Source organism: Thiothrix sp. UBA5583 (assembly GCA_002425225.1).
Lineage (GTDB): Bacteria > Pseudomonadota > Gammaproteobacteria > Thiotrichales > Thiotrichaceae > Thiothrix > Thiothrix moscowensis.
This window is the reverse complement of record DILV01000018.1, coordinates 1-41164: the sequence shown is the minus strand read 5'-3', so window position 1 is coordinate 41164 and position 41164 is coordinate 1. Positions and strand designations below refer to the sequence as shown.

Genomic DNA, 41164 nt, shown 5'->3' with positions numbered 1-41164 from the left:
TCTCCCTCAAGGGGCGAGGGGGAATAAGAAAGATGGCCTCTTAGCCCCTCTCCCCTTGAGGGAGAGGGGTTGGGGTGAGGGAGTAAATTAATTAAAAACAATCACCGGGAATGCGTACCCAGCCTTCCATCAACACCCGCGCACTGCGGCTCATAATGGCTTTGGTCACTGCCCATTCGCCATTCACTTGTTTGGCTTCCGCCCCAACGCGCAAGACACCCGAAGGATGCCCAAAGCGCACCGCTTGGCGTTCGCCACCACCAGCAGCAAGATTGACTAATGTCCCCGGTACAGCCGCCGCCGTACCAATCGCAACCGCAGCCGTACCCATCATGGCGTGGTGCAGTTTGCCCATCGACAAGGCGCGTACCAATAAATCCACATCACCTGCTTGCACAGTTTTACCGCTGGATGACGTATAGTCTTGCGGTGCTGCAACAAAGGCAATTTTGGGCGTATGTTGGCGGGTAAGCGCTTCTTCCGGGGTTTTGATCAGCCCCATGCGCAACGCACCTGCCACGCGGATTTTCTCGAAACGCGCCAGTGCTGCCGGGTCGGTATTGATCGCTTCCCGCAATTCCGTACCGGTATAACCAATATCCACCGCATTCACAAACACGGTCGGAATACCGGCGGTGATCATGGTAGCCGGGAAGCTGCCGACACCGGGTACATCCAGTTGGTCAACCAGATTGCCGGTCGGGAACAGACTGCCGCCGTCTTCACTGTCATCGGACGGGTCCAGGAATTCCAGAATGATTTCTGCCGCCGGGAAGGTCACGCCGTCCAGATCGAAATCGCCGGTTTCCTGCACCTGACCATCACGCACCTGTACATGCGCAATAATGGTCTTGCTGATATTGGCCTGCCAGATACGCACGGTGCAGATGCCATCCTGCGCCAGACGTTCGGCATCAATATACCCGGCATGAATGGCGAAAGCCCCGGCAGCCGTGGACAAGTTGCCGCAGTTGCCGCTCCAGTCCACGAAATCCTTGTCGATGGAAATCTGGCCGTAAAGGTAATCCACGTCATGATCCGGGCGTGTGCTTTTCGACAGGATCACGCACTTGGAGGTGGACGACGTGGCTCCGCCCATGCCGTCGATGTGGGCGGCATAGGGGTCAGGGCTACCGATAACGCGCTGAAAGATTTTGTCACGCGCCTTGCCCGGTACTTGCGCCACTTCCGGCAGGTCTTCCAGCCGGAAGAACACACCTTTCGATGTGCCGCCACGGATATACGTGGCGGGGATTTTGATTTGTGGAACCTGGGACATTACGCTGCCGCTCCTTCGAGGAAGTCCTGCGCAAAGCGTTGCAACACACCGCCCGCGTTGTATACGCGCACTTCTGCGGCGGTATCCAGACGGCAAGTGACCGGAATGCGCACCGTTTCGCCGTTACGGCGGTGCATGACCACAGTCAGGTCAGCGCGTGGTGAAATGCTGCCTTCCACATCGTAGCTTTCCGTGCCGTCGATAGCGTAAGTCTTGCGGGTGTCACCCGCCTTGAATTCCAGCGGCAATACGCCCATGCCAACGAGGTTGGTACGGTGGATACGCTCGAAACCTTCCGCGACGATGGCCTCCACACCTGCCAGACGCACGCCTTTGGCAGCCCAGTCACGGCTGGAACCCTGACCGTAGTCAGCACCGGCAATGATGATCAGGTTCTGTTTGCGTTCCATGTAGGTTTCAATGGCTTCCCACATGCGCATGACCTTGCCTTCCGGCTCGACCCGTGCCAGAGAGCCTTTTTTCACCTGACCATCCACGACTGCCATTTCGTTCACCAATTGCGGGTTAGCGAAAGTGGCGCGTTGGGCGGTCAGGTGGTCGCCACGGTGGGTGGCGTAGGAGTTGAAGTCTTCTTCCGGCAGGCCCATTTTGTGCAGGTATTCACCCGCCGCACTGTTCATCATGATCGCGTTGGAAGGCGACAGGTGGTCAGTGGTGATGTTGTCCGGCAATACCGCTAACGGTAGCATCCCTTTCAGGGTGCGCTCACCGGCCAATGCACCTTCCCAGTAAGGCGGGCGGCGGATGTAGGTGGACATCGGTCGCCAGTCGTACAGCGGGCTTTTGGCTTCTTCCACCGTACCCAAATCAAACATCGGGATGTAGATTTGCTGGAACTGCTCTGGCTTGACGGCGGCGGCAACGATAGCGTCGATTTCTTCGTCGGCAGGCCAGATGTCTTTCAGCGTGATCGGGTTGCCGTTTTTGTCCGTACCCAGCGCGTCTTTTTCGATGTCGAAACGCATGGTTCCGGCAATCGCGTAAGCTACCACCAGTGGTGGGGAGGCGAGGAAGGCTTGCTTGGCATACGGGTGGATACGCCCGTCAAAGTTGCGGTTGCCCGACAATACAGCGGTGGCGTACAAGTCGCGGTCGATGATTTCCTGCTGGATTTTCGGGTCAAGTGCGCCCGACATGCCGTTACAGGTGGTGCAGGCGAAAGCGACGATACCGAAACCGAGTTTTTCCAGTTCCGCCAGCAAACCGGCTTCTTTCAGGTACAGTTCGGCAACTTTGGAACCCGGTGCGAATGAGGATTTGACCCACGGTTTGCGTATCAGCCCCAGTTCGTTGGCTTTTTTCGCCAGCAAGCCAGCCGCCACCACGTTGCGTGGGTTGGAGGTGTTGGTGCAAGACGTGATCGCGGCGATGATGACCGCGCCATCCGGCATCAGACCTTGCGCCTCTTCGGCTTGGGCTTTGTCCAGATCCACCGCGATACCGCGTTCTGCCAAGGCAGAGGTTGGTAAGCGGCGGTGCGGGTTGGAAGGCCCCGCCATGTTGCGCACCACGGTCGACAGGTCGAATTCCAGCACACGCGGGTATTGCGCATTGGCTAGTGAATCCGCCCACAAGCCGGTGGTTTTGGCGTAGTTTTCAACCAGTGCCACTTGCTCCGGTTCACGCCCGGTCAGTTTCAGGTAGTCGATGGTTTGGCCGTCGATGTAGAACATCGCCGCCGTTGCGCCGTATTCCGGGCACATATTGGAAATGGTGGCACGGTCGCCGATGGAGAGGCTGTCTGCACCGTCACCGAAGAATTCCACATACGCACCGACCACGCGCTCTTTACGCAGGAATTCGGTCAACGCCAGCACGATGTCGGTGGCGGTGATGCCGGGTTGACGTTTGCCGGTCAGTTTCACCCCAACGATGTCAGGCAGGCGCATCATGGAAGGCAGACCCAGCATCACGGTTTCCGCTTCCAGACCGCCCACACCGATGGCGATAACACCCAGTGCGTCAACGTGTGGGGTGTGCGAATCCGTGCCGACGCAGGTGTCAGGGAACGCCACGCCGTCACGCGCCTGAATCACCGGAGACATTTTCTCCAGATTGATCTGGTGCATGATGCCGTTGCCAGCGGGGATCACATCGACGTTTTTGAACGCGGTTTTCGTCCAGTCGATGAAGTGGAAACGGTCTTCGTTACGGCGGTCTTCGATGGCGCGGTTTTTGGCGAAGGCATCAGGGTCGTAGCCGCCGCATTCGACTGCCAGCGAGTGGTCAACGATCAACTGGGTGGGGACAACCGGGTTGACTTTCGCCGGGTCACCGCCCTGGTCAGCAATCGCGTCACGCAAGCCTGCCAGGTCAACCAGTGCGGTTTGGCCGAGGATGTCGTGGCACACCACACGGGCGGGATACCACGGAAAATCCAGTTCCTGTTTGCGCTCGATGAGCTGCTTCAGGGAATCGGTCAGGGCTTCCGGTTCGCAGCGGCGCACCAGTTGTTCTGCCAATACACGCGAAGTGTACGGCAGGGTGTCGTAGCTACCCGGTTGGATAGCTTCGACAGCGGCACGGGTATCGAAATAATCGAGGTTTGTGCCGGGGAGTTGTTTACGGTATTCGGTATTCATAATATTTCTCTTACCCACGTTCTGCCAATGGCACAAATTGCAGATTTTCCGGCCCTGTGTAATTCGCACTGGGGCGGATGATCTTGCCGTCTTCACGCTGTTCGATAACATGAGCACCCCAGCCAGTCACACGGGAGATGACGAAAATCGGGGTGAACATGTCCGTTGGGATACCCATCTGGTTGTAGGAAACGGCAGAAAACCAGTCCAGGTTCGGGAACATTTTTTTCAGTTCCCACATTACGCTCTCCAGACGGTCAGCCACGTTGTACATGGTCATGTTGCCGTTTTCTTCAGACAGTTGCTTGGCAACACGCTTGATGACCACGTTGCGCGGGTCAGCAATGGTGTAGACCGGATGCCCGAAACCAATCACGATCTCCTTGCGGGCAACCCGCTCACGGATGTCTGCTTCGGCCTGGTCAGCACTGTGGTAGCGGCTCTGGATACGGAAGGCAACCTCATTCGCGCCGCCGTGTTTCGGGCCGCGCAGCGCACCGATTGCCCCGGTAATGCAGGAATGCATGTCGGAATTCGTGCCAGCAATCACGCGTGATGTAAATGTGGAAGCATTGAATTCATGCTCTGCGTACAGGATCAGGGACGTGTGCATGGCACGCACCCATGATTCGCAAGGGGTTTTGCCGTGCAGCAGATGCAGGAAGTGACCACCAACGGTTTCATCGTCAGTTTCCACGTCAATCACCTTGCCGTTGACGGCGTAGTGATACCAGTACAACAGCATGGAACCGAAACTGGCAATCAGACGGTCAATGATGTCACGGGCTTCGGCAACCGGGTGCTCTTCCTTTTCTGGCAAGCAGGCACCGAGTACGGAACAGCCGGTACGCATCACATCCATCGGGTGAGAGGATGGTGGCAGGGCTTCCAGTGCCTGTTTGACCGGCATTGGTAGGCCACGCAAGGATTTCAGCTTGGCTTTGTAGGCTTTCAATTCAGCCGCATTGGGCAATTTGCCGTGCACAATCAGGTGGGCAATTTCTTCAAACTCAGCCTGTTCTGCGAAATCGAGAATGTCGTAACCACGGTAATGCAGGTCGTTACCAGTACGCCCTACCGTACAGATAGCCGTGTTGCCTGCGGCAGTGCCGGACAAGGCGACGGATTTCTTGGGTTTCGGTAATGTCGATTCAGTCATGAATGCTCCTCCTCAAGCCTTACTCTGCGCCTTTTGTGGCAAACAATTGATCCAGTTTCTGCTCGAAAGCGTGATAGCCGATGGTGTCATACAACTCCATACGGGTTTGCATGGTGTCGATCACGTTTTTCTGTGTACCTTCGTTCAGCAGGTGGGTGTAAACGTTTTCTGCGGCTTTGCACATGGCACGGAACGCGCTCAGTGGGTACAGCACCAGCTTGACACCAACCTCTGCCAGTTCGGTGGTGGTGTACAGAGGGGTTGCACCGAATTCGGTGATGTTGGCCAGTACCGGAACATTCACGACCTTGGTGAACTCGGCGTACTGTTCCAGTTTGTTCATGGCTTCGGGGAAGATCATGTCAGCACCGGCTTCCACACACGCCATCGCACGGTCGATGGCGGATTGCATCCCCTCCACTGCCAGTGCGTCGGTACGTGCCATGATGACGAAGCTGTCATCAGTCCGCGCGTCGACGGCGGATTTCACCCGATCCACCATTTCTTGCAAGGACACAATCGCTTTGTTGGGGCGATGACCGCAACGTTTTTGCATTACTTGGTCTTCGATGTGGAAACCGGCAACGCCAGCCTGGATCATTTCACGGGTAGCGCGAGCAATGTTGAAAGTGCCGCCCCAACCCGTGTCGATGTCCACCAGCAGCGGGGAAGAGGTCACCGCAGTGATGCGTTTGGCATCTTCCAGTACATCGTGCAAGGTGGTAATGCCAAGGTCAGGAATGCCCAAGGAAGAAGCGGCAACACCGCCGCCGGAGAGGTACAGGGCTTTATGACCAACCTTTTCGGCAATGATGGCGCTATTGGCGGTTACTGCCCCAACGACTTGCAGGGGATGGTTTTCTTCAACGGCTTGACGCAGTTTTTGACCTGGCGTAAGTGATTGCTTTGCTGTCATGTTCCTCTTCCATCATCATTTCATTGATACTTTTCCATGCGCCGCTGATGTGGCGGCGCATGAGCATTTCGGCCAGTTCGCCGTCGCGATTGGCTATCGCATCGACGATCTGGTGATGTTGTTGCAAGGCAGGGCGGGTACGTTTTGCTAGGCGGCTGGTGCGGTAACGGCACATGCGCAGCAACTGGTACAGTTCCCCTGCCAGCAGGTCGATCAGCATCTGGTTACGGCTGCCCAATGCGATCTGGTAATGAAAGTCGAAATCGCCCTCGTTCTGGAAATAAATCTGCCCTTCGGCGGCCTCGATCTGCTCGCCGTGTTTGGTGAGCAGGTGTTGCAAATGGGCGATTTCGTTGTCAGTCATGCGCTGGGCTGCCATCCGGCAGGCCATGCCTTCCAGTGCTTCGCGCACAGCGTACAAATCTGCCATCATTTCACGGTCAAGGGTGACGACCCGCGCCCCAGCATGTGGAACACGCCGCACCAGTCGCATTCCTTCCAGTTGGCGTAAGGCTTCGCGCAAGGGGCCGCGCCCGATGCCGTAACGTTCCGCCAGATCGGCTTCATTGAGTTTTTGCCCCTGAAGCAGTTCTCCGGTAATAATGGCTTGTGTCAGTCTAGTGGAGGCTACATCGGCCAGTGTGCCTTCCGTTGTGTGTGGTGCTAACATGGTGTGGCTTCCTGTGGATTGTCGACAATCTCTGTCCTTATTATACATATTGAAGGATAAAGATGAAGTGTTTTTGTTTTTTTGTTAACAAAATGATGAATTTTAGGTTGTTTTGGGCATGTTGCATGAAGATGGTTGCGGGCGTATGCTTTTGAAGGGTTTATGCTGCAATGCACACTATGCTAAAACCTTGCATAGACACTCTGTCAGGCAGGGAGTAAAATGCCCGCCTACAAGATTTTAGACGGGATGAGCGTGCCTCATCCCGTTTCGTATGTAGACTTCGGAGGTTCTTTTGAACAAGCAAGCACTGCTGGTGCTGGAAGATGGGAGTGTCTTCCACGGGCGTTCTATCGGCTGCGATGGCCAAACCACGGGTGAAGTGGTATTCAATACAGCGTTGACAGGTTATCAGGAAATCCTGACCGACCCCTCTTATTCCCGCCAAATCGTTACTCTGACTTACCCCCACATTGGTAACGTAGGCGTCAATCAGGAAGATTGTGAATCCACGCAAGTCCATTCGGCTGGGTTGATCGTGCGTGATGTCCCAGCAATTTACAGCAACTGGCGTTCAGAAGAATCCTTGCCGGATTACCTTGTCCGCAACAGGGTAGTGGCGATTGCCGACATTGATACACGCCGTCTGACCCGTATCCTGCGCGAAAAAGGTGCACAGCGTGGCTGTATCATGGCGGGGGACAACCTGAATCAGGCACAAGCCCTTGACGCTGCCTGTTCCTTCCCCGGCTTGAAAGGCATGGATTTGGCGCAAGAAGTCACCGTCAACGAACCCTATGTGTGGACGCAAGGTAGTTGGCAACTCGACCCCAACACCCCGCGCCCATCGACCGCAGACACGGCAGAATTCAACGTCGTGGCGTATGACTATGGTATCAAAACCAATATCCTGCGGATGCTGGTAGACCGTGGCTGCCGCGTTACGGTTGTACCTGCCAAAACCCCGGCAAGCGACGTATTGGCAATGAACCCCGATGGCGTGTTCCTATCCAACGGCCCCGGCGACCCGGAACCGTGCGATTACGCGATTGCTGCTATCCGTGAAGTGCTGGAACAGAAAGTGCCCACTTTTGGTATCTGTCTCGGTCATCAATTGCTCGGCCTAGCAAGTGGTGCAAAAACCGTCAAGATGAAGTTCGGGCATCACGGCGCGAACCATCCGGTGCAGGATCTGGACAGCAAACACGTGATGATAAGCAGCCAGAACCACGGTTTTGCGGTCGATGAAACTACGCTTCCGGCGAATGTCCGTGCTACCCACCGCTCGCTGTTTGATGGCAGTCTGCAAGGCATTGAGCGCACCGACTGCCCCGCGCTCAGTTTCCAGGGACACCCCGAAGCCAGCCCCGGCCCGCACGACGTTGCCCCCGTATTTGACCGTTTCATAGCGATGATGAGAGCTGCACATGCCTAAGCGTACTGACCTTAAAAGTATCCTGATTATTGGTGCAGGCCCGATCATCATCGGTCAGGCTTGTGAATTCGACTATTCCGGGGCGCAAGCGTGCAAGGCGTTGCGTGAGGAAGGCTACCGCGTCATTCTGGTCAACTCCAACCCGGCGACCATCATGACCGACCCCAACATGGCGGACGCGATTTACATTGAGCCGATCCGCTGGCAGACGGTGGCGAAAATCATCGAAAAGGAACGCCCTGACGCGATCCTGCCGACCATGGGCGGGCAAACCGCGCTCAACTGCGCCCTCGACCTCGCCCGCAACGGTGTCCTCGACCAGTTCGGCGTGGAAATGATCGGTGCGAAGGAAGAAGCCATCGAAATGGCGGAAGACCGTCAGAAGTTCCGCATTGCCATGGATGAAATCGGTCTGGAATCCGCCCGTTCCGGTGTGGCACACACCATGGAAGAAGCGCGTGCGGTGCAAGCTGAACTGGGTTTTCCGGTGGTTATCCGCCCCTCCTTCACCATGGGTGGCAGTGGCGGCGGTATTGCCTACAACAGGCAGGAATTTGAAACCATCGTCGCCCGTGGTCTGGATATGTCCCCGACCACCGAAGTGCTGCTGGAAGAATCCCTGCTCGGCTGGAAAGAGTACGAAATGGAAGTCGTGCGTGACCGCAACGACAATTGCATCATTATCTGCTCGATTGAAAACCTTGACCCGATGGGTATCCACACCGGCGACTCGATCACGGTAGCCCCGGCGCAGACCCTGACCGACAAGGAATACCAGTTGCTGCGTAATGCTTCCTTGGCGGTGTTGCGCAAGATCGGTGTCGATACCGGCGGTTCCAATGTGCAGTTTTCGGTCAACCCGAATAACGGGCGCATTATCGTTATCGAAATGAACCCGCGTGTGTCGCGCTCTTCTGCACTGGCTTCCAAAGCTACCGGTTTCCCGATTGCGAAAGTGGCGGCGAAACTGGCAGTCGGCTACACGCTGGACGAGTTGCGCAACGAAATCACCGGCGGGGCAACCCCGGCCTCGTTCGAGCCATCCATCGACTACGTGGTCACCAAGATTCCGCGTTTCACCTTCGAGAAATTCCCCAAGGCTGACCCGCGCCTGACCACACAGATGAAATCGGTCGGTGAAGTGATGGCAATGGGGCGCACTTTCCAGGAATCGTTCCAGAAAGCCCTGCGCGGTCTGGAAACCGGCATCGAAGGTTTGAACGAGCGCATTGACCCGAATGACCCGGATGCAAAGGACACGCTGCGCCGTGAACTGACCGAAGCCAGTGGCGAACGTATCCTGTTCGTTGGTGACGCTTTCCGCATCGGCATGAGCGTGGAAGAAGTGTTTGCCCAAACCAGCATCGACCCGTGGTTCCTGGTGCAGATCAAGGAACTGGTGGACATCGAAGCCAGCCTCGGCGACCGTTTGCTCAACAGCATTACCGCTGACGAAATGCGGATGCTCAAGCGCAAGGGCTTTTCCGACAAGCGTCTGGCCAAGCTGCTGCACGAAAAGCACGAGAAAGCGGTGCGTCAGGCGCGTCACAAGCTGGGGGTACGCCCGGTCTACAAGCGTGTGGACACTTGTGCGGCGGAATTTTCCACCAACACCGCGTACATGTATTCCACTTACGAGGAAGAGTGCGAATCCAACCCGACTGACCGCAAGAAAATCATGGTCTTGGGTGGCGGCCCCAACCGTATCGGGCAAGGGATCGAATTCGACTACTGCTGTGTGCACGCGGCGTTGGCATTGCGCGACGATGGCTTTGAAACCATCATGGTCAACTGCAACCCGGAAACCGTGTCCACCGATTACGACACTTCCGACCGTCTGTATTTCGAGCCACTGACGCTCGAAGACGTGATGGAAATCGTCGATCTGGAAAAACCGCTGGGTGTGATCGTGCAATACGGTGGGCAAACCCCGCTGAAACTGGCGCGTGACCTCGAAGCCCTGGGTGCGCCGATTATCGGCACGTCACCGGATTCCATCGACCTGGCGGAAGACCGCGAACGCTTCCAACAGCTCATCAACAAGCTGGGCTTGAAGCAACCGCCTAACCGTACTGCCCGCAGTCTGGAAGAAGCGGTGCGTCTGGCAGACGAAATCGGTTACCCGCTGGTGGTGCGCCCGTCCTACGTGTTGGGTGGTCGGGCGATGGAAATCGTTTACCACGAAAACGAATTGCGCCGTTACATGAACACCGCCGTGTCGGTGTCCAACGATTCCCCTGTGCTGCTTGACCGTTATCTGGATGACGCGATTGAGGTGGACGTTGACGCGATTTGCGACGGTGAAAGCGTGCTGATTGGCGGCATTATGCAGCACATCGAACAGGCTGGCATCCACTCCGGTGACTCGGCGTGTTCCTTGCCGCCTTACTCGCTGTCGGTTGCGCTGCAAGATGAGTTGCGTGACCAAATGGTGCGCATGGGCAAAGCACTCAACGTGGTCGGTCTGATGAATGCGCAATTCGCCATCAAGGGCGAGGATGTTTACATTCTGGAAGTCAACCCGCGTGCCTCGCGGACTGTGCCGTTTGTGTCCAAAGCCATTGGGCGTCCGCTGGCAAAAGTGGCAGCACGTTGCATGGCAGGACAATCGTTGGCGGCACAAAATGCCCTGAACGAAATCATTCCCTCGTACTATGCTGTGAAGGAAGCGGTGTTCCCGTTCATCAAGTTCCCCGGTGTTGACCCGATCCTCAGCCCTGAGATGAAGTCGACCGGCGAAGTCATGGGCGTGGGCAAAACCTTTGCGGAAGCTTTCGGCAAGGCGCAATACGCAGCGGGTGAGGTTTACCCAACCTCCGGCGTGGCTTTCATCAGTGTGCGTGAAGCCGACCGCAAGCATTTACCGGGTATCGGTGACATGCTGACCAAACAGGGTTTCAAGATCATTGCGACCCGTGGTACGGCGCGTGAATTGCAAAACGCCGGGATTGCCTGCGAAATCGTCAACAAGATGCGTGAAGGTCGCCCCAATATCGTCGACATGATCAAAAACGAGGAAGTCGATTTGATCGTCAACACCACGGAAGGCGAACAGTCTACCAAGGATTCCTTCGAGATTCGCCGCGAAGCCTTGCAGCATAAAATCACCTACACTACCACGATTGCCGGGGCGCAAGCCTTGTGTCAGGCGATGGCACATACCGACGACGAACAGGTGTACTGCTTGCAAGACCTCCACCGCGACATCGCACAATAAGGACAAAGGAAACGGAACATGAGTACCAGACCGCCGCTTACATTACAGGGTTCTGAGCGTTTGAAAACCGAACTGCAACGTCTCAAAACCGAAGAGCGCCCGCGCATTATCCAGGCGATTGCCGAAGCGCGTGAACACGGCGATTTGAAAGAGAATGCGGAATACCACGCTGCCCGCGAGCAGCAGAGTTTCTGTGAAGGGCGTATCAAGGAGCTGGAAGGCATTTTGTCAATGGCACAAGTTATTGATGTAGCTGTGGTGGGTGCGGCTAACCCCGGCAAGGTGGTGTTTGGCGCCACTGTGCAACTGGAAGAAGTGGAGTCCGGTCAAACCATTACCTATCAGATCGTGGGCGACATCGAAGCCGACATCAAGCAAAACCGCGTGGGTGTTTCTACCCCGATTGCCCGCGCCATGATCGGAAAGGAAGAGGGCGACGTGGCAGTGGTGCAAGCCCCCGGCGGTGTGCGCGAATACGAAATTATTGAAGTCAGTTACCAGTAGTGCCGGATAACAGTATTACCCAGATCGGCTTGTTGCAGCACGGAGCCGTGGAAGCTGGGGATGTGTTCTGCGGTAGTCTGGATACGTCTCTCAGCAAAGCTGGCTGGAAACACCTCAAGCATGTGTTTGGGCGCAGCAAACCCCAGTGGGATGCGGTAGTCACTTCACCCAAAACACAGTGTGCAGAGTTTTCCGAATGGTTTGCCCAAAAGTATGACCTGCCGTTGGTGCGGGATGAGCGCCTGCGTGAAATTCATTTGGGTGCATGGGAAGGTTGTACGCCACAGCAGGTCTTGCAGTCTTTTCCCGAACAACTGGCAGCATGGTGGCTGAATCCTGCTCAGGTTATCCCCGCAGGTGGGGAAAGCTTCGGGGATTTCCGCGCCCGTGTACTGGATGCCTGGGCAGATATGCCACGTGCCTGGCGTGGTGAACGAGTTCTGGTGGTGACTCACGCTGGGGTGATCCGTACCATTCTGGCGCATGTCCTGCAAATCCCGGATGAGCGTATGCTTGCGCTTAACATTGAGTACGGTAGCCTGACCCATTTGCGGGTTTTGCGTGATCGTGGCGGGGAGTGGGTCAGCTTGCTGAGTCATGCTTGTTGATACACCTTTCCCTGTTACGTCTGGTTTAAGGGGCTTTTTCCTACCCGCAACTTGCCCGATACCTTGCGCCCCTGTATAAATGCAGCCAATTTTAATAATCGCAGGTATCACTATGTCAGCCACTGCCAGCACTGCTGCCCGTTTTCGCCGTATCCTTCTGAAATTGAGTGGTGAAGCCCTGTTGGGCAGCCAGGATGCAGGTATTGACCCTGAAATCCTCTACCGGGTGGCTGGCGAAGCATTGGAAGTACAGCATTCAGGTGTGCAGGTGGCAGTCGTTATTGGTGGCGGAAACCTATTTCGGGGCGCTGGTCTGGCTGAGAAAGGCATGGATCGGGTGCGGGGCGACCAGATGGGAATGCTGGCAACTGTCATGAATTCTCTGGCAATGCAGGATGCCATCGAGAAGCTGGGTGGTCAGTGCCGCGTCATGACGGCTTTGGGGATCGACCAAATCGGTGAACGCTATTCTGCCCATCAGGCTCGCCGTTATCTGCAAGCAGGCAATATTGTCATCTGTGCGGCGGGTACAGGCAACTCGTTTTTCACCACAGATACGGCTGCCAGTTTGCGGGCGGTTGAATTGCAGTGTGACTTGCTGTTGAAAGCTACCAAGGTTGATGGCATTTATGATGCTGATCCGAAAAAAAATCCTGCGGCCAAACGCTTCGATCGGTTATCCTTCGACGACGCCATCCAACGCCAGTTGGGTGTGATGGATTTGACGGCCATGGTCATGTGCCGTGACAACAAACTTCCGCTCGGTGTATTTGACATGTTTGCACCGGGGGCGCTTGCTGCCATTGTAGGTGGTGAGCCTGTTGGTACTCTGGTTGAGGTTTAAGAGATGATTGCAGACATCAAGAAAGATGCAGAACAACGGATGCACAAAAGCATCGAAGCCCTGAAAAACGACTTGACAAAAATCCGTACCGGGCGGGCGCATCCCAGCCTGCTGGATCAGGTGACGGTGGACTACTACGGTGCCGACGTGCCGTTGAGTCAGGTTGCCAATGTTAGTACCGAAGATGCCCGCACCCTTAAGGTCGTGCCGTGGGAAAAGCCGATGGCAGCCAAGATCGAGAAAGCCATCCTGACATCCAATTTGGGTTTGAATCCTGCCAGTGATGGTAATGTGATTCGTGTACCTCTGCCAGCCCTGACCGAGGAACGCCGTCGTGATCTGGTCAAGGTGGTCAAGAGCGAGGCGGAAGGTGCACGAGTAGCTATCCGCAATATTCGCCGTGATGCCAATTCCGATTTCAAGGCACTGCTGAAGGAAAAGGAAATTTCCGAAGATGAAGAGCGGCGTGCGACCGATGACATCCAGAAAATGACCGACCAGTACATCAAGGAAGTCGAAGTGGTACTGGAGAAAAAAGAAAAAGAACTGATGGAAGTCTGACAGATGTTTGGCTACCTATGTTGTGTGGCCAAAACGGGAATACATGACAAATAACACCGCCAAGCAGATAGTGCCCCGGCATGTTGCCATCGTTATGGATGGCAATGGTCGCTGGGCGAAAGCGCGTTTCCTGCCACGTTTGATGGGACACCACCGAGGCGTGGAAGCTGCCCGCAAGGTTATCAGGAACTGTAGTGAGGCAGGGGTTGAATGCCTGACCCTGTTTGCCTTCAGTAGTGAAAACTGGAGACGCCCGGAGGATGAAGTCAGCGGTCTGATGTCGCTGTTCATGACAGCGTTGGAGCGTGAATCGGCAGGCTTGTTGCGCCATAACGTGCGTTTGCAGTTTATTGGCGACCGTTCCGGTTTTTCCGCAGGTTTGCAGGACAAAATCCTCCAAGTGGAAGGGCTGACTGCAAGTTGTAGCGGGATGCATTTGCTGGTGGCGGCAAATTATGGTGGGCGCTGGGATATTTTGCAGGCTGTACGCAATGCTTGCACTACGGCTGTAGCGGAGGGCAGGGATCTGGCATCACTGGACGAAAGCAGTTTTAGCGCGATGCTATCAACTGGGGGGCTACCTGATCCTGATCTGTTCATCCGTACTGGTGGCGAACGGCGTATCAGTAATTTTCTTATGTGGCAGCTTGCGTATGCCGAGCTGTATTTCACGGATACATTGTGGCCAGAGTTTGATGAAAGCAGCCTTCGGGAGGCTTTCGCGGATTTCGCCAGCCGTCAGCGGCGCTTTGGTATGACCGGTGAACAAATAACGGGAGGCAACCATGCTTAAACAACGGATCATGACGGGAATCGTATTGATTCTCCTGGTGTTTGCAGGTATTCGTTTCTTGCCAACCGAGCTGTTTGCGCTGTTTTCGATGCTGTTCATTATTGGCTTGGGCGCATGGGAATGGGCAGGTTTGACCGGGTGTTACCTGCCGGAAAAGCGCATGATGGGAACCATGATGATCCTGCTGGCATCCGCTCCGCTGGTTTTCCTGTCGCTACCGGCTGAGGTGGTCTTGTGGATCAGCGTACCTATCTGGGCGGCGATTCTGTTTGCCTTGGTGATTTACCCGAAAAATGCCGGTTTTTACAAGAAACATGCCTTGCCCATGCGCATCATGGGTATTTTTGTGCTGTTGCCTGCCTGGTTTGCCCTGTTCAAACTTCATGCGATGGATTACCGCTATGTGATGTATCTGATCGCGCTGGTGGCACTTGCGGACACAGCGGCCTATTTCACTGGGCGCAAGTTCGGCAAACACAAACTGGCACCTGACCTGAGTCCGGGAAAAACCAGGGAAGGGTTGTCGGGTGCAGTACTGGCAACGGCCTTGTGGGCATGGTTGGGTGCTTTCTGGGTGGAATTGCCAGCAGGCAAGGAAGTGGCATTCATGATCCTGTCGATGGGCGTGGTGTTGATGTCTGTGGCTGGTGACTTGTTTGAAAGTTTGCTGAAACGTGAGGCAGGGGTAAAAGACAGTGGGCATATCCTACCGGGGCACGGCGGCATTCTTGACCGGGTGGATAGTATGCTGGCGGCAGCGCCCCTGTTTACTCTCGGCCTGTTGTGGCTGCTCTGAGGCATGGGCATAATGACATCCAAAGCGGTTACGGTTCTCGGCTCCAGCGGCAGCATCGGTGTCAGTACCTTGGATGTACTCTCCCGTCACCTGGAACGTTTCCACATTTTCGCCCTGACCGCCAATAGCAATGTTGAGCGCCTGTTTGAACAATGTATGCAGTTCCGCCCGCGCTATGCGGTGATGGTGGAAGCGGCTGCTGCCGAGGTGCTGGCGCGGCGCCTGCGCACAGCAGGCAGTGAAACGGAAGTATTGGCAGGCAGTGCCGCACTGGAAGCGGTTGCCAGCAGCCCCGAGACAGATTACGTCATGGCAGCTATCGTCGGTGCAGCAGGCTTGTTGCCAACCTTGGCGGCAGCACGTGCAGGCAAGCGGGTCATGCTGGCGAACAAGGAAGCCTTGGTCATGTCCGGGCAATTGTTCATCGACACAGTGCGTGAACATGGTGCAGAGCTGTTACCGATCGACAGTGAACACAATGCCGTTTTCCAGTGTATGCCGTTAGATGGGCGCAATGGGGTGGAAAAAATCCTGTTGACTGCCTCGGGTGGCCCTTTTCGCACTTGGTCTGCGGCAGATTTGCAAACGGTTACTCCAGCGCAGGCTGTTGCCCACCCGAACTGGTCGATGGGGCAGAAGATTTCCGTGGATTCAGCGACCTTGATGAACAAGGGGTTGGAAGTTATCGAAGCCTGCTGGCTATTTAGCTTGCCTGCGGAGCGGGTGGAAGTGGTGGTGCATCCTCAAAGTACCATCCATTCGATGGTGTCCTATAATGATGGTTCGGTATTGGCTCAACTGGGCAACCCGGACATGCGTACACCGATTGCTTATGCCTTGGGTTGGCCTGAACGGCTGGCTTCCGGGGTTGCACCGCTGGATATGTTTGCCACGGCTCGGCTGGACTTTGAACGAGCGGATATTGCACGTTTCCCGTGTTTGTCGCTTGCCTACGAAGCCCACACTTTGGGTGGGTTTGCCACCATAGCCTTGAATGCGGCCAACGAAGAAGCGGTGAAAGCCTTTCTTCAACGGGACATTGCCTTTACGGATATTCCCCGGCTGGTGGCTGATGTCATGTGTCAGGCTGAGCGGGGAACGCCGCTGAATCTGGCGGATATTCTCGTTCAGGATGAGGAAAGCCGCATCCGGTCACTATCCTGGATAAAAAACAAGAAAGCCTATTCATCATGAGCTTGCTGATTATCATCCCTGCATTTCTTGTCACGATTGGTGTGCTGGTAACAGTGCACGAATTCGGGCACTTTTGGGTCGCCCGCAAGTTGGGCGTCAAGGTCTTACGTTTTTCTGTTGGCTTCGGCAAACCGTTGTGGCGCAGGGTTTCACGCGATGCTGATCAGGTGGAATATGTGCTGGCAGCCCTACCGTTTGGTGGTTATGTCAAGATGCTGGATGAACGTGAATGCGAAGAAGGTTGCGCCATTCCAGCGCAGGAGCTTCCCCGTGCTTTCAATCGTCAGCCAGTCTGGAAGCGGGCAGCCATTGTCATCGCTGGGCCGTTGGCCAATTTCCTGTTGGCTATTGCGGTGTATGCAGCCATCGGTTTGCTGGGGCAGGATGTCCGTTATCCTTATGTGGAAGCAGAAGCAGGCAAACCGGCTGAGAAGGCAGGTTTTCAGGCGGGTGATCTGGTGTTGTCTATCAATGGCAAATCCATCGCCAGCATGAATGAGATGCCGATGCGCCTGATTGACGGCTATTTCGCCGCACCAGAACACCGGGTGGTGGTTGGGGTTAAAACCCAGGATGGGGTGAATGCCGAGCGGGTGCTGGAACTGAAGGATGCTGCTTTGCTGGAAGAAGATAGCGATGTCATGGATAAGCTGGGTTTCAATGCCTGGGCGCCGCCGTTTGATGCGGTGTTGGAAAAGGTATTGCCGGATTCTGTGGCTGAAAAAGCAGGTTTGTTGGCAGGAGATAAAATCCTGCAAGCCGATGGGCTGGTTATCCGCAATCCGGGGCAACTCAGCCAATACATAGCAGGCCAGGTGGATAAAACCATTACCCTGCGGGTGCGCCGTGCCGATGGTGAGCATGATTTTCAGGTCGTACCGAAGATGGATGCAGAGCACAAGCGGGTGATGGTTGGCATTGCTTTTCAGCCGCCGCCAGATTCCTTGCGCGAAAAACTATTTTTTGAACAGTCATTTGGCTTGGTCGATGCCTTGCTCAGCGGCTTTGAGCGCACAGCAGATACTTCCATCATGACATTAAAACTGATGGGGCGTATGCTGACGGGCGAAGTTGCCTTGAAGAATATCAGTGGGCCGGTGACGATCGCGCAATTTGCAGGTGTATCGGCTTCTTACGGTTTGACCTATTACCTCGGGTTTCTGGCGGTGGTCAGTGTAAGTCTGGGGGTATTGAACCTGTTGCCCATTCCTATGCTGGATGGTGGGCATTTGATGTACTACTTGATTGAACTGGTAAAAGGCAGCCCTGTATCAGAAGACGTGGAGGCTGCTGGATTCCGGCTTGGGATGGCGATCATTGCCTGTTTGATGATGCTTGCTTTGTATAACGATTTCATGCGGTTGATGAACTAATGATGAAGAAACACACGCTGGGTATTTCTATTGCGAGTTGTTTGGTGGTCTTGACACAGACTGCATGGGCGGCTGCATTTGTGGTGCGGGACATTGAAGTCAATGGTTTGGAACGTATCCCCGCCGGAACCGTGCTGAACTACCTGCCTGCACGGGTGGGGCAGCCATTTGATGACAAACAGACGGGTGAAGCCATCCGTACCCTGTTCCAGACCGGGTTGTTTGAAGACGTGAAAGTGGCGCGGCGGGGCGACGTGCTGGTTGTTACGGTTGTGGAACGCCCGGCGATTGGTGAAATCAACATCAAGGGCAACCGCAAGATTCCAACCGAAAAACTGATGGAAGCCCTGAAACTGCGCAATGTTGGCAAGGGCGATACTCTCGACAAGGAAGCCTTACTGGGTATCCAGCGGGAACTGGAAGAGCAGTATCAGGCGATGGGGCACTATGGGGTGGATGTCAACACAACCCTGGAGGCTCTGCCGCGTAACCGGGTAGCGGTCAACATCAACGTCAATGAAGGTAATGTTACCCGCATTCAACAGGTCAAGATTATTGGCAACAAGGCATTCCCTGAGGCTCTGTTGCTGAAGCAACTGGAATCAGGTCCGCGCGGGGCATTTTCCATTCCGTTGCTGAGCAGTAGCGATAAGTATTCCAAGGAAAAGCTGATCGGCGACTTGGATGCCTTGAATGCATTTTACCGTGACCGTGGTTTCCTGAATTTTGAGATTACCTCGACTGAAGTCACCATGACGCCGGACAAAAAGGACATCTACCTGACCATCGGTGTGCATGAAGGTGAGCAATACCGCATCAGTAACGTGAGTGTGGCTGGCAACCCTGGCTTGTCGCAGGAGCAACTGGCACAGGCGGTCAAAATCCAGAAAGGTCAGGTGTTCTCACAAAAGGCATTGGAAGAAACCCGCAAAAACCTGGAAAGTAAGATTGGCTCGCAGGGTTATGCGTTTACCAAGATCAACGCTGTGCCTGAGTTTGACGAAGCCAACAAGCAGGTCGGTATTACTTTGTCGATTGATACTGGCAAGCGTACTTACGTGCGCCGTATCGACATCCGTGGCAACAACCGTACCAAGGATGAAGTTTACCGCCGTGAACTGCGCCAACTGGAAAGTTCCTGGTTCTCCAAGGAGCAGGTGGAGCGCTCCAAAGTCCGTCTGGAGCGTTTGCCTTATGTTGAAGAGGCGAGCATTGAAGCCGAGCCAGTGGCAGGTACAGAAGACCAGATCGACCTGATTGTGACTGTTAAGGAGCGCTCTTCCAACCAGTTCAGGGTTGGGGCAGGCTATTCCCAGTCGCAGGGTGTGCTGTTCAATGTGAACCTGAACCAGGACAACTTCATGGGGACAGGCAAGCAACTGGATGTCAACGTTGATAACAGCAAGGTCAACAAGAATTACAACGTCAACTATACCAACCCTTATTACACGCCCGATGGCATCAGCCGTGGTTTCGGGGTGTATTACAACAAGTACGATGCGGAAGCAGAAGAGATTTCCAGCTATGCATCCAACCGTTACGGCGGTAACGTCAATTACACCATTCCCTTGAGTGAGCATGATTCCGTGCATGTGGGTGCGGGTGTTGAACGGCGGGAGATTGTGCTGGGTAACAATCCGGCGGGCGAGATCACCACTTTTGTTACCAACAATGGCAACAAGTTTAATCAGGTTCCGGTGTCAGTCAGCTATGTACATGATACCCGTAACCGTTCCATCTTCCCGGACAAGGGGCAACGCCATCGCGTTTCCTTGCAGGCTGCTGCACCGGGCAGCGATTTGCAGTACCAGAAGCTGAGCTATGAGGGCGCAACCTATCATGAAGTCACTGACAACGTGACTTTCGTCGCCAAAGGGCGGGTAGGGGTTGCCAATGCTTCCGGCAAGACGACTGAAGTGCCGTTCTTCGATCGTTATTACGCGGGTGGGATCGGTTCTGTGCGTGGTTACGACCAAAGCAGCCTAGCTCCACGCAGTAGCACCCACTCTGACCAGATTTTGGGGGGCGATACGATGGTGTCGGCAACGGCTGAATTGCAGTTCCCAGCACCTTTTGCTGATGATGTAAAAGGTCTGAAAATGAGCACGTTTGTGGATGCAGGTAATGCCTACAACCGTTCGGACAGCACCTCTGGCACGAATGACAAAGCCATCCGCTATTCTGCAGGGGTTGGCGCGGTGTGGCTGTCGCCCATTGGGCCACTGGAAATCAGTGTTGCCAAGCCGTTGAATGCCAAAGACGGTGACGAGGAGCAAAAAGTGCAATTCAGCATTGGGGCGTCGTTCTAACCAGCCATGAACGTGCGTGCAATAGTAAACACAGGTTTGAAAACAGGGGTAAGCATTTTGTTTACCCTGTTGTGTTTTGCCATGTCGCCTGCCAGCTCAGATACGGCTGAGCGTCCGTTCCGTATTGCCATCGTCAATGTCGCCCAGTTGCTGGAAAACTCCCCGCAATCCAAAGCCGCCAACGAAAAACTGAAAACCGATTTCGTGCCACGCGAAGAAGCTCTGGATACAGAACAGAAAGCTATCAAGGAGCTGGAAGACAGCTTGGCTGCGCAGATTGAGTCAGGTTCCCTGTCGGAAGAGAACAAGTTGCAAAAACAGCGCGAACTACGTGACCGGCAGCGTACATATGCTCGTGTCATGGATGATTTCCGCGAAGATGTCCGCAACGCTCGCGAGATTGCGATTGATACCCTCCAGAACCAGATTGTGCAGGCTATCGGTGATGTACGGGAAAGGGAACAGATTGATGTTGTCTTGCGCGAAAGTGATTTCATTGTTGCCAGTGACCGGGTGGATATTACCGGCAAGGTCATGCAGCATCTGCAACAGAAATTTCAGGCTGAACAGGTGACGCCTGACGCCAAACCCAAGGAGTAACACTGGATGTCAGCAGGCGTACCATTGCGTGAACTGGCAGAACATACTGGTTCACAACTGCAAGGGGATGGCAGTTTCTGTATCCTTGCGGTGGCAGCAGTGGAAAAAGCTGGGGCGCAAGACATCAGCTTCATTCGTGATGGCAAACATCGTCGTTATTTGGAAACATCTCAAGCAGGTGCACTGATCTTGCCTGCTGATTTGGCGCTTCAGTATCCAGGCAACTGTCTGGTTAATTCCAACCCCTATCTGGCTTATGCAAAAATCGCAGACTTGTTACACCCAGTTCCCCGACCTGAAGCAGGCATTCATCCCAGTGTTGTGCTTGGTGAAGGAGTGACGCTTGGTGAAGGTGTCAGCATCGGTGCGCATGTCAGTGTTGGGGGAGGTACGGTAATCGGTGCGGGTGTCATCATCGGTGCAGGCTGTGTGCTGGGGGATGGCTGTCACCTAGGGGAGCATACCCGTCTCTACCCCAACGTCACACTGGGTTACAATACTCGACTGGGGGAACGCTGCATTATCCATTCGGGGGCTGTGCTGGGTGCGGACGGTTTTGGTTTTGCGCCGGATCGGGGTGTGTGGTACAAGATTCCGCAAGTTGGTAATGTGGTGGTGGGTGATGATGTGGAAATCGGGGCAAATACCACCATTGACCGGGCTGCGCTGGGTTCCACTGTCATTGGCAATGGGGTAAAGCTGGATAACCTGATCCAGATTGGTCACAACGTCCAGATTGGCGAACATACTGCGATGGCAGCGTGTACTGCCGTGGCAGGCAGCGTGCAAATCGGTAAGCATTGCCAGATTGCTGGCATGTGTGCGATTGCTGGGCATTTGAGCATTGCGGATCATGTGGTTGTGACAGGTACTAGCATGGTATCCCATTCCATTACCCAGCCCGGTGTTTATTCATCAGGTACGGTAGCAATAGAAAATGCCGTATGGCGTAAAAATGTCGCCCGCTTCAACCAACTGGACAAACTGGCTCGTCGCCTTGCCGAGCTGGAAAAGCAACTGGCAGATTTACAAAACAAAGGGAGTAATTGAGCACTATGGGCACAATGAACGTTGAACAAATCAGGAATTACTTGCCACACCGTTATCCGTTTTTGCTGGTAGATCGGGTGGTGGCATACGAGGTCGGTAAATCACTGACGGCGATTAAGAATGTCACGGTCAACGAGCCGTGGGTCAACGGGCATTTTCCACACCTGCCCATCATGCCGGGCGTGCTTATCATTGAGGCTCTGGCGCAGGCAACCGGTTTGCTGGGGTTCCGTACCATGGGTGAAGAGCCGCAAACCGATACCTTGTACATGCTGGTCGCAGTCGACAAGGCGCGTTTCAAGCAAACGGTTGTTCCCGGCGACCAACTGGAATTGCATGTGGAATTGCTCAAGCGCAAGGGCATGATGTGGGTTTTCAATGCTGAGGCGCGTGTAGGCGGCAAGCTGGCTGTTTCGGCTGAGCTGATGTGTGCTGCCAAGAAAGAGACCGCAGCGTGAGCAGCCTGATTCACCCGACTGCTGTGATCCATCCGTCCGCCAGCCTGGCGGCAGATGTTGAAGTGGGGGCGTATACCATCGTTGGCGCAGATGTGAGTATCGGGCGTGGTACACGCATTGCGCCACATGTGGTGATCGACGGTCCGACCCGCATCGGGGAAGATAACCAGATTTTCCAGTTTGCCTCCATCGGTGCTGCCCCGCAGGACAAAAAATTCAGGGGTGAACCTACCGAACTCATCATTGGCGATCGCAATGTCATCCGCGAATGCTGTACTTTCAATCGGGGCACGACACAGGACAAAGGCAAGACGGTAATGGGCGATGACAACTGGATCATGGCCTACGTACATATTGCGCACGATTGCATCATCGGTAACAACACCATTTTTGCCAACAGTGCAACCCTAGCGGGGCATGTGGAAATCCGTGACTGGGTGATCCTGGGTGGTTTTACTTTGGTTCACCAGTTCTGCGTGATCGGCGAACATGCATTTAGCGGCATGGGTTCTGCCATCAGCAAGGATGTACCACCTTATGCGATGGTCGCTGGTGCGCCTGCCGAGCCGCGTAGCGTCAATCTGGAAGGTTTGAAACGGCGTGGTTTCAGTGCTGAAGCTATCCACCGTATCCGCGAAGCCCATCGCATCCTTTACCGTCAAAACCTGAGCACCCAGGATGCCTTGAGCAAGATCGAAGCAGAACTGGGTGGGCATGACGACATGACCTTGTTGCTGGATTTCTGCCGCAATAGCCAGCGGGGGCTGATCCGTTAACGCATGAAGCGTGTTGCCATCATTGCCGGGGAAGTGTCAGGTGATTTGCTGGCAGCACGTCTGATTCTTGCCTTGCGCGAACATTATCCCGACATCTGTTTTGAAGGTATCGCCGGGGCTGAAATGCAGGCTGCTGGTTGTGTCAGCCTGTTTCCGCTGGAAAAACTGTCGGTGATGGGACTGGTGGAAGTTCTTAGGCATTTGCCGGAATTACTGTCAATCCGCAAACAGTTGTTGCAGCGCTGGCAAGCCGATCCGCCTGATCTGTTCATTGGGGTGGATGCACCGGATTTCAACCTGCCACTGGCGGCGAAACTGCACGCTGCGGGTATTCACACCGCCCATTATGTCAGCCCGTCCGTATGGGCCTGGCGGGAAAAACGGGTGCGCAAGATGCAGGGAACACTGGATCTGATGCTGACCCTGTTTCCGTTTGAAGTAGATTTTTACCGTAAGCACGCGATTGAAGCTGCTTTTGTCGGGCATCCACTGGCAGACGAAGTGGAATTCAATGCCTGCCGGGTCAGCGCCCGCCAGCAACTCGGTTTGCCACAAGGTCGCCAGATTCTTGCCATCCTGCCCGGTAGCCGTGCCGGGGAACTCCAGCGTCTTGCCCCGGATTTTTTGCAGGCAGCCGTGCGTTTGCAACAAACATATCCTGATCTGTTGTTCGTGACCCCCGCTGCCAGTGGACGCTTGCGCCAGCAACTGGAAACTATTCGCCAGCAACACGCTCCCACATTGGCACTGACGGTGCTGGATGGGCAATCCCGTCTGTTGATGCAGGCAGCCGACCATATTCTGTTGGCATCCGGGACTGCGGTACTGGAAGGAATGCTGACAGGCCGTCTGATGGTGGCTGCTTACCGGGTTGCACCGCTGACTGCGTGGCTGATCCGCACCTTCCATCTGCTGAAAGTACGTTTTGTAACCTTGCCCAATAACCTTGCCAACGAGGAATTGGTGACGGAATTGCTTCAGGAACAGATCACTCCCGATAATCTGGTGCAAGCCATTGAGCAAATGTTTGCCTTGCCCGAGAAACGGCAGCAGTACATTCTCCAGCATTTTCAACAACTGCACGGGCAATTGCGCCAGAATGCCAGCCACAGTGCAGCCCAAGCCATCATCAAGCGGTTTTTTTAGTCATGCAGGAAGGTGTCATCCAGTACCAACTGACTTATGTTTGCCAGCCATTGCCGGAGCACCTCGATATTACGTTGCTGGAAGCCTGTCGTGCCCGCCTGTTCGCTGCCAGCTTAATCGGTCAGGATGACCAGCGTTATGCCGGTCTGGGCTATGGCAACCTTAGCCATCGGGTTGAACTTCAAGGTATGCCGGATGCTTTTCTGATTACCGGTTCCCAGACCGGGCATTTGCCAGCCCTGACGCGGCAACAATATGCCCTAGTGACAGCTTGTAGCCCGCAAGCCAACCGTTTGCAGGCCAGCGGGGAAACAGAGCCGTCTTCCGAAGCCATGACCCATGCGGTTATTTATCAATCTTTGCCCTCGGTACAGGCTGTGATCCATGTCCATTGGCCTGATTTGTGGCAAAATGCGCGGAAACACAAGCTGTGGGTGACAGCGGGGGAGATTCCTTACGGTACGCCACAAATGGCGGCTGCCGTACAGCAGCTTGTGCGGGAAAACGGTTTCCCATCAACAGGATTGGTGGCAATGCTGGGGCATGAAGACGGCATTATCGCCTGGGGCAAGACACTGGCAGAAGCAGAAGCCAGGCTCACCTATTATCAATGATTGGTTCAGTCAACTTAAGGGATGCACCATGTACCTAACCAAATTCAAATCCACCGGCTCTGTTGTCAGTTCCAGTGATAAATTCGGTGCGAAAATGCATCAGGTGGCTAGCCGCTTTTTTCACAGTTACAGCCGGGGCGTGTTTGTTGGCACGGGTAGTGGGGTTGTAGCCCAGTATTTCATGCCAGCACCGATTCCGTTTGTGTTTGTGGAAAAGCACCCGGATTTCGTGCGTCAGTTCCATGAGCGTTTCGGTAGCCATACCCCACTGTTGGGCAAAGACTTTTTCACTCTGCCGATTGACGAAAATACGGATGGTCTGGCGAATTGCCTGATCGTTTCCTGTATGCCGGTGACTGGGCCGTTCTATTCCGAAAAGCTGGTGAAACATTTCCGTGATGCGCTCAATACGGGTTCCACTATTGTGCAGATGAGCTATACGCCGTTTGTGCGCCAGATTCGCCTGTTTGAACGTTTGCAGAAAGAGGGTTTTAGGATTGAACGGGTGGCAACCGTATTGCTGAATGTTCCGCCTGCCTCGGTTTTCGTGCTGAGGAAAGCCTGATGCTGGTTGCGGGGGTGGATGAGGTTGGGCGCGGGCCGCTGGCAGGTGCAGTGGTTGCGGCTGCCGTTATCCTTGACCCGCAGCAACCTATTGCTGGTTTGAATGATTCCAAAAAACTCAGTGCCAGACGCCGTGAGCAACTGGCAATAGAAATCCGTGCCAAGGCACTGGCCTGGAGTCTGGGGCGAGCAGAGGTGGCAGAAATCGACAGCATCAATATCCTGCAAGCCACTTTTCTGGCCATGCAGCGGGCACTGGAAGGTTTGTTGCTCCAGCCTGATCTGGTGAAGATTGACGGCAACCGTTGCCCCAAACTGCCTTACAACATGGAAGCCATTATCGGCGGGGATGCGACAGTGGCGGAGATCAGTGCTGCCTCCATTCTTGCCAAAGTGGTACGTGATGAGGAAATGCTGGCAATGGATGCTTTGTATCCCCAATACGGTTTCGCCCGTCACAAGGGCTATGGCACGGCTGAACATCTGGCTGCCTTGCGCGAGCAGGGGGCAAGCCCCATCCATCGGCGCAGTTTTGCCCCGGTCAAAAAGGCACTGGCAAGCAGTGCAGACTGACTTGAACTGTATGCATGTTGCGTAAACTCCTGACCATCCTGTTGATGTTTGCCCTGTTGCTGTTTCTGCTACAGGCAGGCTGGTATGTTTACCGGCATTACCTTCAGCCCATTCTGCCGGGTGGTGCTGGCAAGGTGGAATTGCCGGTGATTACCCAGCCATCGCCGGTTGGCATCAATAGCAATGAAATTCACTACGAAGATGCCAGTATCCCGTTTGTTGACCTATTCCGGGTTGCCAGCCCGTTTGCTGAAAATGTGCTGGGTTTGAAAGCAGAGGGGGTGGTTTACGATGCCAATGGCTGGCCCAGCAGTATCGCTAGTGGTGAAGTGGGAACCAAGTTTTTGGGTAGTTTGCCGCCAGAGGTTGTGCCGGGTGGTGAATACACCGTGCTGTATGAGGGTGAAGGCAAGCTGCGTTACGGGCATGACGTGAAAGTGGTGTACCAGTCGCCGGGGCGGGATGTGATCCGCTTTGATGCAGGGGCTGATGGGGTACTGGATGCCAGTCTGGTCATAACCCAGACCACTGCGGGTAATTACTTGCGTAATATCCGTATCTTGCCACCGGGGGGAATTTGCCGTAACAATCCGCTCAAATGGGTAACGGATGCAACGGCTTGTGGCTTGCTGGACGGCGAGTTTCTGGCTTTTGCCGAACATTACGCCAGCATTGTGTTTAACCCTGACTACCTGGATTTCATGAAGGATTTCAAGGCAATCCGTTTCATGGCAATGTCGGGTATCACCCGCAATCCGGTGGAACACTGGCAAGACCGCCCACACATGGAAGAAGCCAACTGGGGTGGAACTTACGGCGCACGTGGCGTGCCGCTGGAGATCATGGTGGAGCTTGCCAACCGCTTGCACAAGGATGCCTGGTTCAATCTGCCCCATGCGGCCGATGATGAGTACCTGCGTGAATTCGCCATTTATGTGCGTGATCATCTCAACCCCGAACTGAAAGTGTATGTGGAATACACCAATGAAGCCTGGAATACCACCTTCACCCACAACGAATACACCCAGAAAAAAGGCATTGAACTGGGCTTGTCGATCAATGCGGTGGAAGCCGGGTTCCAGTTTTATACCTTGCGTGCCCGCCAGATGTTTGACATCTGGGAACAGGTGTTCGGTGGGCGGGAGCGTTTTGTGCGGGTGCTGGGAGGCTGGGATACCCGCCCTGACATTACCCGCAAGCTGCTGACTTACAACGACATGTACCAGCATGTGGATGCGGTGGCGATTGCACCTTACTTCGGTGGTAACATCAAGGGTTATCGGGAGGCGCAGAGTGTCGACGATATTTTCCGCTTGACGACCGAGGCGGATTCCTACCGCTCCTTGCCGGAAGTGCTGACAATGGCGCAGCAACATGTCGCCCTGACACAGCAATATCAGCTCGACCTGCTGGCGTATGAAGGCGGGCAGGGACTGGTGGACTGGGCAACCCGCAAGCCTGATCAGCATCCCAACCCGCTGTTTTTCGCTGCCAACCGCGACCCACGCATGGGGCAGCTTTACACGGATTTCCTCAACGGCTGGGAACAGTCCGGGGGCAAGCTGATGATGCTGTTTTCTGCCCCGCGTACTTGCCAGTGGTATGGCTGTTGGGGGTTGAAAGAGCATATCCGTCAGCCGCGCGAACAGGCATACAAATACGCAGCTGTGCTGTCCTTCATTGCCGAGCGCAATTCTTCCGTATGGCAGCCACCTGCTGCAACCCAGCCACAGGTAATGGAACAACCGGCACAGCAGAAACCGCGCAAGCCGGACGAGCCGGTGATCGTGTGGCGGCCTGCCACTGATCCGGAACAGTTCTTTTTTCTGGAAAACCCGCGCACTCTGGATGTGTTGCTGGAATCACGCGATTGGGTCAAGAAAGATAGCTTTGGCAAGTGGCAGGGTAAGTGGGATGCGGAGTATCTCTACCTGAGCGTGCGGGTGTATGACGAAACGCTGGTGCATGATTCACCTGATCCTGTCGATGATGATTCCATTGAATTTTTTCTGGATGCTGACAACAGCCGCGCTGCGCAGGTTGATGGGAAAAACGATTTCCATCTGCTGTTTGATTGCAGCCGTGGGGTAACGCTGGGCAAGAATTCTGCACCCATGACGGATGCACAGCTTGCCAGCATTGTGACCGACATGCGGGCAACCAGGGATGGCTATGTGCTGGAAGCGTGGATTCCCTGGCAGGTGTTCGGCATGAAACCGGACGTCAGGCATCGGGTGAGTGCTGAAATCCAGATCAATGATGACGATGATGGTGGTCCACGTGACAAAAAGATTGGCTGGATGGCAAGTAACCAGCAGGCTGCCAACGAGCCAGCACAATGGGGTGTGATCCTGTTTAGCGGGCGCTGATTACTTGCTTTTCACGGGTGTTGCGTTGATCAGGCGAGGGTGGTCGGGCGTGGCATCCGGCAGGGCAGGTTTGGTTTTTTCCTGCCGCAAGCGCAACACATAGCCGCCCAGCGCACCACCTGCGGTGGTCAGTGTCAGCAAACCCAGTGTCATGAATTGCGTCAGCAACAACAGCCCGCCAATGCCTGCCATACCTGCTAGTGCCAGCCCTACCTTGATGTTGGCCTGGGTGGAGGTGCGGCGTACTTCCTGCAAGGTTTCCTGTTGCGCCTGTTTGAGCACTTTGTGCTTGGCTCGCTCGGCATTGACCCGGATGGCTTCACGCTCCTTGGCATGGCATTCCTGCAAGCGGCTGATTTCGTCCTTGCGCTGGTGGGCGGCAACCGCTCCGAACCAGAACGCCGTCAGTAGGCCAACAATCACCAGCGGGATGCCTAGCCGTAACCATTCCCAGCCTGCCAACCCGCTGGGTGCAAGCATGACCAGTGCTACCGTGATAACCTGTAGCAGAATGATACCGGGCAAAAACTTCAGCATGATGGGTATCCTTATTCTTCCGTCATGGCGGGATGGAACGATTATAATGGTATCTGGATTCAACGGGACACTGCCATGCTGCCGAACGACCTGATGCAAGAACTGATCGCTTTTCGCGCCGAACGCGACTGGGAGCAGTTCCATACCCCACGCAACCTTGCCATTTCGCTGTCACTGGAAGCAGGCGAAGTACTGGAACTGTTTCAGTGGCAAGACCCATGCGGGGAGGCGGTGCAGGCTGTGCTGCCGCGCTTGCAGGATGAAGTGGCAGATGTGGCGGTGTATCTGGCGTATTTGTGCCACGATCTAGGGATTGATCTGGAGGCGGCAATCCGCAGCAAGATGGTGAAAAACCGTGCCAAGTATCCGCTAGAACTGGCGAAAGGGTCAGCGAAGAAATACACCGAGTTGGGGGCAAGCAAATGACCCGCTTCGTCCACCTGCGCCTGCACACCGAATACTCCCTCACCGACAGCACCATCCGCATCAAGCCGCTGATGAAAGCCGTTGAAAAGACCGGGATGCCCGCCATCGCCATCACCGACCTGAACAATTTCTTTGGGTTGGTGAAATTCTACAAAGCCGCGATGGGTGCTGGCATCAAGCCCATCTTCGGCGTGGACATCCTGCTGGTCGATGAAACCGGCGGCGACACCCTGTTCCACCTGATCCTGCTGTGCCAGAACAACACCGGCTACCGCAACCTCACCAAGCTGATTTCACGCGCCTGGCAACAGGGGCAGGTGCTGGGCGTGCCGCGTGTGCAGCGTAGCTGGATTGCCGAATTCAGCGACGGCGTGATCATGCTGTCCGGCGGGCGTGACGGTGACGTAGGTCAGGCATTACTCGCTGGCAACGCAGAGCTTGCCGAAAAACGCCTGCAAGAATGGCAACAGCATTTTCCCGACCGCTACTACCTTGAACTGCAACGCACCGGGCGCGATGGTGAGGAAGATTACATCCACGCCGCCGTGGAACTCGCGCTTGCCCATGACCTGCCAGTGGTCGCCACCAACGACGTGCGTTTTGTCGCCGAAAGTGATTTTGCCTCGCACGAAGCCCGCGTCTGCATCAACAGTGGCAACGTGCTGGCTGACCCCAAACGCCCCAAGCATTACAGCCCGCAGCAATATTTGCGCACGGCGGAGGAAATGGCGGAACTGTTCGCCGACATCCCCTCCGCCATCGCCAACACGGTGGAAATCGCCAAACGCTGCAATGTGTCGCTGACGCTGGGCAAGAACTACCTGCCGCAATTCCCGATTCCTGACGGCATGACCGAAGCCGAATACTTCTGCAAGGTCAGTGAGGAGGGGCTGGAACAACGGCTGGATTTCCTGCTCGGCGACCAATACCCGCGCGGTACGCCGGAGTTCGCGGAAAAGCGCAAACCCTATGACGAACGCCTCAAAATCGAACTCGATGTCATCAACAAGATGGGTTTCCCCGGCTACTTCCTGATCGTTGCCGACTTTATCCAGTGGGCGAAGGATAACGGCATCCCGGTCGGCCCTGGGCGGGGTTCGGGCGCAGGCTCACTGGTGGCTTACGCGCTCAAGATCACCGACCTTGACCCGTTGGCTTATGACCTGCTGTTTGAACGTTTCTTGAACCCGGAACGGGTTTCCATGCCTGACTTTGATATCGACTTCTGCATGGATAATCGTGACAAAGTGATTGATTACGTGGCACAAACCTACGGGCGCAATCAGGTGTCGCAGATCATCACCTTCGGTTCGATGGCGGCGAAAGCGGTGGTGCGGGACGTGGGGCGGGTGCTGGGGCATCCCTACGGTTTCGTCGATCGGGTGGCGAAACTGATCCCGTTCGTCCTCGGTATTACGCTGGAAGACGCACTGGGGCGTACCAAAAAATCACAGGATGATTCGGAGCGTGTTTCCCCCGACCTGATCGAACTCTATAACAAGGATGAGGAAGTCAAAGCTCTGCTGGACATGGCGATTTCCCTCGAAGGGCTGACCCGCAACACTGGCAAGCACGCGGGCGGGGTGCTGATTTCGCCGTCGGATTTGACCGATTTCACCCCGATTGCCTGTGACGAACAGGGCAACGGCGTGGTGTCGCAATACGACAAGGACGATGTGGAAGGGGTGGGGCTGGTCAAGTTCGACTTTCTGGGCTTGCGCAACCTCACCATCATCGACTGGGCGTTGCAGACCATCAACCGCCAGCAGGCAGCCAAAGGCTTGCTGCCCGTTGACATCAACCGCATCCCGCTGGATGACAAAGCTTCGTTCGACCTGCTCAAGGCGCAAAAAACCACCGCCGTATTCCAGCTTGAATCACGCGGGATGAAAGACCTGATCCGTCGCCTGCAACCGGATGTGTTTGAGGACGTGGTGGCACTGGTGGCACTGTTCCGCCCCGGCCCCTTGCAGTCGGGGATGGTGGACGACTTCATCAACCGCAAAAAGGGCATCGCCAAGGTCGAATACCCACACCCCAGTCTGGAGCAAATCCTCAAACCGACCTACGGCGTTATCGTTTACCAGGAACAGGTCATGCAGATTGCGCAAGTCCTCGCCCAGTACACGCTGGGCGGTGCGGATATGCTGCGCCGTGCGATGGGTAAGAAGAAACCGGAGGAAATGGCAAAACAGCGTTCCATCTTTATGGAGGGGGCGCGGAATAACCAGATTGACGAAAATCAGGCGGGTTACATTTTCGACCTGATGGAAAAGTTCGCGGAATACGGGTTCAACAAATCTCACAGTGCTGCTTACGCGTTGGTCGCTTTCCAAACCGCTTGGCTCAAGGCACATTACCCAGCAGCGTTCATGGCAGCAGTGCTGTCAGCGGATATGGACAACACCGACAAAGTGGTGACACTGCTGGACGATTGCCGCCAGTTGAACCTGCAAGTGCTGCCGCCGGACATCAACCGTTCCGATTTCCAGTTCACCGTCGATGACAACAACCGCATCATTTACGGGCTGGGTGCGGTCAAAGGGGCAGGGGAGGCAGCCCTCAGCGTGATGGTGGAGGAGCGCAACCAGCACGGTGCGTTTAAATCCCTCGCCGATTTGTGCAAGCGTTGCAGTTCACAAAAGGTCAACCGCCGCGTACTGGAAACCCTGATCAAAGCCGGTGCATTTGATTCCCTCGGCGGCACACGCCGCGCCATGCTCGAATTCCTGCCCGAAGCGTTGCGGATGGCGGAACAGCACAACCGCGACCAGGGTACGGGGCAGGTGGATTTGTTCGGCGGCATGTTCGGCGGGGTGAAAGAGGATGCGCCCGAATCCGTGATGCCTGCCCGCGCCGAATTCCCCGAAAAGGAACGCCTCAAACTGGAAAAAGAAACCCTGGGATTGTTCCTCACCGGGCATCCACTAGATGAATACCAGGAAGAAATTGCCGGTTTGGGCAACCGCAAGAAACTGGCGGACATTGCCGAAGATGATGGTACGAAATACCGCCGCGAACCGGTGATGCTGGTAGGTTTGGTTTCCAGCGTGCGTACCCAGCATACCGACAATGGCAAACGTGCCTTCGTGCAACTGGATGATAATACCGCCTATTACGAGCTGCTGATTTTCACCGACACCTTTAACAATTACGGACATTTGCTGGAAAAAGATACCTGCGTGGTACTGGAAGGCACACTCGATACCGACCAGCGTACCGGCAAAACCCGTTTGCGGGTGGAAAAAGTCCACAATATGCAGTCGGTGCGGGAAAACTTCCTGCGCAAACTGGTGTTACGGCTGGATGCCGGACAAGTGCAAGGTGCTGTCTGGAACGACCTGCGCAAGTTCCTCAAACCTGTTGAAGCTGTCAAGTTCCCCATCGCATTGGAATACTGCAATGCACAAGCCAAGGCGGAATTGCGTCTGGGCAATCGCTGGGAGGTGGCGCTGGATGATGGCAATCTACGAGAATTGCGTGCGGCATTAGGCAAGGAAAACGTGGGGTTGGTATTTTGAACAATACATCTTTCGCCACTTGCTCAGGATGGCTTGACCAATTCTGCTGGACGAATGCCTGCGATTCTTTCAAACTGCGCACTCCAGAATAGTGAACTTATAAGGCGAATCGCGCCTCCAAGGTGTGGTTCATAACAACGATACGATTGAGGTACTCATCAAATGAAAATTTCCATGCGTCACTGGTTTATTGGCAGTCTGGCTGCGGCAGTACTGGTTGGTTGCGGCCCTAACGGTGAAATGACCCGTGCTGAGCAAGGTGCCGTTATCGGTGGGATCGCTGGGGCTGTGATTGGTAAAACGACCGGTGACAAGGATGATGACCGTGCGTTGGCGGGTGCGGTTATTGGTGGTCTGGCGGGAGCTGCCATCGGCAACTACATGGATCAGCAGGAAGCAGCCCTGCGCCAGCAATTGCAAGGTACGGGTGTTGACGTACAACGCCAGAACGACAATATTGTCTTGACCATGCCGGATGCAATCACGTTTGACTTTGGTCAGTCTGCGGTCAAGCCACAGTCCTACGGTGTCCTGAACAACCTAGCCAATACCCTGAACCAGTTCCCGGATACCCGCATCCAGATTGCAGGTCACACTGACAACGTAGGCAGTGATGCAGCCAACATGCAGCTTTCCCAGCAACGTGCCAACGGTGTGCGTTCCTACCTGGCAAGCATGGGGGTAGCAGCCCAGCGTATGCAGGCAGTTGGTTACGGTGAAAGCCGCCCAGTTGCTGACAACAGCAGCGAATACGGTCGTGCCCAGAACCGCCGTGTAGAAATTACCCTGATTCCTGTCCAGCAGCGATAACACCACTGTTGTCGGAAAATCGGTACTTGACCGCCAATCCGTTATATCATAGAGGCTCCGAAAGGAGCCTTTTTGGTTTAAAAAACTGATAAATAATGGGTTTGACGTGCGGGAACAAATTCCAAACATCATCACGGTTGTCCGAATCCTGTCCATTGCTCCCATTTGCTGGTTGTTGTGGCGAGGTTCTTATTCGCTGGCACTGATTCTACTGGTGCTGGCTGGTTTATCCGATGCGCTGGATGGTTTTCTGGCGCGTCGTTACGGCTGGTTTACCCGTTTGGGGGCGATGCTTGACCCGGTAGCGGACAAGCTGTTCGTGGTATCGGTTTTCATCGTGTTCGGTTTGAAAGGCAGTTTGCCGTGGTGGCTGATTGCGCTGGTCATCGGGCGTGATGTAGTAATTGTACTGGGAGCCCTTGCCTACCGGCTGGTACGGGGCAAACTGGATATGCATCCCCTGTTGATCAGCAAACTGAATACCGGGTTGCAGATTACCTTGCTGGCAGTGACCCTGTTCCATGTGGCGATGCATCCACTGCCAGACTGGTTCAATCAGGGCTTGCAATGGCTGGTGGCAGCAACGACCTGCTTGAGCGGGATGGCGTATGTTTATCTGTGGGGGCGTTATGCGCTGGCAAAAGGTTAAAGCATGATTCTGGAAAGTGGACGTTGGTTCTGGTTGGCGGTGGGGCTTATCTCTGTCAGTTTGTTGTATTTGCTGGCTCCTATCCTGACCCCGTTTCTGGTGGCGGCGTTTCTGGCTTATCTGGGTGACCCGCTGGTAGATCGGCTGGAGCGCTGGAAGTTGTCGCGTACTCTGGCAGTGACGGTAGTTTTTCTGAGCATTTGTGTGACATTGGTGCTGTTTTTCCTGTTCCTCGTGCCGGTGCTGGAAACCCAGGTGAAACGTTTCATCAACATGATCCCGGTTTATATCGACTGGGCAGTGAATGTGCTGGCTCCCTGGTTGCGTGACCGTTTTGCGGTTGACCCAAGTGTACTGGAAGTGGACAAGCTCAAGACCATCCTCACCTCACACTGGAAAGAAACCGGCGGTTTTATCCGCAGTACCATCGAAACGATTTCCGAATCCGGTTTCGTGGTACTAGGCTGGGTTGCCAATCTGGCACTGATCCCGATCATCACGTTTTACTTGCTGCGTGACTGGGATCAGATGGTGGCTTATATCGACGACCTGTTGCCGCGTTCCACACAACCGCTGTTGTCCAAACTGGCGCGGGAATCTGATGAGGTGCTGGGCGCGTTTCTGCGTGGGCAATTGCTGGTAATGGTGGCGCTGGCGGTCATTTATTCGGTAGGGTTGTGGTTGGTGGGGCTGGAATTTGCCTTGCTGATCGGGATCATCGCCGGTGTGGTCAGTTTTGTGCCTTACCTTGGCCTGATTGTCGGGGTAGGGGTGGCAGGTATCGCCATCCTGTTCCAGTCGCCGGATATTTTCGACCTATTCTGGGTGCTGGCAGTGTTTGTCGTGGCACAAGTCATAGAAGGTACAATCCTGACGCCCATGCTGGTAGGGGAGCGTATCGGTCTGCATCCAGTTACAGTCATTTTTGCGGTGTTGGCGGGCGGGCAACTGTTCGGGTTCTTCGGCATCCTGCTGGCTTTGCCGGTGGCGGCAATCCTGGCGGTGATCATGCGGCATATTCATGATACCTACAAACAAAGCCGCATTTACGGGATTGAATCTCCCACAGGCGTACCCATCATTGAGTTGAATGAGGATGTTACTGGAGACAAAAAGCCGGAATGATGCAGCAACAACTGACATTGAACGTAGGAATGCGGGACGGGCATCGGTTCAGTTCGTTCTTTGTTACCCCGGAAAATGCCGGGTTGTTGGGTATTCTCAAACGTGGCTTTGGGCAGCATTTTCCGCAAATGTTTCTGTGGGGGGAAACCCAGTCGGGCAAATCCCATTTGTTGCAAGCCTGTTGCCAACAACATTATGCAGCGGGCTTGCTGGCAGCCTACATCCCGCTGGGGCAATGCGCACCTTACGGTAGCCGCATGTTGCAAGGGCTGGAAAACAAGCACCTGATCGCGCTGGATGAACTGGATGCGATTGTCGGGCAGCGTGACTGGGAAATTGCCCTGATGAATCTGATCAATACCTGCCGAGCCAACGGTCAGCCCCTGATCATGGCTGCGCGTACCAATCCGCGTGAAATGATTTGTACCCTGCCGGATTTTGCTTCCCGCCTGTTGTGGGGGCCAGATTACCGTGTCCACCCGGTCAGTACCGAATACTGCATTCAGGCGATGGCATGGCGTGCCCATCAACGCGGTTTTGAATTACCTGATAACGTCATGAAATATATTGAGCGGCATTATTCACGCGATATGCCTACCCTTATGGCATTACTGGATCGGCTGGACGTTGCTAGCCTGAGGCGTGGGCGCAAGATTACCCGCGAGTTTATCCGCGAAGTCATGCAAGACAATCACTGAACAATTATCACCAAAACAAGGAGACTATCATGGACATCAAAACTTTCCTGGATCAGATGCTGCAATCCGGTAAGGAAATGGCACAAAAAGGCCAGTCTGTGGCTGAAGAAAAACTGGGGATTCCGACAGAAGGGGAACAGCGCGACAAAATGCTGTCAGGTATGAAAACGGGTGCAGCCGCTGCTGGGGTTTTGGCATTGTTGCTGGGAACCAGTACCGGACGGCGAGTAACGGGCGCGGCCGTCAAGGTTGGCAGCCTTGCTGCGGTTGGGGGGCTTGCTTACCAGATGTATAAGCAATGGGCTGGTGGTGCTGCTGGAGAGGGTACAGCCCAGGCGGCTGAACCTGCACAGCTTGCTGCACCGGATGCGCCTAAAGCCAGTGCCGAAATCCTGCTGAAAGCCATGATTGCAGCAGCCAAGGCTGATGGTCATGTGGATTCCGCTGAACTGGAGAATATCCGCCAGCAATTGGCAAATGCTGAACTGGACGGTGATTTGAATGACATGATCATGGATGAATTGGCTCGCCCACTCAGCGCCAAGGACATTGCTGCATTGGCGGAGGGCGACTTGGCTGTTGCCACGGAAATTTACCTGGTATCGGCAGCCGTCATTGATGAGGCTAACGATGCAGAACAGGCCTATCTGGCGGATTTGCGTGTGGCTCTGCAATTGCCGGAGGAAACAGGTGCAGCAGTGCAACAGGCTGTGTAATCCGGTGGAGTGCCGGTTTGCCGTGAGGGTTGCCGGTGTTCCTGCAAAAGGTTAAAAGTTTTCCTCGAACACGTCTTTCAAACGGCGTTCGAGTGCTTTCTTTTCCAGATAGTCTTCGACATTACGGCGGACAACGTGCGGTTTTACCTTTTTGCCATCAGAGGCGGCAGGTAGTTTTTCCAGATTGAACAGATCGTCTTCCTGTTCGGTATCGTATGCTTTGTTATTACGCATGAAGTTACTCCTGTTCCCGCAAGTTGCGGTCAAGTCCCAGAACTGAAGTTTGATACGTTTTATTAGCGGCAATCCCAATCAGGAGTGCGCTCGTAGTATAGAAAATATAGCTGAACTTATGCTGATCAAGCTGTGACCTATCGACAAATTCTCCGGCCTGCCGGTTTTAGCCGACAAGCGTGCAGAGAATAGAGGTATTTACAGGCTTTGTTTGAAACGCTGGATGCGTTGCACAAACTGGGCGGGTTCCTCATAACCGGCAAGGCGTACTGGTTTGATTTCCTCGCCATCCGGTTTGAAAAACAGCACCTGCGGCGGGCCAAACAGGCGGAACAGTTCATTCAGAGCTTTGTCTTGCTCGTCATTGGCAGTGACATCCGCCTGAATCAGGATGGTATCAGCTAGAGCTGCTACAACTTCAGCATCCTTGAACGTATTGTGTTCCAGTTCTTTGCAGGATGCACACCAGTCAGCATAAAAGTCGAGCATAACGGGTTTGTTCTGGGCTTTTGCTTTGGCAAGAGCCTGTTCCAGCCCTTGCAACCCTTTGATTTTTTCAAACTTGAGACCGACATGTGTTGGGGCTGTGGCTGCAACAGCATAACCACCGCCAAATACACCTTTAAGTGGCTGTAGCAGGTTTTGGCTGCCAGCCGACACGCCGAACAGGATCATTGCACCATAGAACAGCATGATTAGACCCAGGCTTTTCCAGAAACGTCCCCAGCCGCCCATTTCATCATGGGTTTTCTCCAACGCCCCCATGTAAATGCCGGAAACTGTCAGCAGGATGCCGGTCAGTGCCATAGTGACTTCAATAGGAACAACCCGGTTGAGCATCCATATGGCTAATCCCAGCATCATGATGCCGAAAATGGCTTTGGTTGTATCCATCCATGCACCCGCGCGTGGCAGCAGACGACCTGCGGAAGTACCAATCATTAGCAGAGGCAGCCCCATCCCCAAGCCAAGGGTGAACAGTGACAACCCTCCCAGTATGGCGTCACGGGTCTGGGCAATATAAACCAGTGCACCAATCAGCGGGGCAGTGACACAAGGACCAACGATCAGGGCAGACAGTACCCCCATGATACCCGCACCGATGAAACTGCCGCCTTGCTGGCGGTTACTGATTTCACTCAGGCGGCTCTGGATGCTGGCAGGCATTTGCAGGTCGTAAAAACCGAACATGGATAATGCCAGCAGCACAAACAGGCCAGCAAATGTGCCGATTACCCAGGGGTTCTGGAACATAACCTGCAAGTTGGCTCCGCTCAGGCCAGCAATGATGCCGACAATGGCGTAGGTCAGTGCCATAGGTAGTACGTAGGATAGTGACAGCCAGAATGCCTTGCGCGGCGACAGATCACTGGAACCGGCGATGATGCCTGACAGGATCGGAATCATGGGGAAAACACAAGGTGTCAGTGCCAAGCCAAGTCCTGCAAAGAAGAAAAACAGCAGGGTGCTGAAGTAGCTGCTATCCCTCATGCGGTTGGATATTTCATCTTCCGCCGAGGTTTTATTGGGTACTGCAAAGGATGCCGTATCACTGCCTTCGATTGGTTGGGCATCAGGTAAACCAGTCAGGCTGACCTCACGTGCTTCCTTGACTGGCGGGTAGCAAATCCCGGTATTGTCAGAACAGCCTTGGTATTCGGTTTCAACTACCAGCTTTTTCAAACCACTGGAGGATAAAATTGGAACTTTGACCTCAAAATCCTGACCGTAAACTTCAATTTTGCCGAAGTATTCGTCGTCGACCTGTTTGCCGGTTGGGAAAACAGGCGTGCCGAGGCTGACACCTTTGGGATCCTTGACCGTGAACTTGATTTTGGGACGATACAAATGGTGGTTTGGCTGGACAGTCCAGCGTGCGTTCAGTGTACCTTTGTCAATCGCCGTTATTTGCAGATTAAAGGCTTGATCGACAGGTAAGGGGCCATCTGCATTCCGCTTTTTATTGGGCAAGGGCAAAATATCTTTGAGTTTGCCGTTTTCTGCTGCGTTACCTGATTCTGGATTTGTGGCTGTAGGGGCACTGCTGGTTGCAACCGTGGCGGGTGTTGCTACGCCCCCTGCTGCTGCCAGTGTCAGTTTGGCTTCTTTGCGCTGGGGGGGATAGCACAATCCGGCGTCAGCACAGCCCTGGTATTTGACTTTAAGCGCGAGTTCAACCGCTGCGGCTGTTTTTGTGCGGTCAACAGGGACTTCAACACTGACAGACTTGTGGTAAACCTCAATTTTACCAAAATTGGGATCATCTTTGCTCTCTCCGGCAGGAAATACCGGCTGCGCCAGTGATACATCTGCCGTTGCTGTTTCAAAGCCAAAACGGTCGCGATAGAGGTAGTAACCCTCGGCAATTTCCCAGGTCGCTTTCAGTTTGTCGGGGGATACCACCTCAGCCTTGAATTTGAAGGCTTCATCGGGTGGTAGCAAATCCTCCTGCTTGAGTGCATAAGCCTGTGTTGTCACAAGCAAGAGCAGAAAGCAGAGCAGTTTTCTCATTCTTGGGTCTCTCGTTTATCCATCCTGTCGTAGTCTGACACGCTCCCTGTTATTTCCTGCTTTCACAGGCTTCTTATGGGAAATTTATGCAGACTCGCGTAATAGTAGAGTAAATACAGGTATTCGGCAAAATATCTTGGGGTCATTTTTCATCATCGCGGGATTTTTTCTTATGTTGCGGCGCAACGTCAAATGGCTGCTTGTAACGGAATAGCACTTTTTGCAACAATAGTTGGGTTTACGCAACAAGCCAAATGGCTGGAAAGGCTGTCAGGGCAAGGGTTGCACGCAGGCGTGACATGGAATATTGAGGTGTGTTTTAAAGGCTTTAAAGAAAAAAATCCGGCCTGAGCCGGATTTTTTTCTGTAGGTTTACTGAATCAGGCAGTCATCCAAAGAGCCACCATTGGCAATCAGTTCTTCTACCCAACCCGGTTTTCTGCCACGCCCACTCCAAGTTTGTGAAGGGTCAGCAGGGTTACGGTATTTAGCTGGAACAGCACGTTTTTTTGGAGGTGCTGCCTGCATTACTTCTTCCAAAGTAAAACCAGCTTCTTCAACCATGTCTTCAATTGCCTGACGCAAGTTGACCAGCTCAGTCTGGCGGCGACTACCGATTACATTCTCAATGCTGCCTCTTAATGCTTCGAGTTCAGCAACGCTCAGATTGGAAATATCAACATTAGCCACAGTTATGTACCTGTCCCTTATATGCGGTTAAAAGAAAGAGTTCATGTGCGATATAATCCTGTTGCAGCGCTTAATTGTCAAGGTCGTTTTTATAAAAGTCGGAGAGTTTATAATTAAATTGCAGAAAATTTATATTGTTTCGGTCTATTGCTGTAAATTGGGTATGGCGTTGTATGCTTGACGCCGTTTGTATGGAAAGTTCATCAATCAGACGGGTGGCCTAGCTTTCAGTGAGGATTTGCTTCTACAATTGTAGGCTGTTTAATTATAACAATATGTAACAAGTTTCAGGGGGATTTGATGCGCCTAGTCGTTCCAATCCTGTCAGTAGCTGGCGTAGCCTGTGCGCTTGCTTGGGCATGGTTTAACGGACAGTTCCACGTGGTTGACCATTCTGGGGTGATAACCGGGGTGGATACCGCCGTACTGTCACTGCTGACAGGAATGTTGCTGGTGCAGACAGGGTTGCTTTATATCCTTGTGCGTAACAGTAGGCAGGTACGTGCAGCAGCTCTTGTGACTACCGACACGGTACGACCAAAGCCGGATGCACAGCCTGAACAGGTCAACACCGAATGGGTTCTTGATGCCTTGGCAGGTGGGGTCATTGTTGTCAATCAACATGGCCGAGTTACGTATATGAACGCCAGTGCAGAAAAACTTACCCTATGGTCTCGTGACAAAGTGTTGGGGTTGCCGGTTGTCAGTGTCCTGAAGCTGGAAGATTTGCAGGGGCACTCGTTGCTGGACAGGGTGCTTGAATCCAATCGCGCTTATCCTTCCAACCCTTTACAGTTTGGGCAGGTCAAACTGTGGCTCTTTGGGATTTCCCGTGG

37 protein-coding genes are annotated in these 41164 nt (G+C 54.3%); 28 read left to right on the top strand and 9 right to left on the bottom strand.

What is annotated here, in order from left to right:
- Positions 1-91: 91 nt before the first annotated feature.
- Genes prpF through B2U47_RS06440 form a run of 5 tightly spaced genes read right to left on the bottom strand, consistent with a single transcriptional unit; the run spans position 92 to position 6627 of the window.
- Positions 92-1279: a 2-methylaconitate cis-trans isomerase PrpF gene (prpF, locus tag B2U47_RS06460; protein ID WP_296674056.1), complete on the bottom strand. Its 1188-nt coding sequence runs from the start codon at positions 1277-1279 to the stop codon at positions 92-94.
- Positions 1279-3882: a Fe/S-dependent 2-methylisocitrate dehydratase AcnD gene (gene acnD / locus B2U47_RS06455; RefSeq protein WP_296674058.1), complete on the bottom strand. Its 2604-nt coding sequence runs from the start codon at positions 3880-3882 to the stop codon at positions 1279-1281. The genes prpF and acnD overlap by 1 nt, the downstream gene beginning before the upstream one ends.
- Positions 3883-3892: 10 nt before the next feature.
- Positions 3893-5041, bottom strand: a complete 1149-nt coding sequence (gene prpC, locus B2U47_RS06450; RefSeq protein ID WP_296674060.1) for a bifunctional 2-methylcitrate synthase/citrate synthase — start codon at positions 5039-5041, stop codon at positions 3893-3895.
- 19 nt (positions 5042-5060) lie between these two features.
- Positions 5061-5957: a methylisocitrate lyase gene (gene prpB / locus B2U47_RS06445; RefSeq protein ID WP_296674061.1), complete on the bottom strand. Its 897-nt coding sequence runs from the start codon at positions 5955-5957 to the stop codon at positions 5061-5063.
- Entirely contained in the window at positions 5905-6627 is a 723-nt protein-coding gene (locus tag B2U47_RS06440) for a GntR family transcriptional regulator (RefSeq protein WP_296674063.1), read from the bottom strand. The genes prpB and B2U47_RS06440 overlap by 53 nt, the downstream gene beginning before the upstream one ends.
- Positions 6628-6922: 295 nt before the next feature.
- On the opposite strand from B2U47_RS06440, the gene carA reads away from it, so the two are divergent.
- The 20 genes from carA to B2U47_RS06340 all read left to right on the top strand — a co-directional run bounded on the left by carA (position 6923) and on the right by B2U47_RS06340 (position 28411).
- On the top strand, positions 6923-8062 hold the full coding sequence (carA, locus tag B2U47_RS06435) for a glutamine-hydrolyzing carbamoyl-phosphate synthase small subunit (RefSeq protein ID WP_296683017.1): 1140 nt from the start codon (positions 6923-6925) through the stop codon (positions 8060-8062).
- A complete protein-coding gene (gene carB / locus B2U47_RS06430) occupies positions 8055-11279 on the top strand; it encodes a carbamoyl-phosphate synthase large subunit (protein ID WP_296674066.1) in 3225 nt (1074 codons plus the stop codon). Before carA ends, carB begins: the two co-directional genes overlap by 8 nt.
- An 18-nt stretch (positions 11280-11297) precedes the next feature.
- Entirely contained in the window at positions 11298-11783 is a 486-nt protein-coding gene (gene greA / locus B2U47_RS06425) for a transcription elongation factor GreA (RefSeq protein ID WP_296674068.1), read from the top strand.
- Positions 11783-12391: an alpha-ribazole phosphatase family protein gene (gene cobC / locus B2U47_RS06420; protein ID WP_296674069.1), complete on the top strand. Its 609-nt coding sequence runs from the start codon at positions 11783-11785 to the stop codon at positions 12389-12391. The genes greA and cobC overlap by 1 nt, the downstream gene beginning before the upstream one ends.
- A 112-nt stretch (positions 12392-12503) precedes the next feature.
- Entirely contained in the window at positions 12504-13235 is a 732-nt protein-coding gene (gene pyrH, locus B2U47_RS06415) for a UMP kinase (protein WP_296674071.1), read from the top strand.
- Between the two features lie 3 nt (positions 13236-13238).
- Positions 13239-13796, top strand: coding sequence for a ribosome recycling factor (gene frr / locus B2U47_RS06410; RefSeq protein ID WP_296674072.1), 558 nt, complete (start codon positions 13239-13241; stop codon positions 13794-13796).
- A gap of 43 nt (positions 13797-13839) precedes the next feature.
- Entirely contained in the window at positions 13840-14589 is a 750-nt protein-coding gene (uppS, locus tag B2U47_RS06405; protein WP_296674074.1) for a polyprenyl diphosphate synthase, read from the top strand.
- Positions 14582-15385: a phosphatidate cytidylyltransferase gene (locus tag B2U47_RS06400; protein WP_296674075.1), complete on the top strand. Its 804-nt coding sequence runs from the start codon at positions 14582-14584 to the stop codon at positions 15383-15385. Before uppS ends, B2U47_RS06400 begins: the two co-directional genes overlap by 8 nt.
- 12 nt (positions 15386-15397) lie before the next feature.
- Positions 15398-16579, top strand: a complete 1182-nt coding sequence (ispC, locus tag B2U47_RS06395; protein WP_296674077.1) for a 1-deoxy-D-xylulose-5-phosphate reductoisomerase — start codon at positions 15398-15400, stop codon at positions 16577-16579.
- Positions 16576-17952 (top strand): RIP metalloprotease RseP, encoded by a 1377-nt coding sequence (gene rseP, locus B2U47_RS06390; protein ID WP_296674078.1) that lies wholly within the window; start codon positions 16576-16578, stop codon positions 17950-17952. The genes ispC and rseP overlap by 4 nt, the downstream gene beginning before the upstream one ends.
- The gene (bamA, locus tag B2U47_RS06385) at positions 17952-20261 is read left to right on the top strand and encodes an outer membrane protein assembly factor BamA (protein ID WP_296674080.1); all 2310 of its coding nucleotides are present in this window, start codon (positions 17952-17954) and stop codon (positions 20259-20261) included. Before rseP ends, bamA begins: the two co-directional genes overlap by 1 nt.
- A 57-nt stretch (positions 20262-20318) precedes the next feature.
- Positions 20319-20861: an OmpH family outer membrane protein gene (locus tag B2U47_RS06380; RefSeq protein WP_296674082.1), complete on the top strand. Its 543-nt coding sequence runs from the start codon at positions 20319-20321 to the stop codon at positions 20859-20861.
- 6 nt (positions 20862-20867) lie between these two features.
- The gene (gene lpxD, locus B2U47_RS06375) at positions 20868-21911 is read left to right on the top strand and encodes a UDP-3-O-(3-hydroxymyristoyl)glucosamine N-acyltransferase (protein WP_296674083.1); all 1044 of its coding nucleotides are present in this window, start codon (positions 20868-20870) and stop codon (positions 21909-21911) included.
- A 5-nt stretch (positions 21912-21916) separates the two neighbouring features.
- The gene (gene fabZ, locus B2U47_RS06370) at positions 21917-22369 is read left to right on the top strand and encodes a 3-hydroxyacyl-ACP dehydratase FabZ (RefSeq protein ID WP_296674085.1); all 453 of its coding nucleotides are present in this window, start codon (positions 21917-21919) and stop codon (positions 22367-22369) included.
- Positions 22366-23145, top strand: a complete 780-nt coding sequence (gene lpxA, locus B2U47_RS06365) for an acyl-ACP--UDP-N-acetylglucosamine O-acyltransferase (protein ID WP_414717826.1) — start codon at positions 22366-22368, stop codon at positions 23143-23145. Before fabZ ends, lpxA begins: the two co-directional genes overlap by 4 nt.
- 3 nt (positions 23146-23148) lie before the next feature.
- On the top strand, positions 23149-24291 hold the full coding sequence (lpxB, locus tag B2U47_RS06360; RefSeq protein WP_296674086.1) for a lipid-A-disaccharide synthase: 1143 nt from the start codon (positions 23149-23151) through the stop codon (positions 24289-24291).
- 2 nt (positions 24292-24293) lie between these two features.
- The gene (locus B2U47_RS06355; protein ID WP_296674089.1) at positions 24294-24905 is read left to right on the top strand and encodes a class II aldolase/adducin family protein; all 612 of its coding nucleotides are present in this window, start codon (positions 24294-24296) and stop codon (positions 24903-24905) included.
- 28 nt (positions 24906-24933) lie between these two features.
- Positions 24934-25470, top strand: a complete 537-nt coding sequence (locus B2U47_RS06350; protein ID WP_296674091.1) for a hypothetical protein — start codon at positions 24934-24936, stop codon at positions 25468-25470.
- Complete coding sequence (gene rnhB / locus B2U47_RS06345) at positions 25470-26042, top strand: ribonuclease HII (RefSeq protein WP_296674092.1); 573 nt, start codon at positions 25470-25472, stop codon at positions 26040-26042. Before B2U47_RS06350 ends, rnhB begins: the two co-directional genes overlap by 1 nt.
- Positions 26043-26056: 14 nt before the next feature.
- On the top strand, positions 26057-28411 hold the full coding sequence (locus B2U47_RS06340; protein WP_296674095.1) for a sugar-binding protein: 2355 nt from the start codon (positions 26057-26059) through the stop codon (positions 28409-28411).
- Here the strand turns inward: B2U47_RS06340 and B2U47_RS06335 are convergent, their stop codons facing one another.
- Positions 28412-28948, bottom strand: a complete 537-nt coding sequence (locus tag B2U47_RS06335; RefSeq protein ID WP_296674097.1) for a hypothetical protein — start codon at positions 28946-28948, stop codon at positions 28412-28414. It abuts the gene before it with no gap.
- A 75-nt stretch (positions 28949-29023) separates the two neighbouring features.
- On the opposite strand from B2U47_RS06335, the gene B2U47_RS06330 reads away from it, so the two are divergent.
- The 7 genes from B2U47_RS06330 to B2U47_RS06300 all read left to right on the top strand — a co-directional run bounded on the left by B2U47_RS06330 (position 29024) and on the right by B2U47_RS06300 (position 36893).
- A complete protein-coding gene (locus B2U47_RS06330; RefSeq protein WP_296674099.1) occupies positions 29024-29374 on the top strand; it encodes a nucleotide pyrophosphohydrolase in 351 nt (116 codons plus the stop codon).
- Positions 29371-32895 (top strand): DNA polymerase III subunit alpha, encoded by a 3525-nt coding sequence (gene dnaE, locus B2U47_RS06325; protein WP_296683014.1) that lies wholly within the window; start codon positions 29371-29373, stop codon positions 32893-32895. The genes B2U47_RS06330 and dnaE overlap by 4 nt, the downstream gene beginning before the upstream one ends.
- Before the next feature lie 162 nt (positions 32896-33057).
- Positions 33058-33705: an OmpA family protein gene (locus tag B2U47_RS06320; protein ID WP_296674105.1), complete on the top strand. Its 648-nt coding sequence runs from the start codon at positions 33058-33060 to the stop codon at positions 33703-33705.
- Positions 33706-33811: 106 nt separating this feature from the next.
- Complete coding sequence (locus B2U47_RS06315; RefSeq protein ID WP_296674107.1) at positions 33812-34354, top strand: CDP-alcohol phosphatidyltransferase family protein; 543 nt, start codon at positions 33812-33814, stop codon at positions 34352-34354.
- Between the two features lie 3 nt (positions 34355-34357).
- A complete protein-coding gene (locus B2U47_RS06310) occupies positions 34358-35479 on the top strand; it encodes an AI-2E family transporter (protein WP_296674109.1) in 1122 nt (373 codons plus the stop codon).
- Positions 35476-36177, top strand: a complete 702-nt coding sequence (gene hda / locus B2U47_RS06305; RefSeq protein ID WP_296674111.1) for a DnaA regulatory inactivator Hda — start codon at positions 35476-35478, stop codon at positions 36175-36177. Before B2U47_RS06310 ends, hda begins: the two co-directional genes overlap by 4 nt.
- A 29-nt stretch (positions 36178-36206) precedes the next feature.
- Positions 36207-36893, top strand: coding sequence for a tellurite resistance TerB family protein (locus B2U47_RS06300; RefSeq protein ID WP_296674113.1), 687 nt, complete (start codon positions 36207-36209; stop codon positions 36891-36893).
- Between the two features lie 51 nt (positions 36894-36944).
- On the opposite strand, the gene B2U47_RS06295 is transcribed toward B2U47_RS06300, so the two are convergent.
- The 3 genes from B2U47_RS06295 to B2U47_RS06285 form a co-directional block, all read right to left on the bottom strand.
- Complete coding sequence (locus B2U47_RS06295; RefSeq protein WP_296674115.1) at positions 36945-37127, bottom strand: PA3496 family putative envelope integrity protein; 183 nt, start codon at positions 37125-37127, stop codon at positions 36945-36947.
- Positions 37128-37325: 198 nt separating this feature from the next.
- Positions 37326-39638 (bottom strand): protein-disulfide reductase DsbD, encoded by a 2313-nt coding sequence (dsbD, locus tag B2U47_RS06290; RefSeq protein WP_296674117.1) that lies wholly within the window; start codon positions 39636-39638, stop codon positions 37326-37328.
- Positions 39639-40010: 372 nt separating this feature from the next.
- Positions 40011-40328, bottom strand: a complete 318-nt coding sequence (locus B2U47_RS06285) for an H-NS histone family protein (RefSeq protein WP_296674119.1) — start codon at positions 40326-40328, stop codon at positions 40011-40013.
- 300 nt (positions 40329-40628) lie between these two features.
- Between B2U47_RS06285 and B2U47_RS06280 the strand changes: the two genes are divergently transcribed.
- On the top strand, positions 40629-41164 hold a 536-nt coding region (locus tag B2U47_RS06280; RefSeq protein WP_296674121.1), incomplete at its 3' end, for a PAS domain-containing protein.

Excerpts from the sequence above, each read along its gene's own strand:
- prpF (WP_296674056.1), bottom strand. The coding sequence starts at position 1,279 with ATGTCCCAGGTTCCACAAATCAAAATCCCCGCCACGTATATCCGTGGC.
- acnD (WP_296674058.1), bottom strand. The coding sequence starts at position 3,882 with ATGAATACCGAATACCGTAAACAACTCCCCGGCACAAACCTCGATTAT.
- prpC (WP_296674060.1), bottom strand. The coding sequence starts at position 5,041 with ATGACTGAATCGACATTACCGAAACCCAAGAAATCCGTCGCCTTGTCC.
- prpB (WP_296674061.1), bottom strand. The coding sequence starts at position 5,957 with ATGACAGCAAAGCAATCACTTACGCCAGGTCAAAAACTGCGTCAAGCC.
- B2U47_RS06440 (WP_296674063.1), bottom strand. The coding sequence starts at position 6,627 with ATGTTAGCACCACACACAACGGAAGGCACACTGGCCGATGTAGCCTCC.
- carB (WP_296674066.1), top strand. The coding sequence starts at position 8,055 with ATGCCTAAGCGTACTGACCTTAAAAGTATCCTGATTATTGGTGCAGGC.
- greA (WP_296674068.1), top strand. The coding sequence starts at position 11,298 with ATGAGTACCAGACCGCCGCTTACATTACAGGGTTCTGAGCGTTTGAAA.
- pyrH (WP_296674071.1), top strand. The coding sequence starts at position 12,504 with ATGTCAGCCACTGCCAGCACTGCTGCCCGTTTTCGCCGTATCCTTCTG.
- frr (WP_296674072.1), top strand. The coding sequence starts at position 13,239 with ATGATTGCAGACATCAAGAAAGATGCAGAACAACGGATGCACAAAAGC.
- uppS (WP_296674074.1), top strand. The coding sequence starts at position 13,840 with ATGACAAATAACACCGCCAAGCAGATAGTGCCCCGGCATGTTGCCATC.
- B2U47_RS06400 (WP_296674075.1), top strand. The coding sequence starts at position 14,582 with ATGCTTAAACAACGGATCATGACGGGAATCGTATTGATTCTCCTGGTG.
- ispC (WP_296674077.1), top strand. The coding sequence starts at position 15,398 with ATGACATCCAAAGCGGTTACGGTTCTCGGCTCCAGCGGCAGCATCGGT.
- rseP (WP_296674078.1), top strand. The coding sequence starts at position 16,576 with ATGAGCTTGCTGATTATCATCCCTGCATTTCTTGTCACGATTGGTGTG.
- bamA (WP_296674080.1), top strand. The coding sequence starts at position 17,952 with ATGATGAAGAAACACACGCTGGGTATTTCTATTGCGAGTTGTTTGGTG.
- lpxD (WP_296674083.1), top strand. The coding sequence starts at position 20,868 with ATGTCAGCAGGCGTACCATTGCGTGAACTGGCAGAACATACTGGTTCA.
- fabZ (WP_296674085.1), top strand. The coding sequence starts at position 21,917 with ATGGGCACAATGAACGTTGAACAAATCAGGAATTACTTGCCACACCGT.
- lpxB (WP_296674086.1), top strand. The coding sequence starts at position 23,149 with ATGAAGCGTGTTGCCATCATTGCCGGGGAAGTGTCAGGTGATTTGCTG.
- B2U47_RS06355 (WP_296674089.1), top strand. The coding sequence starts at position 24,294 with ATGCAGGAAGGTGTCATCCAGTACCAACTGACTTATGTTTGCCAGCCA.
- B2U47_RS06350 (WP_296674091.1), top strand. The coding sequence starts at position 24,934 with ATGTACCTAACCAAATTCAAATCCACCGGCTCTGTTGTCAGTTCCAGT.
- rnhB (WP_296674092.1), top strand. The coding sequence starts at position 25,470 with ATGCTGGTTGCGGGGGTGGATGAGGTTGGGCGCGGGCCGCTGGCAGGT.
- B2U47_RS06340 (WP_296674095.1), top strand. The coding sequence starts at position 26,057 with ATGTTGCGTAAACTCCTGACCATCCTGTTGATGTTTGCCCTGTTGCTG.
- B2U47_RS06335 (WP_296674097.1), bottom strand. The coding sequence starts at position 28,948 with ATGCTGAAGTTTTTGCCCGGTATCATTCTGCTACAGGTTATCACGGTA.
- B2U47_RS06330 (WP_296674099.1), top strand. The coding sequence starts at position 29,024 with ATGCTGCCGAACGACCTGATGCAAGAACTGATCGCTTTTCGCGCCGAA.
- dnaE (WP_296683014.1), top strand. The coding sequence starts at position 29,371 with ATGACCCGCTTCGTCCACCTGCGCCTGCACACCGAATACTCCCTCACC.
- B2U47_RS06320 (WP_296674105.1), top strand. The coding sequence starts at position 33,058 with ATGAAAATTTCCATGCGTCACTGGTTTATTGGCAGTCTGGCTGCGGCA.
- B2U47_RS06310 (WP_296674109.1), top strand. The coding sequence starts at position 34,358 with ATGATTCTGGAAAGTGGACGTTGGTTCTGGTTGGCGGTGGGGCTTATC.
- hda (WP_296674111.1), top strand. The coding sequence starts at position 35,476 with ATGATGCAGCAACAACTGACATTGAACGTAGGAATGCGGGACGGGCAT.
- B2U47_RS06300 (WP_296674113.1), top strand. The coding sequence starts at position 36,207 with ATGGACATCAAAACTTTCCTGGATCAGATGCTGCAATCCGGTAAGGAA.
- B2U47_RS06295 (WP_296674115.1), bottom strand. The coding sequence starts at position 37,127 with ATGCGTAATAACAAAGCATACGATACCGAACAGGAAGACGATCTGTTC.
- dsbD (WP_296674117.1), bottom strand. The coding sequence starts at position 39,638 with ATGAGAAAACTGCTCTGCTTTCTGCTCTTGCTTGTGACAACACAGGCT.